Origin of the sequence: Bradyrhizobium sp. Bra64 (assembly GCF_024519875.1) — a bacterium.
GTDB classification, from domain to species: domain Bacteria; phylum Pseudomonadota; class Alphaproteobacteria; order Rhizobiales; family Xanthobacteraceae; genus Bradyrhizobium; species Bradyrhizobium japonicum_G.
The window spans coordinates 287,017-343,916 of record NZ_JALJRD010000002.1 but is presented as its reverse complement, the minus strand read 5'-3'; the positions used below and the strand labels follow the sequence as shown (position 1 = coordinate 343,916).

The following is a 56,900-nucleotide window of genomic DNA, read 5'->3' as shown; positions in this document are numbered from 1 at the left end:
TGTTGCTGATCGGCGTCGCGCTCGTCGCGGCCATCGTACTCGGCATCGGATTGTCGCGCAGTCGCATCGGCAAGGTGATACGCGCCGCCGCGCACAATCCCGGCATGGTTTCCGCGCTCGGCATCAACACCGGCCTGATCTATGGCGGCGTGTTCGCGCTCGGCGGGATGCTGGCGGGGCTGGCGGGGGCGCTCGCCGCGCCGGTGCGGTCGCTGACCCCTGGCATGGGATTTTCGGTGCTGATCGAATCCTTCATCGTCACCGTGATCGGCGGCATGGGCTCGATCGTGGGCGCGCTGGTCGGCGCGCTGCTGCTCGGCCTGATCCGTTCGTTCGGCTCGCTCGGCTTTCCCCTGTTCACGGAAGGCCTGATGTATCTCTTCATGGTGATCGTGCTGGTCTCCAAGCCCACCGGCCTGTTCGGCAAGGAGGCGGCATGACCGAGCTGGAGGCCGGACGCACGCGGACGCTGGTGCCGGTGCGCGGCGACGCCGGACTTCAGCGATACCGCGACGTGCTGATCGCGCTGGTCGCCTTCGCCGTGCTGGCGAGCCTGCCACTGTTCACGGGCAGCAAGGCGCTGCTCGATTTAGTCATCCGCTGCTCCGCCTACGGCCTGTTCGCGACCTCGCTCAATCTGCTGGTCGGCTACACCGGCCTGACCTCGTTCGGGCACGGCATGTTCTTCGGGCTCGGCGCCTATAGTTTCGGCCTGATCATGCAGAAGCTCGGCGTGCCTATTCCGGTCGCCTTCGTCGCGACGCTTGCAATCACCGCAGTGGTTGCGGCGATCATCGGTGCGATCTGCGTGCGGCTGAAGGAGATCTATTTCGCCTTCGTCACGCTCGCCTTCCAGATGCTGATCCACTCGACGATCCTGTCGTGGGCCTCCTTTACCGGCGGCGACCAGGGCCTGCGCGGTGGCATCGCGCGGCCGCGGTTCCTCGGCATCGATCTGTCCAACCACGTCCATCTCTACATCGCGAGCTGTGCGCTGCTGATCCTCGGCCTGCTCGCGATGCGCCAGATCGCGCAATCGCCGTTCGGCTACACCTTGCGCATGATCCGCGACAACGCCGCGCGCGCGAGCTTTCTCGGCATCGACGTTTGGCGCGCCAAGCTCACCGTGTTCGTGCTGGCGGCGCTGTTCGCGTCGATGGGCGGCATGGTGATGGCGCTGTTCGTCTCCGGCGCCTATCCGGAGTTCGCCTATTGGACCATCTCGGGCGAGGGCATCTTCATCAACATGCTCGGGGGCGTCTCGACCTTCCTCGGACCGATGGTCGGCACGGTATTGCTGCTGCTGCTCAACGACACAGTCACGCGCTTCACGGAATACCACGGCATCGTGCTCGGCGTGGTCATCCTGTTCTTTGCGCTCGGCTTGCGGAAGGGTCTGCTGGATTTCGTCGCCGAATGGTTTGCGCACCGGCGCGATGCGGGCGAGGGGCGCTAGCCATGCTCGAAATCCGCAACCTCGCAAAATCCTTTGGTGGCGTGAAGGCGACCAACGACGTCACGCTGGACTTCCCCGACGGCTCGCTGACGGCCGTGATCGGCCCGAACGGTGCGGGCAAGAGCACCTTCTTCAACCTGATAACCGGCGCGCTGAAGCCGGATTCCGGCCAGGTGCTGCTCGACGGCGTCGATCTGGCCGGCCGTTCGCCGCCTGAGATCGTGCGCCATGGCATCGGCCGCGCCTTCCAGGTCGCCAGCATCTTCAAATCGCTGACGGTGCAGGAGACCATGCTCGCCGCCGTCAGCGCCGACCAGCGCTCCTCCGCGGTGCTGCACAGGCGCTTTCCGTTGCCCGAGACGCGCGACCGCGCCGAGCACGTGATGGAGCTGCTTGGGCTCGCGGGAAAACGCAATCGCACCGCCGCGACGCTCTCGCATGGCGATCAAAAGCTCCTCGACATCGCGCTGGCACTGGTGCTCGAACCGAAAGTGCTGCTGCTGGACGAGCCGACCGCGGGCATGGGTCCGGAAGAACGCTGGCGCATGATCGACAAGGTGCGCGAGCTCTGGGAGACGCAAAAGATCACCGTCGTCTTCATCGAGCACGACATGGACATCGTGTTCAAGATCGCGCCGAAGATCGTCGTGCTCTGTTACGGCCGCATTCTCGCGATCGGCACGCCCGACGAGATCCGCAACGACAGCGCGGTGATCGAGGCCTATCTCGGCACTGAACATGCGGGAGCCGCCGCATGAGTGCCGTAGTCATCGAAGTCGCCGATCTCGACGTCTATTATGGCACCAGTCAGATCCTGTTCGGCGTCGCTCTCTCCGTGCGGAAGGGCGAAACCATGGCGCTGCTCGGGCGCAACGGCGCCGGCAAATCGACGACGATGAAAGCGATCATGGGCCTGGCGCCGCCGCGGCGGGGCAGGGTCAGCCTGCGCGGTGCGGTGATCTCCGGCCAGAAGCCGCACCACATCGCGCGCGCCGGTCTCGGCTTCGTCCCGGAGGACCGCCAGATCTTCCCGGAGCACACCGTCGAGGACAATCTCGTCATCGGTCGTAAAAAGGGCCCGGAAGGCCAGGACGAATGGCCGATCAAGCGCATCTATGAAGTCTTCCCGCTGCTGGAGCCGCTGCGCCAACGCATCGCCGGACGCCTGTCGGGCGGCGAGCAGCAGATGCTCGCGATCGCGCGCACGCTGATGGGCAATCCGGCGCTGCTGCTGCTCGACGAGCCGAGCGAGGGCCTCGCGCCCATCATCGTGCAGCGGATCGGCGAGCTGCTGCGGCAGCTTCGCCAGCTCGGTTCGACCGTGCTGATCGCCGAGCAGAACATGCATTTCTGCCTGGGGCTTGCGAGCCATGCCACGGTCATCGACAAGGGCCAGATCGTCTATGCCGCCGGTATCGACGAGCTGAAGGCCAATGACGCCATCCGCCGCCGCTACCTGGCACTTTAGCCGGAGCTCCCGGTGCCCAAATAGGGCCGAAGAAGAAAACCATTGCCGCGGGACCTTCCTGCGGAAGGAGTTTCCCCTCCCCGGGGTAAAAACGCCAATCGCTTCCATTGCTGTTTTGGGCCGAAACAACGACATTCCTGTCAGAAATTGATGGATCGACTGCCATGGAACGCACTGGATTTGAGCCCTTCGGCGAGCAGCTGGTGTCCGCAACGGACACCCAGCCGCGGTCGCGCGCGTCGAAGCTCCTGCTGCGCGCCGGCACGGGCCTGTTCTGGTCGCTGGTGGCGGGCATCGTGCTCGCGCGTGCAGCCTTCTTCGAGCCCGGTGTCTATGACGGCTTCAGCCGCGTCGCTTCGCTCGCCAAGAGCTTGATCTTCTGATCCCGTTTATTCCGGGCTGGGGACAGAACTTCCCTCGACCCTGATATGTCGAAAACTTATTTCCCAATCGAGCGTCGCTGCGTATAAATCTTTCTCTTCTGGGAGAGATTTGTGTCGCAGAATCAAGCATCCAGCCCGGCCGACGCCAAGCCGGCCACTGCCGTAAGCCGCATTGTCGCGCTGATTCCCGGCATCCTTCTCTGCATTGCCGTGGCCGGCATCTCGGCTCTGCTCGAGCGGGCCGAACTGGGCGTGTTCGAGCATCCCTATGTCGAGGCGCTGGTGATGGCGATTCTGCTCGGCATGGCGCTGCGCAGCTTCTGGAAGCCCGCGCCGCGCTGGCAGGCGGGCATCGCCTTCAGTGCCAAGCAGCTGCTCGAAGTCGCGGTCATGCTGCTCGGGGCCTCCATCAGCTTTGCCGCCATCGCGGCCTCCGGCGTCGCGCTCCTCCTGTCGATCGCGGCCGTCGTGGTGATCGCGCTCTCCGTCTCCTTCGGCATCGGCCGCGTACTCGGCCTGTCGACGCGGCTGTCGATCCTGATCGCCTGCGGCAATTCGATCTGCGGCAATTCCGCGATCGCGGCTGTGGCGCCGATCATCGGCGCCAACAACGACGAGATCGCATCGTCGATCTCCTTCACCGCCATTCTCGGCGTGATGATGGTGCTGGGCCTGCCGCTGCTGATTCCGCTGCTGCACCTCACGGCCACGCAATACGGCATCCTCGCGGGCCTCACCGTCTATGCCGTGCCGCAGGTGCTGGCGGCGACGGTGCCGGCGGGGCTGGTCTCGACGCAGATCGGTACGCTCGTGAAACTGATGCGGGTGCTGATGCTGGGGCCGGTCGTCGTCGGCCTGTCGCTCGCCGCCTCGCGCTGGCAGAGCGGCGCCAAGAAGACCAATGTCGGCTTCTTCCGCCTCGTCCCCTGGTTCATCCTCGGCTTCCTCGCGCTCGCGACGTTGCGCTCGCTGGAGATCGTGCCGGGCACCGTGGTCGGGCCGGTGACGAAGATCACGAGCTTCCTCACGGTGGTGTCGATGGCGGCGCTGGGCTTGGGTGTCGACGTCCGCGTGCTGGCCAATGTCGGGGGCAGGGTGACGGCGGCCGTGACGCTGTCGCTGATGCTGCTGCTCGGCATCAGCATCGCGCTGGTGCATTGGTTCAAGTGAGAATAATCGCGCGGCGATGGCAGTGCACCCGCTCCCCTTGTGGGAGAGAGTGGCTCGCCGCGTAGCGGCGAGACGGGAAGGCAGCGTGCAAGCGTCGAGATGAATCAGATCACATCCGCGAGCGAATGCCCGTGCAGCTCGATGTTGAGCCCCTGCAGGCCCATGTCGCTGATCTCACCGCCCATCGCCTTCAGGCTTTCCTCGCGGATCAGCGACATCAGCCCGCGGCGGAGCGCCAGGAATTCCGAGGACATCATCATCGATTGCTGCCGCGGCCGCTCCAGCGGGATCGGGATTTCCGCCTTGATCGAGCCCGGACGCGCGGTCATGCAGTAGACGCGGTCGGACAGGAAGATCGCCTCGTCGATGTCGTGGGTGACGAACAGCACCGAGATCTTCAGGCGCTGCCACATGTTGGTGAGGATCTGCTGCATGATGACGCGGGTCTGCGCGTCGAGCGCGCCGAAGGGCTCGTCCAGCAGCAGCACTTTCGGCCCCGTCGCGAGCGCGCGGACGATGCCGACGCGCTGCTTCATGCCGCCGGAGAGCTTTTCCGGATAATGCTTCTCGAAGGCCTCGAGACCGGCGAGCCCGAGCAGCGTGCGGGCGGCGCGCTCGCGCTGCGAGCGCGCCATGCCGCGCATCTTCAGGCCGAACTCGACGTTCTCCCGCACGGTCTTCCAGGGAAACAGCGAATATTGCTGGAACACCATGCCGCGCTCGGCGCTGGGGCCGTTCACGCGCTCACCGTCGACGGTGACCACGCCGGTGGTCGGCTTGAGGAAGCCCGCGACCGCATTGAGCAGCGTCGACTTTCCGCAGCCGGACGGGCCGACGATCGAGACGAACTCGCCGGGCTTCACGTGAATCTGCGTATCGGTGACGGCCTCGACCGGTCCCTCGATGCTCTCGTAGCTGAGCGAGAAGTTTCTGACCTCGATATGACCCTGCGGTGCTTTGGTCGGGATTTCGTTCATTTCAGCCTCCACGGCATCACCAATCGTCCGGCGCCCCGGATCAACATGCTCGATCCGAGGCCGAGCACGCCGATCGCGATCATGCCGAGCGCGATGTCGGCGTACTGGACCAGCGAATAAGCCTCCCACGTGAAATAGCCGATGCCGTACTGCCCCGAGATCATCTCGGCGGCGATCAGCGACACCCAGGCCACGCCCATGCCGACGGTCAGGCCGGTGAAGATGTGCGGGAGCGACGCCGGAAAATACACCTCGCGGAAGATCGAGCGTTCGCGTGCGCCGAGACATTGCGCCGCGCGCACCAGCACCGGGTCGACGAGCGACATGCCGTGCAGCGTGTTGACCAGGATCGGGAAGAACGAGCCGAGGAACGTGATGTAGACGATGCTCTGCTCGTTGGTCGGCCACAGCATGATCGCCATCGGCACCCAGGCGATCGCAGGGATCGGCCGCAGCACCTCCGCAACGGGGAAGATGATCTCATGCGCCAGCTTGAAGCGTCCCATGATCAGGCCGAGCGGTACGCCGACGATCGCCGCGAGGGAGAAGCCGATGAAGATGCGCCGGCAGCTCAGCACGATGTGCATCAGGAATTTGGGATCGTGGATCGCCTTGGTGAAGCTCGCATAGACCGCGAGCGGCGAGGGCACGTTGGTAAAGCGCACGAAGAACACGACGCGGTAGGTCGTGAGCAGGTGCCAGACCAGCAGGAAGGCGGCGAGCGAGACGATGCCGATCGCGATCGCGCGCAGCCCGTCCCGGTTGAGCCGGTACCAGCGCAGCGCGAGCGTGCTGAAGGAGGGCGGTGCCACGGGTGGAGTGGTGGCGGGCACGGAGGTCGTTTCCGCGATTGCACTTGCCGACATGCTGTCCTCGGTTTGTCTGAGGAGGGCGGGACTGCTCACGTCTTGCCTCCGCCGACCGCCGCCTTCACCGCGTCGTCGAAGCCCAGCACCTTGCCGCTGATCTTGGCGGCGTAGGCTTCGGCGTCCTTCTTGAGCAGGAACGGGGCGACCTCGCCATTTCCGACCGCAAAGAACGCCTGGTTGGCGAACAGCTTGATGCCGCGTGTGCCGTCGAAGACGTAGGCGACATTGATCTTCTTGCCCTTGGCCTTGAAGTCGGCATAGGCGCCGAGCGTGCAGGCGGCCGACGAGAACGGCAGGATTCCGGCGTCGTCGACCCAGACCTCGCCGGCCTTGCGCGGATCGGTGATCGGCTTCTTGCAGAAGGAATCCTCGCCGGAAATCTCATAGTTCTTCGTGCTCGCAAGCTGCGCGTCATAGTCGAGCTTCATCTCGGCAAAGGCCTTGCGGATGTAGCTGTCGTCGACCCATTTTTTCGGATCGAACTCCTTCATGCGGCCGAGGTTTTGCAGCACCTTGACGTCGGCCGTGGCGGCGTCGATCAGCGCCGGCTTGATCGTGGGATCCGTGGTCATGTTGCCGCCGGGACCTAAGAAGATGTAGACGACTTCCTTGTTGATGCCGGTCCATTCCTGGATTTTCTCGGCGGCGAGCTTGGGATCGTCGCGCAGCCACTGATTGGCGGCGATCAGAGCCTTGAAGTAGGCGACGACGACTTCAGGATATTTCTCGGCGAAGTCCGTACGGGCCACGATGCCGTGGAAGGTCGGCAAATTGGTCTCGACACCGTCGAAGATCTTTCGCGCAAAGCCCCGGAACGGCAGCAGCTCGGCGAAGGGGACGAAGTCGGCATGCGCGTCGATCTTCTTCTCCTGGAGGTTGGTCGAGCCGACCTCCGGGCTCTGGCTGACGAGCTGGAAGAAATCCGACCCGTAGCCGCGGTCCTGCATCGCTTTGAGCACCATGCCGTGCGCGGCGGAGCCGAACGGTACGCTGACGAGCTTGCCCTTGAGGTCGGCGAGATCGTAGTAGGGCGAATCCTTGTGAACGACGATGCCGTTGCCGGAGCCGGACAGGCTATAGGCGGCGATGCCGATCAGGCGGCTCTTGCTCTCGGGATTGCTGTCGAAGGTGAAGCCGTTCACGATCAGCGGGTAGTCGCCCATCATGCCGATCTGCAGCTTGTTCGCCATCATCGCGTTGGTGACGGGCGGGCCGGAGGTGAAATTCTGCCATTCGATCTCGAATTTGATGTTGGCGTATTTGCCGTCTTTCGGCAGGTATTTTTCGAGGAGATGCAATTGGCGGATGACGGCGCCGGCCGTGACCGTGTTCGTCGTCGTGTCCTGTATTCCGATGCCGAGCGTGACGGTTTCCGCCGAGGCCGGCGGCGCGAGAAGAAGCGCCAGCGACGTCACCGACATCGCGATCGAGAGCGTGGGAAGATGGCGGACCATTCTCATCCTCATTCGGTTGGATGTGCTGTGGTTGCCATGATTGGGTGAGGGCGAGAGCAGGGCAAATCCGGAATGTCCGCCGCAGTCGATTAGTTGCCGGGAAAAGCTGATTGCATACTCCTTGGGCAGTCCTGCACTATAAAGCCGCTTGCCTGTGCATCGACCCTGATCGCGGCCGCTTTAATCGGCCGCCTGGCCGCGCATCTCCTCGAGCACGTCGGTCCGGCAGACCACGATCTGCGACCGCTTGGTCACGACGATTCCCTTTTCCTGCATGCGCTTCAGGCTGATCGTGACCCATTGCCGGGTCGCGCCGACCATGTGAGCGATGTCGGCATGGGTGAAGGCCGCCGCGATCACCCGGCCGTCGGCGTCCTCGACGCCGTAGAGGTCGACCAGATGCAGCAGCAGATGTGCGAGGCGCTGCGTGATCGAGCGTGTTCCCAGCATCTGGGCCAGCGCCGAATAGCACTTGCCCTTGAAAGTAAGCCCTTCGATCAGGCCGATGGCCAGATTCGGGATATCCACGGCAAGCGCTCGCAGCTCTTTTCCGGGCAGGTGCACGACGCTGCAATTGCTGGATGCAACACCGGACCATTGGTGCACGGTGCCTTCGAATACCTCGGGCCCACCGACGAAATTGCCGACATGCCAGTAGGCCAGCGTGATCTCGCGGCCGAGCGGGGAGGTGTAGAACACCCGGATACGGCCGCTCTCGATCAGCCAGATACCGTCATGCCTGCCGCCTTGGCTGAACAGCGTCTGGCCGCGGTTGAGCACCTTGCGGCGGCCCTGCTTCAGCACCAGCTCCCGCTCGCGCTGAGTGAGCTTGTCCATCAGCGCCGGCGGTCCACCGATCCATTGCTGGTTTTCGGTGAGCAACAGCGAGGAGCTGCCGGCAGGCCGGACCGTTGCGGGAACCGTCCCGCGAACCACATTGGCCGCCTGCAACATCATCTGCCTCCGGAACGTTCAAATCGTTCTAAAGACGAGCAATGTCCGTGCCAATCACTCCACTGTCATCGCCCGCGAAGGCGGACGATCCAGTATTCCAGGGATTGCAATGGGATACGGAGAAGCTGCGGCGTACCGGATTCCCCGCTTGCAGACTATGCTGGAGCTTCGGCGCCCCTGGACTTCAGCCCCGGCGAAGCCTTGGCGTAGCCGGGTCGCAGGGAATGCCTGCGGAGTTGGTGACGTGGTTTGGACCTACCGCCCCGCCAGGCTCAGCAGATATGGCTTGGGATAGATCCCCCGGTCGTGCCCATCCGAAAACGAGATGTTCAGACCGTAACCGAGATCGCCGATCTCGGTGATCGCGATGCCGGGAAACCGATCGGGGAAGCGGCCGTCGAAGCGGGCGCGGGTGCAGTGGGCGCATTTGCAGGAGAGGCGGAGCTGCTCGGCGGGCAGGCTGAGTGCATCGCCCTCGGTTGTGCGGACGAGGAGCGTCGCGAGATCAGCGCTTGCTTCATAGTCGGCCACGGTCGGTGCCACCAAGGTCATGGTCATGACGTATCTCCGACCTCTCTTCTACGTTGTCGCTGGCCGGCGCGAATAGCAACTAATTGCCGGCGCGGAGGCGCGGCGAGGCAGGTCGCCCGACCTTTACTGCTTCCTCTTCGGTCATCGCCCGCGAAATGTGAAACTAATCGACCGGAAATTTCAGTTCCGCATTGCCGGAGTCCCGTCTCTCCGAAACCTTGTGCGCCATCGCGACAAGGAGAGACGACGGATGAGCGCATTTCAGAAGGAAACGGTTTTGTCGGTCAGACATTGGACCGACTCGCTGTTCAGCTTCACCGCGACGCGCGATCCCGGCTTCCGCTTCCAGAACGGGCAGTTCGCCATGATCGGGCTGGAGGTCGAGGGCAAGCCCTTGATGCGGGCCTACAGCATGGCGAGCGCTAATCACGAGGAGGCGCTCGAGTTCTTCTCGATCAAGGTCCAGGACGGGCCGCTGACCTCGCGCCTTCAGAAGATCAGGGAAGGCGATATCATCCTGGTCGGCCGCAAGGCCACGGGCACGCTGATCACCGGCAATCTCATTCCCGGCAAGCGTCTCTTGCTGCTCTCGACCGGCACCGGCCTTGCGCCCTTCGCCAGCCTGATCAAGGACCCCGACGTCTACGAGAATTACGAGACCATCGTGCTTGCCCATGGCTGTCGCCAGGTCTCCGAGCTTGCCTATGGCGAGCACCTGGTGGACGGCTTGCGCAATCACGAATTCTTCGGGCCGCTGATCCGTGACAAGCTCGTCTACTATCCCACGGTCACCCGCGAGCCGTTCAGGAACCGCGGCCGCATCACCGACCTGATCGCTTCGAACCAGATGTTCGACGACATCGGGCAATCCGGCCTCGATATCGAGACCGACCGCATCATGCTGTGCGGTAGCCCGGCGATGCTCGAGGAACTCCCCGCGATGTTTTCCGCGCGCGGCTTTGTCGAGGGCAATCACAGCCGGCCCGGCCACTTCGTGATCGAGAAGGCTTTCGTCGAGCGCTGAGGACAAATCGGCCTCCGGCGACAACTAATTGCTATCGCCGGAAAGCCCCCTGAACAAATCTGATGCAAAGGCGCCGGACCTGCCGGCGAACCAGGAGCAAGCGATGGCACTAGATCAGATCGTCGACGGACTTTCGGAGGTTTCCTGCGACGTGCTCGTCATCGGCGGCGGCACGGCCGGCCCGATGGCGGCGCTGAAGGCGAAGCTGAAGAATCCGAAGGCCAACGTCGTCCTGCTCGAAAAGGCCAACGTCAAGCGCTCCGGCGCGATCTCGATGGGCATGGACGGGCTCAACAATGCCGTCATCCCCGGTTACGCGACGCCTGAGCAGTACACCAAGGAAATCACCATCGCCAATGACGGCATCGTCGACCAGAAGGCGGTCTATAAATACGCGCAAAACTGCTACAGCATCATCGAGGAGCTCGACAGTTTCGGCATCCGCTTCCTGAAGAACGAGAACGGCGACTACGCAGTCAAGAAGGTGCACCATATCGGCACCTATGTCTTGCCGATGCCGAACGGCGAGACCGTGAAGAAGGCGCTGTACCGCCAGCTCCGCCGCGCCCGCATCCTGATCTCGAACCGTTACATGGCGACGCGACTTCTGAAATCCGCCGACGGCCGCATTGCCGGCGCGATCAGCGTCAACACCCGCACCGCCGAGATTCTGGTGATCAAGGCCAAGGCCGTGATCCTCTGCATGGGCGCCGCCGGCCGGCTCGGTCTGCCGACCTCGGGCTACATGTTCGGCACCTACGAGAACGCCGCCAATTCCGGCGACGGCTATGCCATGGCCTATCACGCCGGCGCCGCGCTCGCGAACCTCGAATGCTACCAGATCAACCCTCTGATCAAGGATTACAACGGCCCGGCCTGCGCCTATGTCGCCGGCCCGTTCGGTGCCTTCACCGCCAACAACGAGGGATCGCGCTTCATCGAATGCGACTACTGGTCCGGCCAGATGATGCTCGAGTTCTATAACGAGCTCTTGTCCGGCAAGGGTCCGGTGTTCCTCCAGCTCAAGCATCTGCATCCCGACACCATCTCCGAGATTGAATCGACGCTGCACAAGGTGGAGCGGCCGACGCGCGGCCTGTTCCAGCAGGGGCGCGGCGTCGACTACCGCAACGAGTCGATCGAGATGCACATTTCCGAGATCGGCTTCTGCTCCGGCCACAGCGCCTCGGGTGTGTTCGTCGACGACAATGCCCGCACTACCGTGCCGGGCCTCTACGCCGCCGGCGACATGGCGAGCGTGCCGCACAACTACATGCTCGGCGCCTTCACCAACGGCTCGGTCGCGGGCATCGATGCGATGGAGTTTGCCGACAATCACGATTTTGCGGAGTTCGATGCGCAGGATGTGGCGAAGGAACGCGACCGCGTGCTGGCACCGACCAGGCGCGAGGACGGCATTCCGCCGAACCAGGTCGAGTACAAGACAAGGCGCCTGGTCAACGACTATCTCCAGCCGCCGAAGGTCACCCGCAAATACGAGCTCGGGATGCGCCGTCTCGCAGAGACGCGCGAGGACATGCAGGAGCACATGATCGCGCGCAACGCACACGAATTGCTCCGCGCGCTCGAAGTGCAGTCGATCATGGACTGCGCCGACATGGCGGTGCATGCCTCGCTGTACCGCGAGGAAAGCCGCTGGGGCCTCTATCACTGGCGCACGGATTTTCCCGAGAAGGACAACGAAAACTGGTTCTGCCACACCCTGCTGAGCAAGCAGAACGGCAAGATGACCAGCGAGAAGCGTGCCGTGGAGCCCTATGTCGTGCCGATCGCCGACGACGAGAAGGACCTCTACGACAAGCAGCGCATCCGCGCCTCGGCCTGACCCACCAGAACATAGCAACAGGAGACATCCAATGCCTCTCGCTTCCTATCAGACATCGGTTCCGGTGGTCGTCGACGACGCCAAATGCATCGCCGACAAGGGCTGCACCGTGTGCGTCGACGTCTGCCCGCTCGACGTCCTCCGTATCAGCGACATGACCGGCAAGGCCTACATGGCCTATGACGAGTGCTGGTACTGCATGCCCTGCGAGGCCGATTGTCCGACTGGCGCCGTCACCGTCAACATTCCCTATCTGTTGAGGTGATCATGTCGAGCCCGTTCGAATCCTACGACGACCTCGAAGACGCCGACGAGCGGCTTCAGGCCGCCGATCCCGCCGAGCGCCGCGTCGCCATCATCGCGCTCGGCCATTCCGGCGATCCGGCTGCGGTCGTCCATCTCGCCAACATGGTCGCCGATCCCGACGCCGGCGTGCGCCAGCAGGTCGCGATGGCGCTCGGCGAGTTCGACGGGCCGGAAGCGGCGAGTGCGCTGGTGAAGCTGCTGGTCGATCCCGAAAGGATCGTGGCATCGGCCGCGGCGGACAGCATGGCCGAGTTCAAGGATCCCGCCTGCGCCGAAGTCATCCTGCCGCTGGTGAAGCACGCCCACGCCTTCGTTCGCATGGGCGCGTTGCGCGCGCTGAAGGAGCTGCGCTGCAAGGACACGCTCAAGCCGGCGCTGGAAGCGCTCCAGGATACGGATGCCGCCGTCCGCGTCCAGGCGATCGGTGTGATCGGCTTCCTCAAGCTGGAAGAATCGATCCCCGCGCTGACCGCGCTGATCAACGATCCCGACGCCCATGTGCGCCGCGCTGCGGTGAGTGCGCTGGCGTTTTCCCAACTGAAGCCGGCGGCGGAGACGATTACCCGCGCGCTGAAGGACACCGACTGGATGGTTCGCGAGATGGCGGCGGAGACGCTCGGTCTCAACGTCAACGGCGCAATTGCCGCCGATCAATTGGTTGCATGCCTTGCCGACGAGTTCTGGCAGGTGCGGCTGAAGGCGATCCGCAGCCTCGGCAGGATGAAGATCGAGCGCGCGGTGCGCTCGATCGGCAATTGCGTCAATCACGACCAGGCCAATTTACGCAAGGAGGCGGCTGCCGCGCTCGGCGAGATCGCCCATCCCGACGGCGAGGTGTTCCTGGCCGTCATCGCCGACGATTCCGATCCCGATGTCCGGAAGAACGCGCGCTGGGCGCTGCAGCAGATCGCGGCCCGAAAGGCGCGGGCAGGGGCATAGAAGCGCGGCGCGCTGGCGCTCTGGACTTCCGGAGCCAGACGTTTATTGGTCTTCGCCAATGGGATCGGCTGCCGTGAACGCGGCCGGTCCGAAAAACAGCGAGGACGCCGGCCATGACGACATTGACGGTTAAAGACCTTCTCCCCGAGGATGGAACGAAGGGGACGCTGGTCGGCCGCGTCTGGCTGCCGCAGGCGAATGGCCCGGCCGTGGTCGCCGTGCGCGGCGATGGCGTGTTCGACGTCACCGCGAAATTCCCCACCGTCAGCGCGCTCTGCGAGGAGGACAATCCGGCCAAGGCGCTTGCTGCGACCAAGGGCGAGCGCATCGGCGAGCTCGACGCCATCGTGGCCAATACGGCACCCGATAGGCGCGACCCGAAAAAGCCGTGGCTGCTTGCGCCCGTCGATCTCCAGACATTGAAGGCGGCCGGCGTCACCTTCGCCATCTCGATGTTGGAGCGCGTGATCGAGGAGCGGGCGAAAGGCAATCCGGCCTCGGCCGAGGCGATCCGGAAAGAAGTGACGCGGCTGATCGGTGACGATCTGTCGAAGCTCAAGCCTGGCTCGGACCAGGCCATGCATCTGAAGCAGGTGCTGATCGATCAGAATGCCTGGAGCCAGTATCTCGAGGTCGGCATCGGTCCGGACGCCGAGGTCTTCACCAAGGCCCCGACACTGTCCTCGGTCGGCACCGGCATGGATGCCGGGCTGCATCCGAAGTCGACCTGGAACAACCCCGAGCCGGAATTGGTCCTGTTCGTGTCGAGCCGCGGCAAGATCGTCGGCGGCGCGCTCGGCAACGACGTGAACCTCCGCGACTTCGAGGGACGCTCTGCGCTCTTGCTGTCGAAGGCCAAGGACAACAACGCCTCGTGCGCGATCGGCCCGTTGCTGCGCCTGTTCGACGACAGCTTTACCCTCGACGACGTGCGCAAGCTCGACATCAGCCTGAACGTGAAGGGCGCGGACGGCTTCGTTCTCGACGGCCATTCCTCGATCAGCATGATCAGCCGCGATCCCACGGACCTCGTCGAGCAGACGATCGGCAAGGTCCATCAATATCCAGATGGTTTCGTGTTGTTCCTCGGTACCATGTTCGCGCCGGTCAAGGATCGCGACGCGCCGGGGCAGGGGTTCACCCACAAGCGCGACGACATCGTCACGATCTCAGCGCCGCAGCTCGGCAAGCTCGTCAACCGCATGCGGACCAGCGACGAGTGCGAGCCCTGGACCTTCGGCATCGGTGCGCTGATGAAGAATTTGGCGCAGCGGAAGCTGATCTAGCTTTTCACCTCTCCCCGCGCTTGTCCGCCGAAGCTTCAGCGAAGGCGGATGCGGGGTGAGGGGGCTTCTTCGCGAGTCGATTTGGTCGACATCCGCAGAGCTCTACGTCCTCATTGCGAGCGCAGCGAGGCAATCCAGGATCGCTCCGCGAAGAGGCTTTGGTTTGCTTCGCTGCGCTCGCGATGATGGGGAAGAGAGGTTGCGGGTCCGTCTTTGACCGTCCTCGCAGAGAGTGCCCTCATCCCAACTACCGCATCATTTTCTTCATCTTTTCGTTGCATTTCTGGAACTAAAACGCTTTGGGTGTGTCGTAGATAGCGCCCATCCGCCCGCCCTGCATTTCCGTTCAATAGTCAGATAATATGACTAGTCGGAACCGATGTTCCGTGAAATAGTGCCTTCACCGTCCGGAAAGGGCGGTCGTCGGGTGTCATGCTACCAATGGGGCGCCCGGGATAACATTTGGGAGACACGCCTGATGATCCTCAAAGCCCTCTTCGCGGCCAGCGCCACGGCCGCCTTGCTCCTCGCGCTGCCGGCCAGCGCCGCCGAACTCACCATCGGCTTTTCGCAGATCGGATCGGAATCCGGCTGGCGCGCAGCCGAGACGTCGGTCTCCAAGCAGGAGGCCGCCAAGCGCAAGGTCAATCTCAAGATCGCCGACGCGCAGCAGAAGCAGGAGAACCAGATCAAGGCGATCCGCTCCTTCATCGCGCAGAACGTCGATGCGATCTTTCTCGCGCCGGTCGTCTCGACCGGCTGGGACTCGGTGCTGAAGGAAGCCAAGGAGGCCAAGATTCCGGTCGTGCTGCTCGACCGCGACATCGATCCCTCCGGCAAGGATCTTTATCTCACCGCCGTGACCTCCGACAGCGTGCACGAAGGCGAGGTCGCCGGGGACTGGCTGGCCAAGACCGTCGGGGCTAAAGCCTGCAACATCGTCGAATTGCAGGGCACGGTCGGCGCCAGCGTCGCCGCAAACCGCAAGAAGGGTTTTGACACCGCCATCGCCAAGCATGCGAACCTGAAAGTGGTGCGCAGCCAGACCGGCGACTTCACCCGCGCCAAGGGCAAGGAAGTGATGGAGAGCTTCATCAAGGCCGAAGGCGGCGGCAAGTCGATCTGCGCGGTCTACGCGCATAACGACGACATGATGGTCGGCGCCATCCAGGCGATGAAGGAAGCCGGCCTCAAGCCCGGCAAGGAAATCCTCACCGTCTCCATCGACGCGGTCCCGGATATCTTCAAGGCGATGGCCGCCGGCGAAGCCAATGCCACGGTCGAGCTGACGCCGAACATGGCGGGCCCGGCACTCGATGCCATCGCGGCCTTCAAGGGCAAGGGCACGGTTCCGCCGAAGTGGATCCAGACCGACTCCAAGCTCTATACTGCCGCCGACGATCCGCAGAAGATCTACGACAGCAAGAAGGGCCTCGGTTACTGAGGCGGGCGCCGCGCCGGACCGTTCCCTGCGGTCCGGCAGCCCCTTCGAAACCGCTGCGCGTACGACTAGGCTGGGTGTCCGCGTCATCCGCGGGCACCGGTGGGAGTGAATTTGCCATGGAGAACAGCCCGGATCCTGCTCCGTCCCTGCTGGAGGTGCGCGGGCTCAGCAAGAGTTTCGGGGCGGTGCGCGCGTTGCAGGAGGTCGACTTCACGCTTCGCGCAGGTGAGATACATGCGCTGCTCGGCGAGAACGGCGCCGGCAAGTCCACGCTGATCAAGGTCGTCACCGGCGTGTTCCCGCGCGATGCCGGCATCGTCAGGCTCGGTGGCGAAGAGGTCGCGCCGCGTTCGGCCAAGGCCGCGCTTCAGGCGGGCATCGCCACCGTCTACCAGGAGGTCAACCTGCTGCCGAACCTTTCGGTGGCGCAGAACCTGTTCCTCGACCGCCAGCCGATGCGCTTCGGCATCGTGCGCGAAGGCGAGATGCGACGTCGCGCCAAGGCGTTGCTTGCGGATTTCGGTCTCGACATCGACGTATCAGCACCGCTCGGCAGCTATTCCGTCGCCGTACAGCACGTCACCGCGATTGCGCGCGCCGTCGATCTCTCCGCGCGCGTGCTGATCCTGGACGAGCCGACCGCCAGCCTCGACCGTCACGAAGTCGAAATCCTGTTCGGCATCATGCGCCAGCTGGCAAAGCGCGGCATCGGCATCGTCTTCGTCAGCCATTTCCTCGACCAGGTCTACGAGATCTCCGATCGCATCACCGTGCTGCGCAACGGCCGCCTGGTCGGTGAGCGCGAGGCCGCCTCGTTGCCGCGGATCGAGCTGATCCGGATGATGCTCGGCCGCGAGCTTGCCGAAACCACCAGCGCGCGAGCCGCGGCAGGCGAGCAGATGCCGCGCGAGATCTGCGCCAGTTTCGAGAACTACGGCAAGGCCGGTTATATCGCGCCGTTCAATCTCGAGCTGCGCCATGGCGAGGTCGTCGGCCTTGCCGGCCTGCTGGGCTCGGGCCGCACCGAAACCGCACGGCTGGTGTTCGGCGCCGAGCGCGCCGACCGCGGGCAGGCGAGGGTGGAAGGCGCGCCTGTCCGGCTGCAGTCGCCGCGCGACGGCGTGCGCCACGGTTTTGGTTACTGCCCGGAGGAGCGCAAGACCGACGGCATCGTCGCCGAGCTCACCGTGCGCGAGAACATCGTGCTGGCGCTTCAGGCCAAGCGCGGCCTGCATCGGCCGCTGTCGCGCCGCGAGCAGGATGAGATTGCGCGCCGCTACGTCAAAATGCTCGACATCCGCCCCTCGGATCCGGAACGTCCGGTGGGCCTGTTGTCCGGCGGCAATCAGCAAAAGGTGCTGCTGGCGCGTTGGCTCGCGACCTCGCCGCGGCTCCTCGTGCTGGATGAACCCACGCGCGGCATCGACGTCGGCGCGCATGCCGAGATCATCCGCCTGATCCGCGGGCTCTGTGACGACGGTCTGGCGCTGCTCGTGATTTCGTCCGAGCTCGACGAGATCGTGACCTATTCGGACCGCGTCGTGGTGCTGCGCGATCGCGCCCATGTCGAGGAGCTCGCGGGCGAGGCGATCGACGTCGGCAGCATTCTCACGGCCATTGCCGCCGATGGCGCCAGCATCTCGCATGAGAGCCGGGCATGACCGCGCTGTTGCCGCGCCGCGGCCTTGCCCAGATCCTGGCGCTGATCGTCATTCTGGCGGTCGATCGCGTTGTCTCGCCGCAATTCTTCGACGTGCGCCTCCAGGACGGCCGCCTGTTCGGCAGCCTCATCGACGTGCTCAACCGCGGCACGCCGGTGGCGCTGCTCTCGCTCGGCATGGTGCTGGTGATTGCGACGCGCGGCATCGATCTGTCGGTCGGCGCAGTGATGGCGATCTCCGGCGCGATTGCGGCGAGTCTCGCCGACACTCACGGCCTGCCCGTGGTGCTGGCGGCGGCGCTCGGCGCGGGGCTGATCTGCGGATTGTGGAACGGATTTCTCGTCGCGGTGCTCGGCATGCAGCCGATCGTGGCGACGCTGATCCTGATGGTGGCGGGCCGCGGCATCGCCCAGCTCATCACCGAAGGCCGCATCGTGACCTTCTCCTCACCGGATCTGGTCTGGCTCGGCAATGGTGCCGTGCTCGGCCTGCCGGTGCCGATTGCGATTGCCATCGGCATGCTGATCCTCACCGCCGCGGTGGTGCGCGGCTCGGCGCTGGGGCTGCTGATCGAGGCGACCGGCGGCAATGCGCGGGCGAGCGAGCTTGCCGGCGTCGGCACCCGCGCGATGATCTTGGCGGTCTATGTCTGGTGCGGCGTCTGCGCCGCTCTTGCCGGCGTCATCGCGGCCGCCGACATCATGGGTGCGGATGCCAACAATGCCGGCCTCTGGCTCGAGCTCGATGCGATCCTGGCCGTGGTGATCGGCGGCACTTCGCTGTTCGGCGGCCGCTTCAGCCTCATTCTGGCCGTGCTGGGCGCGCTGATCATCCAGACCATGAACACCGGCATTCTGCTGTCAGGCTATCCGCCGGAGTTCAATTTGCTGGTCAAGGCGGTGGTGGTGCTCGCGGTGCTGCTGCTGCAATCGCCGAAATTCTCGGGGATCGCAGCAATGATCGCGCGGCTGCGGGGGACGAAAGCATGAAAGGCCTGCCGCCCGTCCTCATCACGGCCATCGTGCTCGTCGCGGGATTCGCGCTCTGCGCGGTGCAATTCCCCAACATCGCCTCGACGCGCGTGGTCGGCAATCTCCTCACCGACAACGCCTTCCTCGGCATCGTCGCCACCGGCATGACCTTCGTCATCATCTCCGGCGGCATCGATCTGTCGGTCGGCTCGGTGATCGGCTTCACCACGGTATTCGTGGCGCTGGCGATCGAGCGCTGGGGCGTGCCGCCGCTGCTCGCCTTCGTCGCCATTCTCGCGCTCTCGGCGGCCTTTGGCGCGGCGATGGGCGCGATCATCCATGTCTTCGATCTGCCGCCTTTCATCGTGACGCTCGCCGGCATGTTCCTGGCCCGTGGTGCAAGCTTCCTGCTCTCGACCGAATCGGTGCCGATCACCGCGCCGGTCTATTCCACCGTGTCGGACTTCGCTTTGCGGATGCCCGGTGGCGGGCGATTGACGGCGATCGCGATCATCATGCTCGTGATCGTCATCGGCGGAGCATTGCTGCTGCAGCTCACCCGGTTCGGCGCCAACGTCTACGCGCTCGGCGGCAACCGGGCCGCGGCGAGCCTGATGGGCGTGGCCGTCGGCAGGATGACGGTGAGGATCTACATGCTGTCGAGCGTGCTCGCGGGCATTGCCGGCATCGTGTTCTCGTTTTACACCAGCGCCGGCTATTCGCTCTCCGCCGTCGGCGTCGAGCTCGACACCATCGCGGCCGTCGTGATCGGCGGCACGCTGCTGACGGGCGGGCAGGGCTCGATGATCGGCACATTCCTTGGCGTGCTGATCCAGGGGTTGATCCAGACCTACATCAATTTCGACGGCACGCTGTCGAGCTGGTGGACCAAGATCGCGACGGGCGTATTGTTGTTCGCCTTCATCGCCTTGCAGCAGGGGCTGGTCGCGCTGGCGCGCCGGCCGGCGGCGAAGAGCGTGGGAGCTGCCTCATGACCTCGCGCATCGTCGTGATCCCGACGCGGCGGGCCCATTCCAACCACGCGGAGGTGGCGCAGTCGATCGGCATCGACATCATCGCCGGCCGCTACGGGGAGGGGACGCGCCTGCCCGGTGACGCCGAGATGATTGCGATGTTCGGCGTCTCGCGGCCGGTGCTGCGGGAGAGCGTGAAGACCCTGGTCGCCAAGGGCCTGCTCACCACCAAGGCGCGGGTCGGCACCGTGGTGCGCGAGCGCACCGCCTGGAACATGTTCGACGCCGACGTGCTGGCCTGGCACCTGGACGCCGGCATCGACAAGCGCTTCCTCAACGACCTCGCCGAGATCCGCCTCGCGGTCGAGCCGCGCGCGGCCGGGCTGGCGGCGGCGCAGCGGTCGGAGGCGGATCTCGCCGAGCTCCGTCGCAGCATGGAACGGATGCGGCTCGAAGCCTCCGACTCCGTCGGCTTCGCCGATGCCGACCTCGCGCTCCACGTCGCCGTGGCGCGCGCGTCCGGAAATCTTTTCATGCGCTCGATCGGGCATGTCATCGAGGCTGCGTTGCGCGCCTCGTTCCTGCTCAGTGCGCCGGTCGAACCCGAGGACCGCGACACCGTGCTGCTCTGGCACCAGAAGATCGTCGATGCCATCGCGGCCGGTGACGCCGCGACTGCATCGGAGGCGATGATCTACGTCATTCACAACGGCATGCGCCGCCATGAGGGTGCGGTGACCGTAGCCGCGCCGGGCGAGTTGCCATCCGCGGAAGCTGGAGAAAAATCGTGACTGAACTTCGCATCGCCATCGTCGGATTCGGCAAGATCGCGCGCGACCAGCATGTCGGCGCGATCGCAGCGGTGCCTGGCGCGACGCTCGCGGCGGTCGCCAGCCGCAACGCATCGCTGCCGGGGCTGCCGCATTTCGCCACCATCGAGGAATTGCTGGAGCAGGGCCCGCCGATCGACGCCGTGTCGCTCTGCACGCCGCCTCAAGTGCGCCGCGCCCAGGCCGCTGCAGCGCTCAAAGCCGGCAAGCACGTCATGCTGGAGAAGCCGCCGGGCATCGGCGTTGCCGAGCTCGATCCGCTGATCGCGATGGCGGGGGAGGCAAAGCGAACGCTGTTTGCGACCTGGCATTCGCGTCATGCGCCGGCAGTCGAGCCGGCGCGCGAGTGGCTCGCGACGCGGCGGATCGCCTCCGTGCATATCAATTGGAAGGAGGACGTCCGCGTCTGGCATCCCGGGCAGGCCTGGATCTGGGATCCGGGCGGGCTCGGCGTGTTCGATCCCGGCATCAATGCGCTGTCGATCCTGACCAGGATACTGCCGAAGCCGGTGTTCGTCACCGCGGCCGATCTTTCATTCCCCGCCAATTGCCAGGCGCCGATCGCCGCGAGCCTGACGCTGACCGACCTTGGCGGCCTGCCTGTGACCGCCGAGTTCGACTTCCGGCAGACCGGGCCGCAGAGCTGGGATATCCTCGTCGAAACCGACCAAGGCCGGTTGACGCTGTCCGGCGGCGGCCGGCGCATGGCGATTGACGGCAAAACCGTTGCCGAGGCGCCGGATGAGGAATATCGGGAGCTTTACCGGCGCTTCGTCACGCTTGCCGAAACCGGCGCGAGCGACGTCGATCTCGCGCCGCTTCGTCTGGTCGCCGACGCCTTCCTGCTCGGCAGGCGCACTGTCGTCGAACCGTTTGTGGATTGATCATGGCTGGCTCGAAAATAGCAAAAGACGTCTTCGGAACGCTGCCGGACGGCCGCAGCGTGGAGCGCATCGTGCTGCGCGGCGAGGGCGGATTCGAAGCGCGCATCATCACCCACGGCGCGGTGATCCAGGCACTGATCGCGCCGGATGCCAGGGGCGGCCATGACGACGTCGTGCTCGGCCATGACACGTTCGCAGGTTATCTTGCCGAACGGAAGTTCTTCGGTGCCACCGTCGGCCGCTACGCCAACCGCATCGCCAACGGGCAGTTCTCGCTCGACGGCGAAACGGTGCAGCTTCCCGTGAACAACGGTCCGAATGCGCTGCACGGCGGCCTCGACGGCTTCGACCGCAAGCTCTGGGATATTGCGGAGATCGACGACGGCGCCAGCCCTGCAGTCACGCTGACTTACACGAGCCCGCATGCCGAGGAGAACTATCCCGGTCGGCTCGATGTGCGCCTGACCTATCGCGTCACCGGCTCGGCCGAGATATCGCTGACCATGGAGGCGCGGACCGATCGGCCGACCATCGTCAACCTGACCAATCACAGTTTCTTCAATCTGGAAGGCGCAAATTCGGGGACGCCAACTCTCGATCACAAGCTGATGGTCGCTGCCGAGCATTTCCTCGCGATCGATAACACCGCCATTCCGTTGCCGGAGCCGCCGCGCAGCGTTGCCGGCACGCCGTTCGACTTCCGCGAGCCGCGGCCCGTCGGCCAACGCATCCGCGAGAACGACCAGCAATTGCGCAACGGCAGGGGTTATGACCACACCTACTGCCTCGCAAGCGACGGCAAGCTTGCTCTGGCGGCGCGGCTGGAGGCGCCGCGCTCGGGGCGCGTCATGGAACTGTTCACCGATCAGCCCGGCCTCCAGGTCTATTCCGGCAACTATCTCGACGGCACGATTTCGGGCAAGGGCGGCAAGCTCTATCGCCAGTCGGACGCCATCTGCCTTGAGCCGCATATGTGGCCCAATTCGCCGAACCGGCCGGATTTTCCGAGCCCGCGCCTCGATCCCGGCCAGGTCTACCGCCATCACACGGTCTATCGCTTCGCAGTGAGGTCGCCATGATGGAAGAGGTGCCGACGTCCGTTCTGTCGGACGATCCCTGCCATCTCGGCGAAGGGCCGACCTATGACGTGACCACCGATACGGCCTGGTGGTTCGACATCCGCGAGGGGCGGCTGTTCGAGGCACAACTCGGCCGTGGCGGCATTCGCGTCCACGTGCTCGGCCGGATGGCGAGCGCGCTCGGGCGCATCGACGCCGGCCGCCAGTTGATCGTCGCGGAGGACGGCCTCTATATCCGCACGCTCGCCGACGGCGCGATGACGCTGCTCTGTCCGCTCGAAGCCGACAATCCCGCGACGCGCTCCAACGATGCCCGCGTGCATCAGTCCGGCACGTTCTGGATCGGCACCATGGGCCGCAAGGCGGAAGCAGGGGCAGGCGCGATCTACGCGTTCCACCGCGGCAAGATCTCGCTGCTGTTCCCGCGTATCAGCATTCCCAACTCGATCTGCTTCTCTCCGGACGGCGGCATTGGCTACTTCGCCGACACCGCGCGCGCGGTGCTCTACGCGGTGCCGCTCAATCCCGCGACCGGTCTGCCGCGCGGCGAGCCCGAGGTGTTGCTGCGCCACACCGGCATCGGCGGTCTCGACGGCTCGGTGTGCGACGCCGACGGGCGGATCTGGAATGCGTGCTGGGGCGCTAGCCGGGTCGACGTCTATAGCCCGCAGGGCGAGCGCCTGCGCTCATTGAGCGTGCCGGCAAAGCAGGCGAGCTGCCCGGCCTTCGTCGGCCCCGATCTATCGCGCCTCCTCGTCACCTCGGCCTGGCAGGACATGGACGCGGCGGCGCGCGCCGCCGATCCGCAGGCCGGCCGCACCTTTCTGCTCGAGGCATCCGCGCGAGGGCGCGCGGAGCCCGACGTCAAGCTTGCATAGGAGGACCGAAGCCGCATACGACCAACGTTCTCGACGAAACGAAGAAACAGTTTGACACCCAAGGGAGTGAAATATGCTGAAACTGAAGACGACATTCCTCGCGCTGGCGCTGGCCGGCGCTGCGACGATGGCCACGGGCGTCGCCGCTTCCGCGCAGGACAAGGCGACGGTCGGCATCGCCATGCCGACCAAATCCTCCGCGCGCTGGATCGACGATGGCAACAACATGGTCAAGGTGCTGAAGGAGCGTGGCTACAACACCGACCTGCAATATGCCGAGGACGACATCCCGAACCAGCTCTCGCAGGTCGAGAACATGGTGACCAAGGGTGCCAAGGCGCTGGTGATCGCCGCGATCGACGGCACCACGCTGTCCGACGTGCTCAAGCAGGCCAAGGCCAAGGGCATCACCGTGATCGCCTATGACCGCTTGATCCGCGGCACGCCGAACGTCGACTATTACGCGACCTTCGACAATTTCCAGGTCGGTGTGCTCCAGGCGCAATCGATCGAGAAGGGGCTCGGCCTCAAGGAAGGCAAGGGCCCGTTCAACATCGAGCTGTTCGGCGGCTCGCCCGACGACAACAACGCGTACTTCTTCTACAACGGCGCGATGAGCGTGCTGAAGCCCTATATCGACAGCGGCAAGCTCGTGGTCGCCTCCGGTCAGATGGGCATGGACAAGGTCGCGACCTTGCGCTGGGACGGCGCCACCGCCCAGGCCCGCATGGACAATCTGCTCAGCGCCTACTACGGCAACAAGAAGGTCAACGCGGTGCTGTCGCCCTATGACGGCCTCTCGATCGGCATCATCTCCTCGCTGAAGGGCGTGGGCTACGGCAGCGCCGACCAGCCGATGCCGATTATCTCCGGCCAGGACGCCGAGGTGCCCTCGATCAAGGCGATGCTGCGCGGCGACCAGTACTCGACCATCTTCAAGGACACCCGCGATCTCGCCAAGGTGACCGCCGACATGGTCGACGCCGCGCTCGCCGGCAAGCAGGTCACGGTCAACGACACCAAGACCTACGAGAACGGCGCCAAGACCGTGCCGTCCTATCTCCTGAAGCCGGTCGTGGTCTACAAGGACAATTGGGAGAAGACTCTGGTCGATAGCGGCTACTACAAGAAGGCGCAGTTCCAGTAAGGGGCCTATTCCCTCTCCCTGCTTGCGGGGAGAGGGTTCGGGTGAGGGCGAACTCTTCGCGGAGACTCTCCCTCACCCGATCGCTTCGCGCATAGCCGAAGCTCTGGCTCGGCGTTTCCAGGAACGGCCGCACAAAGCGGCCTATGCTCTCCCCGCCAGCGGGGCGGGCTGAAGTAACGGATGGGACATGAAACGATGACCGCAATGCTGGAGATGCGCAACGTCAGCAAGAGCTTTGCCGGCGTCCAGGCGCTGCGCGACGTCAATTTCTCAGTCGACGCCGGGCAGATCCATGCCCTCGTCGGCGAGAACGGCGCCGGCAAGTCGACGCTGATGAAGGTGCTCAGCGGCGTCTATCCGCACGGCAGCTACGAGGGCACCATCATCTTCGAGGGTGAGGAGCGGCGTTTTCGTGACATCAACGATTCCGAGGCGCTCGGCATCATCATCATCCATCAGGAGCTGGCGCTGATCCCGCTGATGTCGATCGCGGAAAACATCTTCCTGTCGCATCCGCCGTCAAAGTTAGGCGTGATCGACCGCGACGAGGTGTACCGGCGGACACGGGACCTGCTCGCGCAGGTCGGCCTGAAGGAATCCCCGGATACGCTGATCACCGACCTCGGCGTCGGCAAGCAGCAGCTGGTCGAGATCGCGAAGGCCTTGTCCAAGCGGGTGCGGATGCTGATCCTGGACGAGCCGACCGCCAGCCTCAACGAGGCCGACAGCGCCGCGCTGCTCGAACGCCTCATGGCCTTCCGCGACCAGGGCATCGGCTCAATCCTGATTTCGCACAAGCTCAACGAGGTCGCCAAGGTCGCCGACCACATCACCGTGCTGCGCGACGGCCGCACCGTCGATAGCATCGATTGCCGTGCCGAGCCGATCCAGGAAGACCGCATCATCCGCAGCATGGTCAACCGCGATCTCGCCCATCGCTTCCCCGAGCGCAGCGTGAAGATCGGCGAGCCTGTCCTCACCGTCGAGAACTGGTCGGTCTATCACCCCATTCATCCCGAGCGGCAGGTCATCAAGAACGTCAACTTCGGCGTCAAGCGCGGCGAAGTGGTCGGCATCGCCGGGCTGATGGGCGCCGGCCGCACCGAGTTTGCGATGAGCCTGTTCGGCCGGTCCTGGGGCACCAATATCAGCGGCAGCATCCGGCTCGAAGGCCGTGAGATCGCGCTGCCGAGCGTCGCCGCGGCGATCGACGCCGGCCTTGCCTATGTCACCGAGGACCGCAAGCAGCTCGGCCTGATCCTCGCCGACGACGTCCGCAAGAACATCACGCTCGCAAGCCTCCACCAGGTCGCGCCTAACCGCGTGATCGATGACATCGCCGAGCTGAAGGTCGCCAGCGATTACAAGAGCCGCATGCGCATCCGCTGCTCCGACGTCTACCAGGAGACCGGCCAGCTCTCCGGCGGCAACCAGCAGAAGGTGGTGCTGTCGAAATGGCTGATGACCGATCCCAAGGTCTTGATCCTGGACGAGCCGACCCGGGGCATCGACGTCGGTGCCAAATACGAAATTTACTGTATCATCAACGAGCTCGCGGAGGCCGGCCGCGGCGTCGTGGTGATCTCCTCGGAGATGCCCGAGCTGCTCGGCATCTGCGACCGCATCTGTGTCATGAACGACGGCGCCTTCGTCGGGGAATTCAAGGGCGCAGAGGCGACGCAGGAGAAGATCATGCGTGCCATCATGCGCAACGACAGAAATTATGGGAGCAGCGCCCTGGCGGGCGCCGAGATGGGAGGATCGCAGCCATGACCGACAAGACGGTTTCGCTGCCCGAGGAGCGCCGGCACGGCAGCTTCATCAAGAACAATTTGCGCAATTACGGCATGCTGCTGTCGCTGATCGCGATCATGCTGTTCTTCCAGGTCATGACCGGCGGCACGCTGCTGCAGCCGCTCAACCTGACCAATCTGGTGCTTCAGAACAGCTACATCGTCATCATGGCGCTGGGCATGCTGCTCGTGATCGTCACCGGCCATATCGATCTCTCGGTCGGCTCGGTCGCGGGCTTCGTCGGCGCGGTGGCGGCCGTGCTGATGGTGACATACAAGGTCGACTACACGCTGGCCTTCATCGCCTGTCTGCTGCTGGGGGCGGCGATCGGCGCGGCGCAAGGCTATTGGGTCGCCTATTTCAAGATCCCATCCTTCATCGTGACGCTGGCCGGCATGCTGGTGTTCAAGGGCCTCGCGCTCGCGGTGTTGCAGGGCCAGTCGCTCGGGCCGTTTCCGGCGACCTTCCAGAAACTGTCCTCCGGCTTCATTCCGGAAGTGCTGCCCGAGGCCGGCACGCTGCATCCGACCTCCATGCTGATCGGTGCCGTGCTCGCGCTCGGCCTCGTCTATGCCAGCGCCAAGGGCCGCTCGCGCGAGCAGTTGCACGGCATCGAGGTCGAGCCTTACGCGTTCTTCCTCGGCAAGAGCATTCTCCTGGCCTGCGCCGTGCTCTATTTCACCTATCTGATCGCCTCGCATCGGGGCCTGCCGAACGTGCTGGTCATCATGACCGCGCTGATCGCACTCTACGGCTTCGTCACCCGCCGCACCGTGATTGGCCGGCAGGTCTACGCGGTTGGCGGCAATGCGAAAGCGGCAAGCCTGTCGGGCATCAAGACCGAGCGGCTGACCTTCCTGACCTTCGTCAACATGGGCGTGCTGGCCGCGCTCGCCGGCCTCGTCTTCGCCGCGCGCCTCAACACCGCGACCCCGAAGGCCGGACTCGGCTTCGAGCTCGACGTCATCGCCGCCTGCTTCATCGGCGGCGCCTCGGCCTATGGCGGAGTGGGGCGTGTCGGCGGCGCCGTGGTCGGTGCCATGATCATGGGCGTGATGAACAACGGCATGTCCATCCTCGGCATCGGCATCGACTATCAGCAGGTCATCAAGGGCCTGGTGCTGCTCGGGGCGGTGTGCATCGACGTGTATAACCAGCGAAGGTGAGGGGACGATAGTGCCTGCGGCGCTGCCGGCGATCTGCCGGCAGGTTGCTCATTGAACCGAAGGTAAAATCGCCGCGCTCGGTTCCAGCCGAACTATTGCTCAGAGATTGGGTATATGATCGAATGGCGGGATGGACCAAATCCGGCCAGAGCCCGACCTCGTCGTCTTCGATTGCGACGGCGTGCTCGTCGACAGCGAACTGTTGAGCTGCCAGTGCCTGTCCGACGAGCTGTCCGCATTCGGGATATCGCTGACGCTTGCGCAGGCGCTCGAGCTGTTTCTCGGGCGGAGCACGAGCGCGGTCACGCAGCATTATCGCGAACTCGGCCACGTGCTGCCGGTCGATTTCCCCCTCCGGCTGAAATCGCGCGTGCTGGCCGCCTTCGAGCAGGCGCTCCATCCGGTTCCGGACGTCGAAATCGTCCTGTCCGGCCTGCGCGTGCCCTATTGCGTGGCCTCGTCGAGTGATCTCGACCGCGTCGCGCTGTCGCTGAAGGTGACCGGCCTTGCGCCATCTTTCGGCCAACGGATCTACACGGCGCAAATGGTCAGGCACGGCAAGCCGGCCCCGGACCTGTTTCTCCATGCGGCGGCGAAGATGGATGTGCAACCTGCGCGCACGCTGGTGATCGAGGACAGCGTCAGCGGAGTGCAGGCGGCGAAGGCGGCCGGCATGATCGTCTGGGGATTTGTCGGCGGCAGCCATTATCGCGGACGCGACGGACAGGCTATATTGTCCGGCGCCGGGGCCGATCGGGTCTTCGCGCGCATGAGCGATTTCTGGAAGGACGCCTGACGCCCGCCATGGCCGCCGAGAACGAAAAATCCAGGCTCGACGATGCCGCGCGCGCCGGCTGGCTCTATTTCATTGCCGGCCACACCCAGGACGAGATCGCAAAGATGCTCCAGGTCTCGCGCGCTTCGGCGCAGCGGCTGGTGTCGCTGTGCCTTGCCGAACGTCTGATCACCTTTCGGCTCGAACACCCTATCGCCGCCTGCATGGAATTGGCCGCGCGGCTGAAGGAGCGTTTTGACCTTGCCCATTGCGAGGTGGTGCCGGCCGATCCTGCTGCGCCGCAGGCCACCGCGGGAATTGCCGAACGTTGCGCCAATCTGCTGGACGCGACGCTGCGGTCGGAGACGCCCGTCATCGTCGCACTCGGCACGGGGCGCGCGGTGCGCGCCGCGGTCGAGCGCGTCACGCCGATCGACCGGCCCAATCACCAGATCGTCTCGCTGGTCGGCAATATCTCCGCTGACGGTTCTGCGAGCTTCTACGACACCGTCGGCCGGCTCGCCGACCGCACCGGTGCGCGCCACTATCCGATGCCGCTGCCGTTCCTGATGTCCTCGGAGGACGAGCGCAACAAGATGGTCAGGATCGAGCCGATCGCGAAGGTGAAGGCGGTTGCGGCCAAGGCCGATCTGCGCCTCGTCGGCATCGGGCAAATGGACCAGAAGGCGCAGGTCCATGTCGACGGCTTCGTCACCCGCGACGAATTGTTCGAGATGATGCGCCAGGGGGCCATCGGCGAGATCACCGGCTGGGCCTATGATTCCAAGGGCCGCGTGCTCAAGGGCGGCACCAACAAGCGCCTCACCAGCATTTCGCCGGAAGTGCCGGCGAGGACCACGACGATCGGGGCCGCCGTCGGCGCGGCCAAGGTGCCGGCGATCGCGGCGGCGCTGAATGGACGCCTGATCAACGGCCTGATCACCGACGAGGCGACGGCAAGGGCGATTCTGGAGCGGTAGGGCCGTTCGCCGTAGCCGCATCGGGACTGCGCTCCCTCTCCCGCAAGCGGGAGAGGTGGAGCAAGCCGCGGGCGCTTGCCCGGACAACTGCCACCACACTCGCAGTACGCGACATCCTTCCCGCATCGCAGCACTCAGAAGTTGCCAAAACGCCCGCGCGACTGCTTGACAATCTTCCGTCCGTGAGTTGAACATACGCCCAACGCTTGGGCATATGCTCAAAACGCGAGTTTGAGGGAGGTCACCGTGAAACACGTCCTCGGCGCCGTCGGCGCGTCTTGCCTGTTGCTGGCCGTCCCCGCGATGGCCGAAACCACCCTGACCATCGCCACCGTGAACAACGGCGACATGATCCGCATGCAGGGGCTGACGGCTGAATTCACCAAGAAGAATCCCGATATCACCGTCAAATGGGTGACTCTCGAGGAGAACGTGCTGCGCCAGCGCGTCACCACCGACATTGCCACCAAGGGCGGCCAGTTCGACGTTCTGACCATCGGCACCTATGAGGTGCCGATCTGGGCCAAGAAGGGCTGGCTGGTGCCGCTCGCCAATCTCGGCGCGGATTACGACGTCGCCGACCTGCTGCCGAAGATCAAGGACGCGGTCTCCGTCGACGGCAAGCTCTACGCCGCGCCATTCTACGGCGAGAGCTCGATGGTGATGTATCGCACCGATTTGTTCGAGAAGGCCGGCCTGAAGATGCCGGAAAAGCCGACCTGGGATTTCGTCGTCGACGCGGCCAAGAAGCTCACGGACAAGAGCGCCGGCACCTACGGCATCTGCCTGCGCGGCAAGGCCGGCTGGGGCGAGAACATGGCGTTCCTCTCGGCCATGGCCAATTCCTACGGCGCGCGCTGGTTCGACGAGAAATGGCAGCCGCAGTTCAATACGCCGGAATGGAAGACGACGCTCACGACTTACGTCAATCTCATGAAGGACGCCGGCCCTCCCGGTGCAAGCTCGAACGGCTTCAACGAGAACCTCGCGCTGTTCAACGCCGGCAAATGCGCGATGTGGATCGATGCGACGGTTGCGGCGTCCTTCGTCACCAATCCGAAGGATTCCAAGGTCGCCGACAAGGTCGGCTTTGCGCTGGCGCCCAACACCGGGCTTGGAAAGAACGCCAACTGGCTGTGGGCCTGGAATCTGGCGATTCCCGCTGGCTCCAAGAAGGCGGATGCGGCCGAGAAGTTCATCGCCTGGGCAACGAGCAAGGACTACACCAAGCTCGTGGCCTCGAAGGACGGATGGGCCAACGTGCCGCCGGGCACGCGGACCTCGCTCTACCAAAATCCTGAGTATCTGAAGGTTGCGCCGTTCGCGAAGCTGACGCTGGCCTCGATCGACGCGGCCGACCCCAACAAGCCCACCGTCAAGCCCGTGCCCTATGTGGGCGTGCAGTACGCCGCGATCCCCGAGTTCCAGGGCATCGGCACGCAGGTCGGCCAGCAATTCTCCGCCGCGCTCGCGGGATCGATGACGGTCGATGCCGCGCTCGCCGCCGCGCAATCCGCGACCGAGCGCGAGATGAAGCGGGCCGGTTACATCAAGTGAGCCCGAGTTCTCCCTGAGCTCAAACTTGCGGCCATCCACCGCTTCGATGGATGGCCGCCTTCTTCCCGCAGGCGGAGAAGTTAGGAATGGCAACCCGGCAAACGCAGATTCTTGCGCGCTCGCTCCTGATGCCGGCGGTCGGGCTGCTCTTCATCTGGATGATCGTCCCGCTCGCGCTGACGATCTATTTCTCGACGTTGCACTACAGCCTGCTCGACCCCGGCTCCGAAGAGTTCGTCGGCCTGGAGAATTTCCGTTACTTCCTGACCGATCCCGCCTTCCTCGCCTCGCTCCAGAACACGCTGGTGCTGGTCGGCTCGGTGCTGGCGCTGACGATCCTGCTCGGCATTCCCCTGGCGCTGCTGATGGACCAGCCCGTGATCGGACGCAATTTCGTGCGGCTGATGGTGATCGCGCCGTTCTTCGTGATGCCGACGGTGAGCGCGCTGGTCTGGAAGAACCTGTTGATGCACCCCGTGTCCGGCCTGTTCGCCTGGCTCGCCAAGCTGGTCGGGTTGACGCCGATCGACTGGTTCACCGACGCGCCGCTGCTCGCGGTGATCCTGATCGTGGCCTGGCAATGGCTGCCGTTCGCGACGCTGATCCTGCTGACCGCGCTGCAATCGCTCGACGAGGAACAGAAGGAAGCCGCCGAGATGGACGGCGCCAGTGCGGTGTCGACCTTCATCTACATCACGCTGCCGCATCTGGCGCGTCCCATCACGGTGGTGATCCTGATCGAGACCATCTTCCTGCTGACGGTGTTCGCCGAGATCTTCGTGACGACCGGGGGAGGGCCGGGCCTTCAGACCACCAACATCGCTTTCCTGATCTATTCGCAGGCGCTGATCCAGTTCGACGTCGGCAGCGCGTCCGCGGGCGGCCTCGTCGCGGTGGTGATCGCCAACATCGTCGCCTTCTTCCTCGTCCGCATCGTCGGCCGCAATCTGGAGGCCTGAAGCATGGCGCGAATGGCGACGACGCGGCGGGTGGTGATATCGACGATCGGGGCGTGGTTCTTCGGCTTCCTGATCTTCTTCCCGATCCTCTGGATGGTGCTGACGAGCTTCAAGACCGAGCTCGAGGCCTTCGCCATTCCGCCGTCCTTCCTGTTCTTCCACTGGACCACGGAAAACTACGTCACCGTGCAGGAGCGCAGCGACTATTTTCACCACGCGCTGAACTCGGTCATCATCGCCGGTGGCTCGACGCTGATTGCGCTCCTGATCGCGATCCCGGCGGCCTGGTCGATGGCGTTCTCGCCGACCAAGCGCACCAAGGACATCCTGCTCTGGATGCTCTCGACCAAGATGATGCCGCCGGTCGGCGTGCTGGTGCCGATCTACCTGATCTACAAGAGTTTCGGCCTGCTCGACTCCCGCATCGGCCTCGTCTTCATCCTCTGCCTCGGCAATCTGCCGATCGTGATCTGGATGTTGTTCACCTATTTCAAGGAGATTCCGCGCGACATCCTCGAAGCCGCGCGCATGGACGGCGCCACCATCGGCCGCGAGCTCGTCTACGTGCTGACGCCGATGGCGATCCCGGGCCTCGCCTCGACCATGCTGCTTAATCTGATTCTCGCCTGGAACGAGGCGTTCTGGACGCTCAATCTGTCGACCTCGAATGCCGCGCCGCTCACGACGTTCATCGCCTCCTATTCGAGCCCGGAAGGGCTGTTCTGGGCAAAGCTGTCGGCGGCCTCGACGCTGGCGATTGCGCCCATTCTCGTCCTCGGTTGGTTCAGCCAGAAGCAGCTCGTGCGCGGGCTCACCTTTGGCGCGGTGAAGTAGAAGGGGCTGCGATGGGTCAGATCACACTTCAGGACGTGCAGAAATCCTTCGGCCCCGTGCACATCATCAAGGGCGCCGATCTGGAGATCGCCGACGGCTCCTTCGTGGTGTTCGTGGGCCCCTCGGGCTGCGGCAAGACCACGCTGCTGCGGCTGATCGCCGGGCTCGAGGACGTCTCGGGCGGCAAGATCCTGATCGACGGCAAGAACGTCGTCGACACGCCGCCCGCCAAGCGCGGGCTGTCGATGGTGTTCCAGTCCTACGCGCTCTATCCGCACATGAGCGTGCGCGGCAATATCGGCTTCGGCCTGAAGATGGCGGGGCTTTCCAAGGACGAAACCAACCGCAAGGTCGAGGCGGCCGCTGCGACGCTGAATCTCACGCCCTATCTCGACCGCAAGCCGCGCGAGCTGTCCGGCGGCCAGCGCCAGCGCGTCGCGATCGGCCGGGCCATCGTCCGCGAGCCCAAGGCGTTCCTGTTCGACGAGCCGCTCTCCAACCTCGACGCGGCGCTGCGCGTGCAGATGCGGATCGAGGTGACGCGGCTCCAGAAGCAGCTCGGCACCACCGCGATCTACGTCACCCACGATCAGGTCGAGGCCATGACGATGGCCGACAAGATCGTGGTGCTCAACGGCGGCAAGATCGAGCAATACGGCTCGCCGCTGGAACTCTACGATAAGCCCGCCAATCTGTTCGTCGCCGGCTTCATCGGCTCGCCCAAGATGAACTTCGTCACCGGCGAGCACGCCTTGCAGAAGGGCGCGGCGACGATCGGCGTACGGCCGGAGCATCTCAAGATCGAGCGCGACGGGGCGGGGGGATGGCAGGGCACGATCGCGGTCGCCGAGCATCTCGGCAGCGACACGTTCCTTTATGTCGATGCCGGTCCGTTCGGAATGCTGACGGCGCGCTATATCGGCGAATTGAGCCTGCATGCCGGCGACCGCGTGTCGCTGGTGCCGGACCCAGCGCGCATTCACCGCTTCGATGCGGGCGGAAACGCCATTCGGGGCTGACAAGAAACGGCAAGAAAACGGAAAGACCAAAATGTATCTGGAAAAATTCAGGCTGGACGGCAAGACCGCGTTCATCACCGGCGGCGGGCAGGGCATCGGCCTTGGCTGCGCGGAAGCGCTGGCCGAAGCCGGCGCGAGGGTCGTGATCGGCGACCGCGACAGCAAGGTCGCCGACAGCGCAAAGGCCGAGCTGAAAGCGAAAGGCTACGACATCGAGACGGCGACCATGGACGTGACCGACACCAGGCGCGTCGCCGAAGTTGCCAACGACCTCGTCGCCCGCCACGGCAAGGTCGACATCCTCGTCAACAATGCCGGCATCGCCCGCAGCGAGACGCCGGCGGAGACCGTCACCGACGAGCACTGGCTCAACGTCATCGACGTCAATCTGAACGGCACTTTCTGGTGCTGCCGCGAATTCGGCAAGCATATGCTCAAGGCCAGGAGCGGCGCCATCGTCAATGTCGGCTCGATGTCCGGCTTCATCGTCAACAAGCCGCAGGAGCAGTGTTTCTACAACGCCTCCAAGGCCGCCGTGCACCATCTGACCAAGTCACTTGCGGCCGAATGGGGCGCACGCGGCATCCGCGTCAATGCGGTGGCGCCGACCTATATCGAGACGCCGCTCAACGCCTTCGTGAAGAGCAATCCGAAAATGTACGACGCCTGGATCGGAGGAACCCCGATGGCGCGATTGGGGCAGGTCGAGGAGATCGCCTCCGTCGTCCTGTTCCTCTCGTCCGAGGCCGCGAGCCTGATGACCGGCAGTATCGTGCTGGTGGATGGCGGCTATACTTGCTGGTAGGCTTGCGTCAAAACTGACGAAGCGACCGGGAGCGACAATGCCGCGAGCGTATATCGGCGTCGACGTGGGGACCACGAGCACGCGGGCTGGGGTGTTTGACGAGGCCGGCACCCTGCTGGCGACTGCGCGGCATCCGATCCGGATCTGGCACGAGGCGGGCGACGTCGTCGAACAATCGTCCCAGGACATCTGGGATGCCTGCACGACCTCGGTGCGCGCCGCGATGGCGGAGGCTGCAATCGCGCCCGACAGCGTCGGCGGCATCGGCTTCGATGCCACCTGTTCTCTCGTGGTGCTTGACCGGCAGGGCGAGCCGCTCACCGTCAGCGCCTCCGGCGAAGCGCAACGCAACGTCATCGTCTGGATGGATCACCGCGCCACGGCCGAGGCCCGGCTGATCAACGAGACCGGGGACCCGGTGCTGCGCTATGTCGGCGGCTCGATTTCACCCGAGATGGAGATGCCGAAACTGCTGTGGCTGAAGCGGCGCATGCGCGCGAGCTTCGACGCGGCCGGCCACTTCTTCGACCTGGCGGATTTCCTGACCTGGCGCGCAACCGGCTCGCTCCAGCGCTCCACCTGCACTGTCACCTGCAAGTGGAACTATCTGGCGCATGACGGCGGCGGTTGGAGCGCGCCGTTCTTCAAGCGCATCGGTCTCGCCGACTTCGTCGCGGAAAATTACGGGCGTATCGGCACCGAGATCGTCGCCCCCGGCACGCGGCTCGGCGCGGGACTCACGCGCGCGGCGGCGGCCGAGCTTGGCCTGTCGCCCGGCACGCCGGTCGGCGCATCGCTGATCGATGCGCATGCCGGCGGTATCGGCGCGATCGGAGGCCGCGACGGATCGGACGGCGCAACGGAGGTCTGCGACCGTCTCGCCTACATCATGGGAACGTCGGCCTGCATCATGGCGACGACCAGGGAGCCGTGTTTCGTGCCCGGCGTGTGGGGTCCTTATTATTCCGGCATGGTGCCGGACTTCTGGCTCAACGAGGGCGGGCAGTCGGCCGCCGGCGCGGCGATCGACCATCTTCTCAAATCGCATCCCGGGCACGTCGAGGCGAGCGCGGCGGCGCGCAGCGAAGGCCTCGACCTCATCGATTTCCTCGAGCGCCGCATCATCGCGCGCGCAGGTGATGCCAGTCGCGCCGCGCTGCTCGCCCGCGACGTCCATGTGCTCCCTGAGTTCATCGGCAATCGGTCGCCCTACGCCGATCCCGACACGCGCGCGGTGATCGCGGGCCTCGATCTCGACACCGATATCGCCTCGATGGAACGCCTGTTCGTGGCCGGCCTCTGCGGACTTGCCTATGGTCTGGCCGAGGTGATCGAGGCCTTCGCCGCGCACGGCGTCTATTCCAGCATCATGATCATGGGCGGCGGCGCGAGCCGCAGCCCGCTGGTGCGGCAGATCATGGCCGATACGACCGGTCTCACCGTCGCGCTGCCGCAGACGAAAGAGCCGGTGCTGCTGGGCGCCGCGATGCTCGGGGCGGTGGCCGGCGGCGCCTATGCCTCGATCGGCGAGACCATGGCAAAGATGTCGGCGCTGGGCCGGAAAAGCGAGCCGACCGTGCCCGAGATGGCCGTGTTTCACACGCGCAAGCGCGAGGTCTACAAGCTGCTGCGCGAGGTCGATCGCGGCAGCCGCGCCGCGATGCGCGACATCGCGAGAGGTTGAGACGGATGTTGATTTCCTGCGGCGATGCGCTGATCGATTTCGTCCCGACGCGAAATGCCGACGGGCGCGAAGCGGTGATGCCGGCCGTCGGCGGCTCCTGCCTCAACGTCGCGATCGGCATGGCGCGGCTGGGCGCGCCCACCGGTTTCGTCGGCGGCATCTCGACCGACATGTTCGGGCGCATGATCGCCGATCATGCAACCGCGTCGAACGTCGAACTCGCTCTCGCCACCCGCAGCGATCACCAGACCACGCTGGCCTTCGTCCGCATTGTCGCGGGCGAGTCGCATTATGCCTTCTACGATGCCGAGACCGCGACGCGGAACTGGACCTATCGGCGCGGGTCGGTTCCGTTTGCGAACGTCGAAGCCCTTCATGTCGGCTCGACCACGCTGGTCAATGATCAGGGCGCGGCCGAAACGAAAGCGCTGATCGCGGACGCGCGGATGTCGTCGACCATCTCGTTCGATCCGAATTGCCGCCCCAACCTCGTCAAGGACAAGCCGGCCTATCTCGCGCGCATGGCGGAGTTCGCGAGCACCGCCGATCTCATCAAGATGTCGGACGTCGATTTTTCCTATCTCTTCGGCGACGAGCGGTATCACGAGCGCGCGAGCGCGCTGCTCGGGCAGGGCACGAGCCTCGTCGTGATCACCCGTGGCAGCAACGGTGCGATCGCATGGCACGCGGGGGCAGGGCAGATCGAGGTCGCCGCGCCCAGGATCGATGTCGCCGACACCATCGGCGCCGGCGACAGTTTCCAGGCGGCGCTGCTGTTCGCCCTGCACAAGCAGACACGCCTCGCCCGGCAGCGGTTGAAGGACATCGGCGCGGACGAGCTCCGCCGCGCGCTGTCCTTTGCCGCCAATTGCGCCGGGCTCACCTGCACGCGCCCAGGTGCCGATCCGCCCTGGAGCCATGAGATGGGCTGGAGCTGACGGCGCGCATCACAGCCGCGCCACGACCCTCTCGGCGCATTTGAGGAAGGTGCGGATCAGCGGGCTGTGAGTGTCCCGGCGCCAGCAGACGGCGATGTCGATGGAGTCGGTCGCATCCCGCAGCGCCCGGAACACGATGCCGCGCGGGGCCCCGAGCTGCGCACAGGCGGGCACGATCGCGAGACCTTCACCGGCGAGAACGAGGCTCATCGCCGAGTGCACCGTCTCGACCCGGCTTGCGACCGGCATCACGACCTGGTGCCGCCGCAGCAAGGCCGCGACCGCGGACGAGGCGGGGTCTTGCTCCGGCGGCGGCAGTGCAATCAGGGGGCGGCCCTGCAATTTCGCCATCGGCACTGCGCCGAGGCGCGCGAGCGGTGAGCGGATCGGCATGGCGAGCATGAACGGTTGCGCGCCAATCCGCGCCACCTGGATCTCGGGATGATGGATCGCCGGCATGCACAGCGCGACCGTGACGCTGCGATCGAGCAGCCGTGCCTCGCGCGTCGAGGCGCTGAGCTCGGCGAACTCGAGGTCGACACCGGGAATGGACCGCCGCAGCTCCGGGATCAGGCGCGGCAGCATCGCATTCGCCAGCACGAACATGTATCCGACCGAGATTTGCCCGCGGCGCCCGGCTGCGACCGCGCGGGCGGCTTCGACGCCGTCGGCCGCCAGCGCCAGCGCCTCGCCGGCGCGCACCAGCAGGGCCTGGCCCGCCGCGGTCAGGTCCATGCCGCGCGTGCCGCGGCGGAACAACGGCGCGCCGATTTCGGCCTCCAGCTTGCGGATCTGCACCGACAGCGGAGGCTGCGCCATGCGCAGCCGCTCGGCGGCCTTGCCGACGCTGCGCGCCTCGGCGACGGCGACGAAATAGCGGAGCCGGCGAAGATCCATTGGCATACCGAAAACGTATGGGTTGACCATCAAAATCGTATTGGACGGCGAGTTAACAAAACTGTCATTCTCGCTGTCAATGGTATCGGCCAACGGCGGCCGGCTTCGGAGCGTGATGAGACGATGAACGGCGATCCCTGCCTGCTGTCCGCAACCGAACTGCGCGGCCTCATTGCCGAAAAGCGGATTTCCCCCGTCGAGCTCACCCGTGCCGTGCTTGCCCGCGCCGAGGCGCTGCAGCCCGAATTGAACTGCTTCATCACGCTGTGCGGCGACGAGGCCATGGCGGCCGCGCGCGTGGCGGAGCGCAAGATGATGGCCGGCGAGCCGCTCGGCCTGCTGCACGGCATCCCCGTCACCGTCAAGGATATCGTCAACACCAGGGGCGTGAAGACCACCTTCGGCGCCGTGCCCTACAAGGATAACGTGCCGGCCGAGGACGCGGTGGCAGTCGCGCGGCTGCGCAGCGAGGGCGCGATCCTGATCGGCAAGACCACGACGCCGGAATTCGGCAGCAAATGCCTGACCGACTCGCCGCTGTTCGGCCGCACCCGCAATGCGTGGAGCGCGGAGCGTTCCTCCGGCGGCTCCAGCGGCGGCGCGGCGGTGGCAGTGGCCAGCGGCATCGCGCCGCTCGCGATCGCGACCGACGGCGGCGGCTCGACGCGAATTCCCGCCGCCTGCAACGGCGTCGTGGGCTTGAAGCAGAGCAATGGCGTGATCGCGCACAGCCAGGCGCTGGATGCGTTCGGCAACCAGACCTATGTCACGCCGATGACGCGCGATGTCGCCGACACCGCGCTGATGATGCAGGCGATGGCCGGGGAGGACGCTTGCGATCCCTGGTCGATCGGCATGCCCGTGCCCGATTTCATCGGCACCGCTATTCCGCGCGGCGATCTGCGCGGGCAGAAAATCCTGTTCTGCCTGTCGCCGCCGGGACGCCCCGTGTCTGCGGACGTCGCCACGGCATTCAAAGAGAGCCTCGATCGGCTCGCGAGCCTTGGCGCCGAGCTCGAGGAATTCTCCGGCGACGGCTTCGACATCGAGCCGATCTGGCGCGCCATCAATCACACGGTCTGGCGGACGCGCTTTGCCAGGCTCGCGGACGAGCACGGGGAGGCGCTGAGCGAGGCCTTCCTCAAACAGCTCGCGCTCGCCACCGACGTCAGCGGCGTCGCCTATCAGGAGGCGATGTTCGCGCGCACCGCGCTGTTCCGCCGGGTGCAATCCCTGCTTGCGCGCGGACACCTTTTGGCGATGCCGACGCTCACCCGCACCGCGCTGCCGATCGAGCAGGACCTGTTCGGCACCATCGAGATCGACGGCAAGCACTTCGACAGTGTCCGGCCGCATTGGTTCCCCTGGACCATGCCGTTCAACATGACCGGACACCCCGCGATCAGTCTGCCCTGCGGCTTCGGCCGCGACGGCCTGCCGATCGCCCTGCAACTGGTCGGGCGTTTCCGCGCCGATGCTGAATTGCTGCGCGTGAGCGCGCTGTTCGAGGCTTCGCAGGACCTTCTGTCACGTTGGCCCGGCTGAGGTGAGGCAGATGCCGCAAAGCACTTGCCTCCGGCGCCCGGACATGTTGATCGTGCCGCGGGTGAGCCCTGAAGCCGAGCGCGCATGAGCGTATTTGTCCTCCGACGTCTGTTGACCTTGCTGGCGACGCTGGTCGGCGCATCCGTGATCATTTTCCTGGTGCTGGATGCGCTTCCCGGCAACGCCGCGCAGATGCTGATGGGCGCCGATGCCTCGGCCGACGCGGTGCGCGCGCTCACCGTCAAGCTCGGGCTCGACCAGCCGCTGGCAGTTCGCTATCTGCAATGGATCAAGGGCCTGCTGGTCGGCGATCTCGGCAACTCCTATGTCTACGGCACGCCGGTCGCCGCCCTGATCGCGGAGCGGCTGGTGCTGACCATTCCGCTCGCGATCATGTCGATGCTGATCACGGTGACGCTGGCGCTCTCGGCCGGCATCTACACCGCCGCCAACCACAACAAGCTCGGCGACGTCGGCGTGATGTCGCTGACGCAGGTGGGGATCGCGCTGCCGAATTTCTGGTTCGCGATCCTGCTGGTGCTCTTGTTCTCGGTGCGGCTGCAATGGCTCTCGGCGGGCGGCTTTGCCGGCTGGGAGGACGGCATCTGGCTCGGGATCAAGTCGCTGCTCCTGCCGGCGGTCTCGCTCGCGGTGGTGCAGGCCGCGATCCTCGCGCGGGTCACGCGCTCGGCGGTGCTGGAGGTGCTGCGCGAGGACTTCGTCCGCACCGCGCGCGCGAAGGGGCTCGGCAAGCGCGAGGTGCTGTGGAGCCATGTGCTGCGCAACGCCATGATTCCCGTGATGACGGTGATGGGGCTGCAATTCGCCAATCTGCTCGCCGGCACCATCGTGATCGAGAACGTGTTCTATCTTCCGGGCCTCGGCCGCCTGATCTTCCAGTCGATCGCCAACCGCGACCTGATCGTGGTGCGCAACTGCGTGATGCTGCTGGCGACCATGGTCGTCATCGTCAATTTTGTGGTCGACGTGCTCTATGCTTTCATCGATCCCCGCATCAAGGTCCACGATCTGTGAGCGCGCCGCTGACCACTCTGGTTGACGCGCCGATCGCAACGCGTCCTTTGCCGGCCCGGACGTTCTGGCGCCGTGCGCTGCGCCACCGCAGCTTCGTGCTCGGCGGCGCGCTGAGTCTCCTGGTGCTCGCCGCGGCGCTGCTGTCGCTGGTGTGGACGCCCTGGTCACCGTACGAGATCGACATCGCCTCGAAACTCCGGCCGCCCTCGGCGGCGCACTGGCTCGGCACCGACGCTTTCGGCCGCGATATCGTCTCGCTGCTGCTCGCCGGCGCCCGTTCCACCATCATGGTCGGCATCATCGCCGTCAGCATCGGTCTCACCTTCGGCGTCTGCCTCGGCCTGGTGGCGTCGGCCAGGCGCGGCTGGACCGAAGAGATCATCATGCGCTTCTCCGATTTCACCTTTGCCTTTCCGGCGGTGCTCTCCGCGATCATGCTCGCCGCGGTCGCAGGACCCGGCATGGTGACGTCGATCGTCGCGATCGGCATCTTCCAGATACCGACGCTGACGCGGCTGACGCGCGGCTCTGCCAACGCGATCTGGGCGCGCGAATTCGTGCTGGCCGCGCGCGCCGCGGGGAAGGGCAAGTTTCGCATCACCATCGAGCATGTGCTGCCCAATATCCTGTCGATCCTGATCGTGCAGGTGACCATCCAGTTCGCGCTGGCAATTCTCGCCGAAGCCGCGTTGTCCTATCTCGGTCTCGGTACGCAGCCGCCGCAGCCGTCCTGGGGGCGGATGCTGAACGATGCGCAGACGCTGCTGTTCCAGTCGCCGATGCTCGCCGTCTATCCGGGCGCGGCGATCGCGGTCGCCGTGCTCGGCCTCAATCTGCTCGGCGACGGACTGCGCGATCTGCTCGATCCACGACTGGCGCGGGAACGATGACGATGGGCGAGCGCTCGACCATGCCGCTGATCGAGGTCGATAACCTCGGTGTGCGCCTCAACACCAGCCGCGGGCCGGCGCAAGCCGTGCGCGGCGTCAGTTTCGCGCTGAAGCGCGGCGAGACGCTCGGGCTCGTCGGCGAATCCGGCTGTGGCAAGTCGGTCACTGCGCTGTCGCTGATGGGACTGCTGCCGGACAGCGCCGTCGTCACTGGCAGCATCAGGCTTGACGGCAGCGAGCTCGCCGGGCTTCCGGATGCGGATTATTGCCGCTTGCGCGGCAACCGCATCAGCATGATCTTCCAGGAGCCGATGACCGCGCTCAATCCGATGCACACGATCGGCCACCAGGTCGCCGAACCGCTGCGGCGTCACAAGAAATACTCGGCGGCCCAGGCGCGCAAGGAGACGATCGCCTTGCTCGACCGCGTCGGGCTGCCCGACCCGGCGAGGCGCGTCGATGCCTATCCGCACCAGTTCTCGGGCGGCCAGCGCCAGCGCGTCACCATCGCGATGGCGCTCGCCTGCGAGCCCGATCTTCTGATCGCGGACGAGCCGACCACCGCGCTCGACGTCACCATCCAGGGCCAGATCCTCGACCTCATCGCCGATCTCGTCGAGGAGCGCGGCATGTCGATGATCCTGATCTCGCACGATCTCGGCGTCATCGCCGAGAACGTGCAGCGCATGATGGTGATGTATGGCGGCGTCGTCGTCGAGAGCGGGCCGACCGATGAGGTGTTCCGGCGGATGGGGCATCCCTACACGCAGGGCCTGTTCCGCGCCCGGCCGAAGCTCGGCGCGCGCAAGGGCACGCGGCTGACGACCATCTCGGGCACGGTGCCGGAACTCGCGGATCTGCCGTCCGGCTGCACCTTCGCCGATCGGTGTCCGCTCGTGATCGAGCCGTGTCGCACCGCGCTGCCGCCGATGGTGGACGTCGGCCCCGGCCACTCCGTGCGCTGCATCCGGACGGACGTCTCCATGGCCGAAAATGTCGGAGCGCTGTCCGCATGAGCACCGCGCCTCTTCTCGACGTGAAGGATCTGGAGCAACGCTACAAGCTGCCGCGCGAGAGCCTGTTCCAGCCGCCCGGACAGGTGCGCGCGCTCAACGGCGTCAGCGTGCGGCTGGCCGCCGGAAAGAGCCTCGGCATCGTCGGCGAGTCCGGCTCGGGCAAGTCCACCTTCGCGCGGGTGGTGATGGCGCTGGAGCGGCCGACATCCGGCCAGGTCGCGCTGCTCGGCCAGGACCTCAACCGCATCTCCGCCGATGAGCTGCGCCGCGCCCGGCGCGATTTCCAGATGGTGTTCCAGGATCCCTACGGCTCGCTCGATCCGCGCCAGACCATCGCCCGCATCGTCGCCGAGCCGCTCACCGTGCTGGACGGCGCCGACCGCACTACGTTCCGGGAACGCGTCGCCGCGGTGCTGCGGCAGGTCGGCTTGCGCGATGCCGACATGGACAAATACCCGCACGAATTCTCCGGCGGCCAGCGCCAGCGCATCGCCATTGCGCGCGCGCTGATCACCCAGCCCAAGCTGATCGTCGCCGACGAGCCGGTCTCCGCGCTCGACGTCTCCGTGCAGGCCCAGGTCCTGAACCTGATGCAGGATCTCCAGGAGCAGTTCGGCCTGAGTTACGTCCTGATCAGCCACGACCTCGCCGTCGTCGACTATCTCTGCGACGAGGTCGCGGTGATGTATCTCGGCCGCATCGTCGAGCAGGGCCGTCCCGAGGACCTGTTCGAGCGCGGCGCCCATCCCTATACGCGGGCGCTGCTCGACGCCGTGCCGCGGGCGCGTCCCGCGGGCGGCCGGCGCCGGCGCGGGGCCCAGGCGATCGCCTCGCAATCGGCGACCGCTGCCGGATGCCCTTACGTCGCGCGCTGCGGGCTCGCCGACCAGCATTGCCGCGAGGTTCTGCCTGAGCTACGCAAGGTCGGGGAAGCCCATCTCGCCGCCTGCCACAAGGCGGAGGCAGTGATGGCGTTGCCGCCAGCGGCCGCGGAGGGTTAGTCTCGGGCGCGGGATTGGCGTAGACTGGGACTAGAGAAGGCAGGGGAGTTACGCATGTTCAGGAAACTATCCATCGTCGCACTCATTGCCGCGTTTGTCGCGGCGCCGCTGCCGGTGCTGGCGCAAAGCAAGAAGGACAGCGTCGTCATGGGCATGACGCTGGAGCCGCCGGGGCTCGATCCCACCAACGCGGCCGCCGCGGCGATCGCCGAAGTCACGCTCTACAACATCTACGAGACCCTGACCAAGATCAACGAGGACGGCTCCACTTCGCCCCTGCTGGCGGAAAGCTGGACCGCTTCGCCTGACCTGAAGACCTACACCTTCAAGCTGCGCAAGGGCGTCAAATTCCACAATGGCGAGCCGTTCGACTCCGCCGCGGTGAAGTTCTCGTTCGAGCGCAATGCGGCGCCGACCAGCACCAACAAGGACAAGAGCCTGTTCCAGAGCTTCGAGTCCGTTGCCGCGCCCGATGCCGATACGGTCGTGATCACCCTGAAGAATTCCGAGCCGAACCTGCCGTTCCTGATGGGACAGGCGAGTGCCTCGATCGTCGAGCCGAAGAGCGCAGCCACCAATATCACGCAGCCGGTCGGAACCGGGCCCTATCAGCTCGGCGCCTGGGCCAAGGGTTCCTCGATCACGCTGACCAAATGGGCGGACTACCGCAACGCATCCGCGATCAAGCTCTCGAAGGTGACGATCCGCTTCATCTCCGATCCGGCCGCCCAGGCTGCGGCGCTGCTGTCGGGAGACGTGGATGCATTTCCGCGCATCGCGACTCGCGTCGTTGCTCAGTTCAAAAGCGACCCGCGCTTCACGGTGCTGATCGGCGGCTCCAAGGCCAAGACCATCGTCGCGATCAATCATCGGAAGAAGCCGCTCGATGACGTCCGCGTTCGCCGCGCCATCCTCGCTGCGATTGACCGCAAGGCATTGATCGACGGCGCGGTCGAGGGGCTCGGCACGCCGATCGGCAGTTTCTACACGCCGGGATCGCTGGGCTATGTCGACACCACCGGCATCAATCCCTACGATCCTGAAAAGGCCAAGAAGCTGCTCACTGAAGCCGGCGTCGCCACGCCGCTCGAATTGTCGCTCAAGCTGCCGCCACCGCCCTATGCGCGGCAGGGCGGCGAGATCGTCGCGGCCCAGCTCGCCAAGGTCGGCATCATCGCCAAGATCGAGAACGTCGAATGGGCGCAGTGGCTGTCGCAGGTGTTCGCCGGCAACGGTCCGCACAATTTCGACCTCACCATCGTCAGCCATGTCGAGCCGTTCGACCTCGTCAAGATCACCGAGCCGGACTATTATCTCGGCTACAACAACGCGGCGTTCAACGCGCTCTACAAGCAGATCGTGTCGACGCCGGACCAAACGGCCCGCGCCAAGCTGCTCGGCGAAGCCCAGCGTATGCTGGCCACCGACGCCGTCTCCGCCTACCTGTTCCAGCCGCAATGGCCCACCGTCATCAACAAGAAGCTGAAGGGCGTCTGGAAGGAAGTCCCGCAGTTCGAGAACGATTTCTCGGCGTGGGCCTGGGAGTAGGGGGCGCGGAAGCACCCTCATCGTTCGAGCGCGCACGGCCCGTTATTGTGCCCTCTCCCCTTGTGGGAGAGGGCAGTTCCGCTCGTCGATGCGGACTCACTTGGGTGAGGGTATGTCTCCGCGTATGACCTCTCTCTCATTCTTGAGCAGCTTTGTCCGCGGATAGAGACCCCTCATCCGGCGCTTCGCGCCACCTTCTCCCACAAGGGGAGAAGGGAGAGAAGACCGCAAGATTTCGGAATATTAGCAATATACCTCTGTTTTGCCCGACGTGTCAAACAGCAGGAATGCCCGTTGCTGCGCCTCTCCCTTGCGGGAGAGGGCAGCGACGCCGGTAGACATGAACTCACTCGGGTGAGGGGTCTGTCTCCGCCTCGTGGCCTGCCCGCACAAGCCGTTGATCTTGCTATCCCCGGCTACTGTGCATGGGGTTGTTTTCGCGGTTTTTGTCTAGATCTGCTGGTAGATCAGGATCGGCAGCGTCATGATCTGGAATCCGCCGAGCAGGATCGGCGTGACATAGGCGCTGATCGCGAGCGCGAAGACGAGCAGCGAGCCGGCGAGGATGCCGGGCAGACTGAGCGGCAGCGTCACCTCGATGAAGGCGCGCAAGGGGCTGGCGCCGAGATTTTCCGCGGCCTGCTCCAGCCGCTCGTCGATGCGGCCGATCACGCCGGTCAGGGTCAGCACCATGAAGGGGACGTAGATGTGGACGAGCCCGACCACGATGCCGGTCTCGGTGTACATCAGCTTCAGCGGCTGGCTGATCACGCCGAGCGAGATGAGCGTCTGATTGATCACGCCCTTGTCGGGCAGCAGCGTCATCCAGGCGAAGGTGCGCACCACGATGCCGGTCAGCATCGGCGCCAGCACCGCCATCAGCAGCAGCGCGTGCCCGGTGCGGCTCCTGATGCGGGCCATCCAGTGTGCCAGCGGATAGCCGATCAGGAGCGCGACCAGCGTGGTCACGAGCCCGATCCGGATCGTGGTCCAGATCACCTCGAGATAAAACGGATCATCAAACATGCGGGCGTAGTGACGCGTGGTGAAGGCGACCTTCGGCGCCACCACCGGATTGCCGGTGAGCACGCTCATCAGCGCCATCAATCCGATCGGCAGGAAGAAGAACAGCGCAAACAGCAGTGCGCTTGGCAGAACAAAGAGCGCAAGGCCGTTGGGGCACGGGGTGGTGGCGCTGCTCATCGCGTCCCCGTCTGAACGCGTGCCGCGGCCTGGTCGATGGGATCTCCGGTCATCCGCCGCAGCTTTGGATAGGTCGCGGGCACACGTGCGCGGATGTCCTCGTCGGTGAGGCGGGCGAGCATGGCGCGGCCGTTCGAAGTGGCGAGCGCCGGTCGCGCAAGGAGCGCAGCAGCCGCGAGGTCGAGCTCTTCGGCTTGCCCAATTCCAGGCCCGACGCGGAAACGGGCAAGCGGAAATTTCCGGCAGGGTGGTGCCCAATTGCGCAGATGCGGCGGAAGCTCGCTTGGCCAGGATTTCGAAGCGGCGCACCGCGGATGGCGGTGCGCCGCTTCTGGGGATCAAGCCGCTTCCGCGGCGACGTTGCCGATCCAGTCGCGGGCGAGCGTGACATCGGCCTGCGACAATTGATGGCCTGCCGGCAGGACCTTGTGAGTCACGTCGGCGCCTGCCTGCGACAGCAGCGCCGCGAGGCGTGCCGAGTTGCTCGCCGGGACGATCGGATCGCCTTGTCCGGACAGGAGCAGGACGGGCTTGCCGCCGAGTTCAGCCTTGGGCGAATCCGACAGCGGCACCATCGCGCGGAGCAGGATCGCGCCCGCCAGCACGTTCGGCTCTAGCAGCAACAGCGCGGCCGCGATGTTGGCGCCGTTGGAGAAGCCGACCGCGACGGGCGCGGCGATGCCGTAGCGCTGCCGTGCCTCGCTGACGAAGTCGCCGAGCTCGTGCGCGCGGCGGCGCACGTCTTCCTCGTCGAACACGCCCTCGGCAAGACGGCGGAAGAAGCGCGGCATGCCGTGCTCGAGCACGCGTCCGCGCGGCGAGAGCAGGGCGGAGCCGGGCGAGATCATCTTGCCGAGCCCGAGCAGATCGTTCTCGTCACCGCCGGTGCCGTGCAGCAGCAGCAGCGGTGGGGAGCCCGCGATAGTCGCGGGCTCGAAGCGATGGACGAATGAGGTGTTGGTCACGACACGCCCTCCTCCAGGTTCGGCAGCACGCCCTCGATCTGCTTGCGTTGCGCTTCGAGGAAGCTCGGCAGCTTCAGGTCACGTCCCAGCGTCGCCACGGGCTCGTCGACGGCGAAGCCGGGGACATCAGTCGCGATCTCGAACAGCACGCCGCCGGGCTCGCGGAAGTAGATCGAGCGGAAGTAGTTGCGGTCCCTCTGCTCGGTCGGGTGCAGGCCGTGATTGCTCACGAGCTTTTGCGCCATCTTGCCCTGTTCGGCATCGTCGGCCGCGCGGAAGGCGATGTGATGCACCGAACCGCCGCCCTGATGCCCGCGCAAGAAGCCCTTGGCCTCGTAGATGTCGACGACGCTGCCCTCGGCATCGCCTGGGGCCTTGAAGCGGATCACGGAACCTTCGCGGCCCGTTTCCTTGAAGCCGAACACGTCGGTGAGGACCGCCGCCGTCTTCGCCGCGCTGTCGAGCAGCAGCGTTACGCCGTGGAAGCCGCGGATCGCATGCTCGGCCGGCACATCGCCATTGCTCCAGCCCGGTTCGTTCTCGGCACCGGGGATGCCGACCAGCGCGAGCGCCATGCCGTCGGGATCGGTGAACGGCAGCACGGACTCGCCAAAGCGCTTCTCGAGCGCCTCATAAGCGATGCCCTTTTCGGTGAAGCGTTGCGTCCAGTAGCCGAGCGAGCGCTGCGGCACGCGGAAGGCGGTCTGATGGGTCTCGCCGACGCCGCGGCGCCCGGCCGGCACGCCGGCCCAGGGGAAGAAGGTCAGGATGGTGCCTGGCCGGCCGGTCTCGTCGCCATAATAGAAGTGGTAGGTGCCGGGATCGTCGAAATTGACCGTCTTCTTGACGAAGCGCAGGCCGAGATCCCTGGTGTAGAAGCCAAAATTCCTGATGGGGTCGCCTGCAATCGCGGTGACATGGTGCAGTCCAGACATTGTCGTCCTCCAAAACTCTGGCAGCGTCTTGCTCTGACCGGAAATATCGTTCCGCTTTGGTTTGGAGACAATCCATGCAAATATGACGTCTATGTCTACGATTTGGAAACAATCGCGGAGGCCGGCCCTTGGATAAGGTCGCCAGCCTCCGGGCCTTCGTCAAAGTGGTCGAAAGCGGCAGCTTTGCCGAGGCCGGCCGGCAATTGCGGCTGTCGCGCTCGGCGATCAGCAAATACATCGCCGACCTCGAGGAGAGCCTCGGCGTCCAGCTCCTGAACCGGACCACGCGGCACGCCAGCCCGACGGAGAATGGTCAGCGCTATTTCGAGCGCGCCGTCGTCATCCTCTCGGAGATCGAGGCCGCCGACCAGGCGGTGACGCAGGCCCAGTTGGCGCCGCGCGGCCTGTTGCGCGTCAACGCGCCGATGTCGTTCGGCACCATGCGGCTCGGGCCGGTGCTCGCCGACTTCATGGCGCGTTATCCGGAGCTTCAGCTCCAGATCGTGCTCAGCGACGATCTGCTCGATCCGGTGCAGGACGGCTTTGACGTGACGCTGCGGATCGCGGAATTGGAATCTTCGAGTTTGATCGCGCGAAAAATCATGCCGGTGGCGCGCATGATCTGCGCCTCGCCGGATTATCTGGCGCGCCACGGCACGCCAAGGCATCCGCAGGATCTACGCGAGCACGCCTCGCTGACCTACGGCTTCCTGCTCACCGGCAATCAATGGAAGCTCACCGGCGCCGACGGCGATCACTGGATCCAGCCGGCCTGGTCGCTCTGCGTCAACAACGCCGAGGTGCTGCGCGACGTCGCGATCAAGGGCAGGGGGCTCGCGCTGCTTCCCGAGTTTATCGCCGCGGACGCTTTGCGGAAGGGCGAGCTGCGGACCGTGCTGGACGTCTATTCCGCGCCGCCGCTTGCGCTCTATGCGGTGTATCCGCCGACGCGGCATCTGTCGGTCAAGGTACGGCTGTTCATCGACTTCCTGGTCGAACGTTTTGGCCGGGAGGAGGAGGCAGGCGCGCGTAAAACCGCTGCGGCTAACTGAACGAGCGCTGTTCGGTGCCGTGAAGCAAATCGTTCAACGAATTCATCGAAGCCCGCCGAAGCGCGGCAAGTTCACGCGCGGCACTCTGGCATTCGGGAGGTGACATCGAGGGCGCCGCCAGCTCGATGTCGCGGCAACGCTCGAACAGGCGGACGAGCCCGAGCGCGCTCGCCGCGCTGCCGAGCTGGTGCGCCAATCGCGCGAGCTGCTTGTGATCGCCGGACGCGGCGGCCGCAGTGATGTCGGCGATCAGCTTTTCGCCGGTCTGATCCAGCAGATCATGAAGCTTCGCAATCTGTGAGGCGCCGAGCAGCTCTTTCTGGTCGTCGAGAAAATGCTGGTCGATCAACGCGCCGGTCGCAAGCGGAGCGTCGGTCGCGGCATGCTCGGGCTCGTCCTCGATCGCCTCGCGAAGCGCGTTGATCAGGATCGGCTTGCTAACGACCTTGGTGATCCCGGCGCCTGCGAGCCGCTCGCGGGTGCCGCGCGACACATCGGCAGTCACGACGATGATCCGCGGCATCGGCTGCAGCGGGAGGTGCCGAATGCGCGCGGCCGCCTCCACGCCATCCATGTCGGGCATGTGCAGATCCATCAGGATGACGTCGAACGTCTGGTCGCCGGCGAGCGCGACCGCGGCTGCGCCGTTCGTTGCGATCGCGCAACGGTGGCCGAGCCGGTTCAATATGGCTTCGCCGACCTCGCAATTAACAGGGTCGTCATCGACCAGCAGGACGCGGCACTGCCGCGATGGCGGCGAAGGCGCGCCTTGCGCGGTGCCGCTGGCGGCGTGGCCGAGCGGCACTTCAAACGTGAACGCGCTGCCGGCGCCCGGCGTGCTCTCCACCGTCAGCTCGCCGCGCATCAGCCGGGTGAGGCGGCGCGCGATCGCAAGTCCGAGGCCGGTGCCGCCGAACCGCCGCGCAATGCTGTCGTCGGCCTGGACGAAATCCTCGAAAATCCGCTCGTGCATGTCGGGTGCGATGCCGATGCCGGTGTCGCGAACGGTGATACGCAGCAGGATCTGGTCATCATGCCGCCCGGCGGCCGCGTTCAAGCCTACCCCGCCGCGCGGGGTGAACTTGATCGCATTTCCGATCAGATTGAGCAGGATGCGGTTGAGCCGCACCGGATCGCCGTGCACGGAAGTGTTGACCGTCGTATCGCAGGACAGGTCGAAGGTCAGTCCCTTGCCGAAGGCCTGCGGGCGCATCAGATCGGCGGCCGTCTCGATGAGCTGGTCAAGCCGGAAGTCACGCGTCTCCAGCGCTTCGACGCTGGCTTCCAGCCGTGCGTATTCCAGGATGGCGTCGACCAATGCGATCAGCGTTTCGCCCGATGCGGCCGCAGTCGCGAGGTGACGCCGCTGGGCATCGCCGAGGCCGCCGTCGTCGAGCAATTGCAGCACGCCCATGACGCCGTTCAGCGGCGTACGCAACTCGTGGCTGACGACCGCGAGGAAGCGCGATTTGGTTTCGTTGGCAGCCACCGCCGCGCTGCGCGCGCGCTCGGCGGCGTCGTGCTCGGCAAGAGCCTGGTCGCGGGTCTTCTCCAGCTCGGAGGTGCGCTCGATCACCTTGCGCTCCAGCGTCGCGTAGGATTCGCGCAAATGCGCGGCCATCCGGTTGAACTGGTCGCCGAGCGCTTCCAGCTCGTCGCCGGTCTTGATCGCGAGCCGCAGGCCGAGATCGCCGCTGCCGATCCGCCGCGCGCCCTGCGTCAGGATCTGGATCGGCACGGTCATGCGCCGACTAAGCCAGAGCGACACCAGCACCGCAATTGCGAGAAGGGCGACCAGGAGAAACGTCGAGCGTCCGATCGATGCATAGATCGGCGCGTAGGCTTCGGTGAGCGGCAGCTCGACGAACACCAGCCAGCCCAGCGAGGGGACCGTTGCGTAGGTCGACAGCACGCGCTGGCCCGACAGATCCTCCTTGACCAGGCCGTTCGAGGGCGGCCCCACGCCATCGAGCGCGGCGCGGACGTCGGCATGGCCGGAAAGATCGCTCCTGCGCAGTGCCGGCCATAAATCGGGATGCGCGATCAAGACCCCCATGCGGTCGACCACGTAGGCCTTGCCGGTATTGCCCACCCTGATCCCGGCGACGAGGTCCCAGATGAAGCGCAGATTGACCTCGGCGACGATCACGCTCGGATCGCGGCCGACGCCGCGCGCGGCGATCGTCATGAACGGTTCGGTGTCGCTGAAGAAGTAGACCGGCCCGTAATAGGTGCGGCTCTCGTTGGCGCCGCGGAAGGCCGGGGTGGCAGAGAGGTCAGCTTTGCCGCCGACTCTGTCCGCGACACGGCGCGACACGCGCACCTGCTCGCGGCCCTGCGAGTCGAGCTCCGCAATTTCGGCGATTGCGGGCGAAAGGCGCAGGAGGCGGATGGCGTTCAGACGCTCGTCTTCGTTCGAGGACAGCTCCGGCGGCAGCCGCGAGAGCCATTTGATCTGGTTTTCGATCTGGCCGATGAACTGGCCGATCTGAATGGCCGCGGAAGCGGCCTGCTCGCGCTGGGTCGCCGCGAGAAGTTGCTTCTGCTCGCGGTAGGAGAACCAGACGTCGAATCCGGTGCTGATCGCAAGTGCTGCAAAGGCGAGGGCGACGATCGAGTAGAGATATTTGCGGAACAATCGGCCGGGAGGCGTCGGCAAATGCTCCTGGTCGACCGTCTCGTTCACTCGCGGATCTCGTCGGCGCGCGCGAGCAGCGTGAATGGAATCGTCAAATCCAGAGCGCGGGCGACCGTGCGGTTGATCAGGAGGTCGTATTTCCGCGGCGATTGCACCGGAAGATCACCGGCCTTGGTTCCGCGCAATATCAGGTCGACGTAGTCGGCCGAGCGCACTTCGAGTGTCGGCCCGTAGCTCATCAGCCCGCCCACATCCATGAAATAATGGAACGGATAAATCGTGGGCACGCGATGGCTCGCCGCAGCCGTCACGACGGCCTTCCGGTTGACTACGAGAAAGCTGTCGACCAGCGCAACCATCGCGGCCTTGGGCGGTTCGGAAAAGCGCCCGATGGTTTCGTCGATCTCCGTCGGCGCGTTGACGGGGGCGGGGACCACGGACACTCCGGCCGTCGCGGCCTCCTGCTCGATGGATTCGAGGAAGAAGCGGCCGCCGCGAGGTGTGGTCGCCGGGTTGAACAGGACGCCGACGCGCGCAAGATCCGGCACGGCCTCCCGGATGAGCTGGAGCCATTTGCCGCCCATCTCGGCGGTGCTGTTGGTGAAGCCTGTGACGTTGCCGCCGGGATGCGCGAGGCTCTCGACGAAGCCGTTGCCGACCGGATCGTTGGTGGTCGCGAAGACGATCGGGATGGTCTTGGTGGCCGCCAGGACTGCCGCGGTATCGATCGTCGAGCCGGTCACGATCACGTCCGGCTTGAGCTCCATCAATTCCCGGACCGCGGTCGCGAGCTTGTCCGCTCCGCCGAAAGTCGAGCGGAGCTCGAATCTGAAGTTGACGCCTTCGACCCAGCCTCGCTGCCTCAAGCCGACGATGAGGCCACCCAGGCGGGAGGACGGGCCGTCGATCATGCTTCGTCTGGTCAGTTCGTCGTCGAGCGGCAATGCCGTCAGCGATGCGACCACGCGCATGCGATCTGACGTTGCGCCGAGCGCAATCCAGCCTGCCGCGGTTGTGCCTGCAAGCCGTATGAAGCCGCGGCGATCGAGCGCGAGCGCGGAAGGCCGTTCGGTCATGGAATTCTTTGCACGATGGTCGGTCCCAAGCCGGTTGCTTAACGCGAAAGGGCGGTGTCCACAATTGATGAAAAAATGCGCTTATGAATGTTCGTTCGCAGCATTCGGCAGTCCGATACCGTATTGCTGTCCCGGCCAAGGAGTCGCTGTTTCGAGCTTTGTCTGCTCCGTGCCGATCTGTAACGCATTGTGGCGTTGCAACATTTTCCGCTTGGGTTGCGAGGTCGGTCCGGAGAAGTCGATTTCGTAGCTGCCGATTTTTGAAGCGCTGTTTCAAGTTGTTTCGAAGGTTTTCAATGCGCAAGATCTATCTCGTTCCGGCCCTCGTTGGTCTGCTCACCTCCGTTGCAGCCGGGCCCCTTGCGGCCCAGGGCGCCGTGCCGAAGCAGAAAGCCGCGCCGGCGCCGAAAGCTGCCGCAGCCGGTACTGCACCCACTGCCGCCGGCGCGACGTCGGCAGCCGCCGCCGAGACAGCGGCCGCAGACGACAAGATCAAGGCGATCGACGGTTTCCGTTCCGCCAAGTTCGGCATGAACGAGGCCGACGTGCGCGCGGCGATGTCCAAGGATTTCGGCGCCAAGCCCGACGCGGTCAAGGCACAGGACAATGCCTCGGAATTGACGCACAGCCTGCTTTATTCAGCGCCCGACCTGCTGCCGAACGGTGGCACCGCCGAACTCTCCTACGTGTTCGGCTACAAGTCGAAATCGCTGATCCAGGTCGGCGTCGTCTGGTCGAAGGGCACCGACGCGGCGATGACGCCGGAGAAGCTGTTCTCCAACGCCAACATCCTGCGCGCCCATTTCCTCAGCGAGGGATTCAAGCCCGACTCCATCGCGGTCAACATGCCCGTCAACGGCGGCATCGTGATGTTCCGCGGCAGCGACCCCAGGGACCGCTCGGTGATCCTCCTGCTCCAGGGCACGTTCGAGAACAAGGAGAACAACCAGCGTGTGCTGACGCCGACCAGCCTGCTGCTGTTCTACGTGGCCGACGCCAAGAGCCCCGACATCTTCAAGCTGCCGCCCGGCCAGTTCTGATGCCGGACAGCCGCACGACATTCTCCCACCCGGTTGTGGATCGGCGCCAATGCCGATGACGAGGATCTGAAATGCGCAGGCCATCTGCGAGGCGAGACAATGCCGAGCTGACGCTGCGGGGGCTTGCGCGCTTCCGTTCGATGTCACTGCTCTGCGCGCTGCAGATGGTCTTCCTGCCGGTGTTCAGCGTGCGCCTCCAGGCACAGACGGCGAACGTGATCACACCCGATGGCCGCACCGGGACCAGCCTTCAGACCTCCGGCAGCGTCACCAACGTCACGACCTCGACGGTCTCGGGCAACAACGCCTTCAACTCGTTCTCGCAGTTCAGCGTCGGGCAGGGCAACACCGTCAATCTGCAACTGCCGACCGGGACGCGGAACCTCGTCAACATCGTTCGCGACGCGCCGGTCTACGTCAACGGCACGCTCAATTCGTACATGAATGGTGCGATCGGCGGTAACGTCTATTTCGCCGATCCCAAGGGTTTCGTGGTCGGCCGCAGCGGCACCGTGAACGTCGGCAGCCTCAACGTCTCGACGCCGACGCGGGAGTTCACCGACAGCCTGATCGGTGCGCAGGGGCAGATCAACGGCTCTGCCGTCGGCCATCTGATGGCGGGCTCGTTCCCGGTCTCGCCGGACGGCAACATCCGCATCTACGGCCGGGTCAACGCCATCGACGGCGTGCGCCTGACCGGGCAGAACGTCTTCGTCGGCGGTGCCAGCCAGCGCGACATCGCCAATCTCGATCACGCCGCGAAGTTCGCAGCCTCGGTCAATTCCAAGGGCCTGCGCAGCGCCAGCGCCATCACCGTGAGCAACGGCTCGATCCATATCGGCGCGGTCAACAACGCCAGGATCAACGGGCGCCTGACCGCTCGCAGCAAGACCTCGACGCCGAGCAACATTACGGTGCAGGCCGGCAACAACATCGACCTCGGCAAGAACGCCAGGCTGAGCACGGCGAGCAGGACGGGAGATGCCGGCGGCGTTCTCGTCAAGGCCGTCAACGACGTAACCGTCAGGAGTGGCGCGAAGTTCAATGCCAGCTCGAAGATGGGCAATGCGGGCCTGGTCGAGCTGAGCGGAAACGGCGTCATCGACGTCGGCAGCGGGGTTACCATCAACCTCAGCGCACCGGCCGGCCTGGCTGGCACGCTGCTGATCGACCCGACCGATGTGGTCATCGGTGACGCAAGCCAGGGCGACACCGGCGTGACGCTGTCGAACAGCTCGGTCGCCAACGCCATTGCGGCGCTGAGCGCCGGCGCCACCTATCTGGTCCAGGCCGACAATTCGATCACGATGCTGGCGCATGCGCTGGTCGATGCCCGACGGCTCGATGCCAATGGTCATTCGACAGGCAATGCCAACAACGTCACCATCGACGCGCCGAATATCACCATTTCGAGCGGCGCCAGGATTCTAGCCCAGGTGGTCGATTTCGGTGGCTCCCACTACACCAACGGCAACGTCAGGCTGACGGCGACGGCGAGCGACACCAGGCTGTCGGGCCAGGCCACCGCGACCACAGGGATCACGGTCGACGGCCAGATCACCGGCGGCGACATTTCGATCGGCGCGACGTCGATCGCGACGTCCAGCTTCACGAGCTCGGTCCCCGGCCTCTTCACGCTGGTGGGCACCACGCTTGCGGCCTCGCTTCTCGGCATCAACGGCGGCTATGTGGCCGCGAGCGCCACGGCGACGGTCAACATCAACGGCAACGCCAACATCAACGGCGCCGGCAATATCATGATCGCCTCGCATGGCTCGGAGACGGCGCAGGATCCGGCGATCGCGAGCACCTTGCTCGGCGGCTCGCCGATCGGCGCCGCCGCGGTCGTCGGCAAGCTCGACGGTAACGTCACGACCAACGTGGCCTCCGGCGCCACGATCAGCGCGGGCGGCAACCTCGCCATCCACGCCACCAACGACGCCACGCTGAACGTGACTGCGGTCGCGGCGACCTCCAGCGCGCAATTCATCGAGACCGTTGCCTATTCTACCGGCTCGGTCTCGACCACGGCGAACGTCGCGACCGGTGCAAACCTTTCCGTCGGCACCGTGATTGCATCCGGCAATTCGCTGACGCTGCGTGCGATCAACAACAACTCTTTCTCGACCGGTGCCACGTCGGTTGCGCTGAGCACGCCGAATGCGAGCGGCGGGATCGGCGGCGCGCTTGCCATCAGCGACGTCACCACCTCCGCGACCGCGAAGCTCGGCTCGTCGCTTGGCGCCAGCGCCTCCTCCCGGATGAACGGCTCCGTGACGGTCGAGGCGACGTCGAACACCACGAGCAACTCGACCATGGCCTCGACCATCGTCGGTACGCCGGCCCTGATCGGCGCTATCCAGGAGTTCATGGTTTCCTCGCCAACCCTTAGTCCGCTGATCGCCCAGCAGATGGTCCCGCTCTTTCCGGTGAACTTCGATTTGAAGGTTGCCGCCGCGCTGTCGCTGGCCAACAGCACCGAAAACGCGACCGCATCGATCGGGCAAAATCCAAGCGGTGGCACACCCAGCCTCTATATCAACGGCAACGTCGCCGTCGTCAGCACTCTCATCGACCGGGGCGTGCGGAGCAACGCGACGGCTGCTGCGATCACGTCGAACGCATCAACCGGCGAGGGGGTTGCGATCAGCGCCGCGGTCGCCTGGGGCAATTTCAACCACAATTCAAACGCCTATATCGGCGGCGGCACCGTGATCAACGCAGCCAACATCGCGGTCGACGCCAGCACCTGGATGCCGATCACCAATACCTGGCTGAAGTGGGACGGATTGACCGAGGTTCTCAGCCACCTCAACGGCAATCTCGGCGTCGGCGGCAACATCCTGACCAGTTATGCCAACGCCACGGCCGACGCCGGCGATACCGCCGCCGTCGCCGGCTCGGTGAACCATTTCGTCGTGGACAACAACACCACGGCGTGGGTGGCCAGCAGTGCCAGCCTGACCGCGACATGCACGACGGCGGCTTGCGGCAGCAGCTGGTCCGCGACGGTGAAC

52 protein-coding genes (2 of these 52 only partly in view) are annotated in these 56,900 nt (G+C 65.2%); 40 read left to right on the top strand and 12 right to left on the bottom strand.

The window, feature by feature from the left end; all coding sequences use genetic code 11:
• The 6 genes from NR187_RS09160 to NR187_RS09135 form a co-directional block, all read left to right on the top strand.
• Positions 1-440, top strand: the 3' portion of a protein-coding gene (locus tag NR187_RS09160; RefSeq protein ID WP_211383009.1) for a branched-chain amino acid ABC transporter permease. It extends 463 nt beyond the left edge of the window; only the last 440 of its 903 coding nucleotides appear in the window; the start codon falls outside the window, past its left edge; it ends in the stop codon at positions 438-440.
• The gene (locus tag NR187_RS09155) at positions 437-1,456 is read left to right on the top strand and encodes a branched-chain amino acid ABC transporter permease (protein ID WP_211383010.1); all 1,020 of its coding nucleotides are present in this window, start codon (positions 437-439) and stop codon (positions 1,454-1,456) included. The genes NR187_RS09160 and NR187_RS09155 overlap by 4 nt, the downstream gene beginning before the upstream one ends.
• Positions 1,457-1,458: 2 nt before the next feature.
• Entirely contained in the window at positions 1,459-2,214 is a 756-nt protein-coding gene (locus NR187_RS09150) for an ABC transporter ATP-binding protein (RefSeq protein WP_211383011.1), read from the top strand.
• A complete protein-coding gene (locus tag NR187_RS09145; RefSeq protein WP_211383012.1) occupies positions 2,211-2,924 on the top strand; it encodes an ABC transporter ATP-binding protein in 714 nt (237 codons plus the stop codon). Before NR187_RS09150 ends, NR187_RS09145 begins: the two co-directional genes overlap by 4 nt.
• A gap of 164 nt (positions 2,925-3,088) precedes the next feature.
• Entirely contained in the window at positions 3,089-3,307 is a 219-nt protein-coding gene (locus NR187_RS09140; RefSeq protein ID WP_211383013.1) for a hypothetical protein, read from the top strand.
• 111 nt (positions 3,308-3,418) lie between these two features.
• A complete protein-coding gene (locus tag NR187_RS09135; protein WP_211383014.1) occupies positions 3,419-4,477 on the top strand; it encodes a putative sulfate exporter family transporter in 1,059 nt (352 codons plus the stop codon).
• A gap of 104 nt (positions 4,478-4,581) precedes the next feature.
• On the opposite strand, the gene NR187_RS09130 is transcribed toward NR187_RS09135, so the two are convergent.
• From NR187_RS09130 to NR187_RS09110, 5 genes are all read right to left on the bottom strand, one after another.
• Positions 4,582-5,454 carry an ABC transporter ATP-binding protein gene (locus NR187_RS09130; protein WP_211383015.1) on the bottom strand — a complete coding sequence of 291 codons (873 nt, stop codon included), beginning with the start codon at positions 5,452-5,454 and terminating at the stop codon, positions 4,582-4,584.
• Positions 5,451-6,320 (bottom strand): ABC transporter permease, encoded by an 870-nt coding sequence (locus NR187_RS09125; RefSeq protein ID WP_211383016.1) that lies wholly within the window; start codon positions 6,318-6,320, stop codon positions 5,451-5,453. The genes NR187_RS09130 and NR187_RS09125 overlap by 4 nt, the downstream gene beginning before the upstream one ends.
• Before the next feature lie 35 nt (positions 6,321-6,355).
• Positions 6,356-7,777: an ABC transporter substrate-binding protein gene (locus NR187_RS09120; RefSeq protein WP_211383017.1), complete on the bottom strand. Its 1,422-nt coding sequence runs from the start codon at positions 7,775-7,777 to the stop codon at positions 6,356-6,358.
• A 180-nt stretch (positions 7,778-7,957) separates the two neighbouring features.
• A complete protein-coding gene (locus NR187_RS09115) occupies positions 7,958-8,734 on the bottom strand; it encodes a Crp/Fnr family transcriptional regulator (RefSeq protein WP_211383018.1) in 777 nt (258 codons plus the stop codon).
• Positions 8,735-8,986: 252 nt separating this feature from the next.
• Positions 8,987-9,283: a DUF971 domain-containing protein gene (locus tag NR187_RS09110; RefSeq protein ID WP_211383540.1), complete on the bottom strand. Its 297-nt coding sequence runs from the start codon at positions 9,281-9,283 to the stop codon at positions 8,987-8,989.
• Between the two features lie 229 nt (positions 9,284-9,512).
• On the opposite strand from NR187_RS09110, the gene NR187_RS09105 reads away from it, so the two are divergent.
• The 25 genes from NR187_RS09105 (at position 9,513) to NR187_RS08985 (ending at position 37,042) form a co-directional block, all read left to right on the top strand.
• The gene (locus tag NR187_RS09105) at positions 9,513-10,286 is read left to right on the top strand and encodes a ferredoxin--NADP reductase (RefSeq protein ID WP_211383019.1); all 774 of its coding nucleotides are present in this window, start codon (positions 9,513-9,515) and stop codon (positions 10,284-10,286) included.
• A 103-nt stretch (positions 10,287-10,389) separates the two neighbouring features.
• A complete protein-coding gene (locus NR187_RS09100; RefSeq protein WP_211383020.1) occupies positions 10,390-12,132 on the top strand; it encodes a fumarate reductase/succinate dehydrogenase flavoprotein subunit in 1,743 nt (580 codons plus the stop codon).
• Between the two features lie 31 nt (positions 12,133-12,163).
• Positions 12,164-12,397 (top strand): ferredoxin family protein, encoded by a 234-nt coding sequence (locus NR187_RS09095; RefSeq protein ID WP_008141081.1) that lies wholly within the window; start codon positions 12,164-12,166, stop codon positions 12,395-12,397.
• Between the two features lie 2 nt (positions 12,398-12,399).
• Positions 12,400-13,377 carry a HEAT repeat domain-containing protein gene (locus tag NR187_RS09090; protein ID WP_211383021.1) on the top strand — a complete coding sequence of 326 codons (978 nt, stop codon included), beginning with the start codon at positions 12,400-12,402 and terminating at the stop codon, positions 13,375-13,377.
• Positions 13,378-13,490: 113 nt separating this feature from the next.
• On the top strand, positions 13,491-14,663 hold the full coding sequence (locus NR187_RS09085) for a fumarylacetoacetate hydrolase family protein (protein ID WP_211383022.1): 1,173 nt from the start codon (positions 13,491-13,493) through the stop codon (positions 14,661-14,663).
• 478 nt (positions 14,664-15,141) lie between these two features.
• Positions 15,142-16,107, top strand: a complete 966-nt coding sequence (gene ytfQ, locus NR187_RS09080) for a galactofuranose ABC transporter, galactofuranose-binding protein YtfQ (RefSeq protein ID WP_211383023.1) — start codon at positions 15,142-15,144, stop codon at positions 16,105-16,107.
• Positions 16,108-16,223: 116 nt separating this feature from the next.
• Positions 16,224-17,768 (top strand): sugar ABC transporter ATP-binding protein, encoded by a 1,545-nt coding sequence (locus NR187_RS09075; protein WP_256806307.1) that lies wholly within the window; start codon positions 16,224-16,226, stop codon positions 17,766-17,768.
• Positions 17,765-18,757, top strand: a complete 993-nt coding sequence (locus NR187_RS09070) for an ABC transporter permease (RefSeq protein ID WP_256806306.1) — start codon at positions 17,765-17,767, stop codon at positions 18,755-18,757. Before NR187_RS09075 ends, NR187_RS09070 begins: the two co-directional genes overlap by 4 nt.
• The gene (gene yjfF, locus NR187_RS09065) at positions 18,754-19,734 is read left to right on the top strand and encodes a galactofuranose ABC transporter, permease protein YjfF (protein WP_256806305.1); all 981 of its coding nucleotides are present in this window, start codon (positions 18,754-18,756) and stop codon (positions 19,732-19,734) included. Before NR187_RS09070 ends, yjfF begins: the two co-directional genes overlap by 4 nt.
• Complete coding sequence (locus tag NR187_RS09060) at positions 19,731-20,504, top strand: FadR/GntR family transcriptional regulator (RefSeq protein ID WP_211383027.1); 774 nt, start codon at positions 19,731-19,733, stop codon at positions 20,502-20,504. Before yjfF ends, NR187_RS09060 begins: the two co-directional genes overlap by 4 nt.
• Positions 20,501-21,427, top strand: a complete 927-nt coding sequence (locus NR187_RS09055) for a Gfo/Idh/MocA family protein (RefSeq protein WP_211383028.1) — start codon at positions 20,501-20,503, stop codon at positions 21,425-21,427. The genes NR187_RS09060 and NR187_RS09055 overlap by 4 nt, the downstream gene beginning before the upstream one ends.
• 2 nt (positions 21,428-21,429) lie before the next feature.
• Positions 21,430-22,506 carry an aldose epimerase family protein gene (locus tag NR187_RS09050; RefSeq protein WP_256806304.1) on the top strand — a complete coding sequence of 359 codons (1,077 nt, stop codon included), beginning with the start codon at positions 21,430-21,432 and terminating at the stop codon, positions 22,504-22,506.
• On the top strand, positions 22,506-23,384 hold the full coding sequence (locus NR187_RS09045) for an SMP-30/gluconolactonase/LRE family protein (RefSeq protein ID WP_256806572.1): 879 nt from the start codon (positions 22,506-22,508) through the stop codon (positions 23,382-23,384). The genes NR187_RS09050 and NR187_RS09045 overlap by 1 nt, the downstream gene beginning before the upstream one ends.
• A 73-nt stretch (positions 23,385-23,457) precedes the next feature.
• Complete coding sequence (gene chvE, locus NR187_RS09040; RefSeq protein ID WP_211383030.1) at positions 23,458-24,531, top strand: multiple monosaccharide ABC transporter substrate-binding protein; 1,074 nt, start codon at positions 23,458-23,460, stop codon at positions 24,529-24,531.
• Positions 24,532-24,726: 195 nt separating this feature from the next.
• Positions 24,727-26,304 (top strand): multiple monosaccharide ABC transporter ATP-binding protein, encoded by a 1,578-nt coding sequence (mmsA, locus tag NR187_RS09035; protein WP_256806303.1) that lies wholly within the window; start codon positions 24,727-24,729, stop codon positions 26,302-26,304.
• A complete protein-coding gene (mmsB, locus tag NR187_RS09030; protein ID WP_211383032.1) occupies positions 26,301-27,491 on the top strand; it encodes a multiple monosaccharide ABC transporter permease in 1,191 nt (396 codons plus the stop codon). The genes mmsA and mmsB overlap by 4 nt, the downstream gene beginning before the upstream one ends.
• Before the next feature lie 130 nt (positions 27,492-27,621).
• Positions 27,622-28,287: an HAD family hydrolase gene (locus NR187_RS09025; protein ID WP_256806302.1), complete on the top strand. Its 666-nt coding sequence runs from the start codon at positions 27,622-27,624 to the stop codon at positions 28,285-28,287.
• A gap of 8 nt (positions 28,288-28,295) precedes the next feature.
• On the top strand, positions 28,296-29,246 hold the full coding sequence (locus NR187_RS09020) for a sugar-binding transcriptional regulator (RefSeq protein ID WP_256806301.1): 951 nt from the start codon (positions 28,296-28,298) through the stop codon (positions 29,244-29,246).
• A gap of 246 nt (positions 29,247-29,492) precedes the next feature.
• A complete protein-coding gene (locus NR187_RS09015) occupies positions 29,493-30,803 on the top strand; it encodes a sugar ABC transporter substrate-binding protein (RefSeq protein WP_211383035.1) in 1,311 nt (436 codons plus the stop codon).
• An 86-nt stretch (positions 30,804-30,889) separates the two neighbouring features.
• Positions 30,890-31,762: a carbohydrate ABC transporter permease gene (locus NR187_RS09010; protein WP_211383036.1), complete on the top strand. Its 873-nt coding sequence runs from the start codon at positions 30,890-30,892 to the stop codon at positions 31,760-31,762.
• A gap of 3 nt (positions 31,763-31,765) precedes the next feature.
• On the top strand, positions 31,766-32,596 hold the full coding sequence (locus tag NR187_RS09005) for a carbohydrate ABC transporter permease (protein ID WP_211383037.1): 831 nt from the start codon (positions 31,766-31,768) through the stop codon (positions 32,594-32,596).
• Positions 32,597-32,607: 11 nt separating this feature from the next.
• Positions 32,608-33,615: an ABC transporter ATP-binding protein gene (locus NR187_RS09000; RefSeq protein WP_256806300.1), complete on the top strand. Its 1,008-nt coding sequence runs from the start codon at positions 32,608-32,610 to the stop codon at positions 33,613-33,615.
• A gap of 31 nt (positions 33,616-33,646) precedes the next feature.
• Positions 33,647-34,420 carry an SDR family NAD(P)-dependent oxidoreductase gene (locus tag NR187_RS08995; protein ID WP_211383039.1) on the top strand — a complete coding sequence of 258 codons (774 nt, stop codon included), beginning with the start codon at positions 33,647-33,649 and terminating at the stop codon, positions 34,418-34,420.
• A gap of 37 nt (positions 34,421-34,457) precedes the next feature.
• Positions 34,458-36,104 carry an FGGY-family carbohydrate kinase gene (locus tag NR187_RS08990; RefSeq protein WP_256806299.1) on the top strand — a complete coding sequence of 549 codons (1,647 nt, stop codon included), beginning with the start codon at positions 34,458-34,460 and terminating at the stop codon, positions 36,102-36,104.
• 5 nt (positions 36,105-36,109) lie between these two features.
• Positions 36,110-37,042 (top strand): carbohydrate kinase, encoded by a 933-nt coding sequence (locus NR187_RS08985; RefSeq protein ID WP_256806298.1) that lies wholly within the window; start codon positions 36,110-36,112, stop codon positions 37,040-37,042.
• Positions 37,043-37,051: 9 nt separating this feature from the next.
• Here NR187_RS08985 and NR187_RS08980 read toward each other — a convergent pair whose 3' ends face one another.
• Complete coding sequence (locus tag NR187_RS08980) at positions 37,052-37,939, bottom strand: LysR family transcriptional regulator (protein WP_256806297.1); 888 nt, start codon at positions 37,937-37,939, stop codon at positions 37,052-37,054.
• Between the two features lie 123 nt (positions 37,940-38,062).
• Between NR187_RS08980 and NR187_RS08975 the strand changes: the two genes are divergently transcribed.
• From NR187_RS08975 to NR187_RS08950, 6 genes are all read left to right on the top strand, one after another.
• Positions 38,063-39,484, top strand: a complete 1,422-nt coding sequence (locus NR187_RS08975) for an amidase (RefSeq protein WP_211383043.1) — start codon at positions 38,063-38,065, stop codon at positions 39,482-39,484.
• A gap of 84 nt (positions 39,485-39,568) precedes the next feature.
• The gene (locus NR187_RS08970) at positions 39,569-40,519 is read left to right on the top strand and encodes an ABC transporter permease (RefSeq protein ID WP_256806296.1); all 951 of its coding nucleotides are present in this window, start codon (positions 39,569-39,571) and stop codon (positions 40,517-40,519) included.
• Positions 40,516-41,409, top strand: coding sequence for an ABC transporter permease (locus NR187_RS08965; RefSeq protein ID WP_256806295.1), 894 nt, complete (start codon positions 40,516-40,518; stop codon positions 41,407-41,409). Before NR187_RS08970 ends, NR187_RS08965 begins: the two co-directional genes overlap by 4 nt.
• Before the next feature lie 2 nt (positions 41,410-41,411).
• Positions 41,412-42,425, top strand: coding sequence for an ABC transporter ATP-binding protein (locus NR187_RS08960; protein WP_256806294.1), 1,014 nt, complete (start codon positions 41,412-41,414; stop codon positions 42,423-42,425).
• Entirely contained in the window at positions 42,422-43,426 is a 1,005-nt protein-coding gene (locus NR187_RS08955; protein ID WP_256806293.1) for an ABC transporter ATP-binding protein, read from the top strand. The genes NR187_RS08960 and NR187_RS08955 overlap by 4 nt, the downstream gene beginning before the upstream one ends.
• 54 nt (positions 43,427-43,480) lie before the next feature.
• A complete protein-coding gene (locus tag NR187_RS08950; protein ID WP_211383048.1) occupies positions 43,481-44,974 on the top strand; it encodes an ABC transporter substrate-binding protein in 1,494 nt (497 codons plus the stop codon).
• 450 nt (positions 44,975-45,424) lie between these two features.
• Here NR187_RS08950 and NR187_RS08945 read toward each other — a convergent pair whose 3' ends face one another.
• The 4 genes from NR187_RS08945 to NR187_RS08930 all read right to left on the bottom strand — a co-directional run bounded on the left by NR187_RS08945 (position 45,425) and on the right by NR187_RS08930 (position 48,077).
• Complete coding sequence (locus NR187_RS08945; protein WP_256806292.1) at positions 45,425-46,177, bottom strand: ABC transporter permease; 753 nt, start codon at positions 46,175-46,177, stop codon at positions 45,425-45,427.
• Complete coding sequence (locus NR187_RS08940) at positions 46,174-46,299, bottom strand: hypothetical protein (RefSeq protein WP_256806291.1); 126 nt, start codon at positions 46,297-46,299, stop codon at positions 46,174-46,176. The genes NR187_RS08945 and NR187_RS08940 overlap by 4 nt, the downstream gene beginning before the upstream one ends.
• Before the next feature lie 216 nt (positions 46,300-46,515).
• Positions 46,516-47,142 (bottom strand): alpha/beta hydrolase, encoded by a 627-nt coding sequence (locus NR187_RS08935; protein WP_256806290.1) that lies wholly within the window; start codon positions 47,140-47,142, stop codon positions 46,516-46,518.
• Positions 47,139-48,077, bottom strand: coding sequence for a ring-cleaving dioxygenase (locus tag NR187_RS08930; RefSeq protein WP_256806289.1), 939 nt, complete (start codon positions 48,075-48,077; stop codon positions 47,139-47,141). Before NR187_RS08930 ends, NR187_RS08935 begins: the two co-directional genes overlap by 4 nt.
• Positions 48,078-48,205: 128 nt before the next feature.
• Here NR187_RS08930 and NR187_RS08925 point away from each other — a divergent pair, with 128 nt between their 5' ends.
• Positions 48,206-49,129, top strand: coding sequence for a LysR family transcriptional regulator (locus NR187_RS08925; protein WP_211383051.1), 924 nt, complete (start codon positions 48,206-48,208; stop codon positions 49,127-49,129).
• Here NR187_RS08925 and NR187_RS08920 read toward each other — a convergent pair.
• Both NR187_RS08920 and NR187_RS08915 read right to left on the bottom strand, forming a co-directional pair.
• Positions 49,122-51,815 (bottom strand): hybrid sensor histidine kinase/response regulator, encoded by a 2,694-nt coding sequence (locus NR187_RS08920; RefSeq protein ID WP_256806288.1) that lies wholly within the window; start codon positions 51,813-51,815, stop codon positions 49,122-49,124. The two genes, NR187_RS08925 and NR187_RS08920, sit on opposite strands and share 8 nt — an antisense overlap.
• On the bottom strand, positions 51,812-52,843 hold the full coding sequence (locus NR187_RS08915) for an ABC transporter substrate-binding protein (protein WP_256806287.1): 1,032 nt from the start codon (positions 52,841-52,843) through the stop codon (positions 51,812-51,814). Before NR187_RS08915 ends, NR187_RS08920 begins: the two co-directional genes overlap by 4 nt.
• A 296-nt stretch (positions 52,844-53,139) precedes the next feature.
• Between NR187_RS08915 and NR187_RS08910 the strand changes: the two genes are divergently transcribed.
• Both NR187_RS08910 and NR187_RS08905 read left to right on the top strand, forming a co-directional pair.
• Positions 53,140-53,883, top strand: coding sequence for a hypothetical protein (locus tag NR187_RS08910; protein WP_211383054.1), 744 nt, complete (start codon positions 53,140-53,142; stop codon positions 53,881-53,883).
• Between the two features lie 71 nt (positions 53,884-53,954).
• A protein-coding gene (locus NR187_RS08905; RefSeq protein ID WP_256806286.1) for a leukotoxin LktA family filamentous adhesin crosses the window boundary here: on the top strand, positions 53,955-56,900 show its 5' end (the start). 13,413 nt of this gene lie beyond the right edge of the window; 2,946 of the gene's 16,359 nt are visible here — the first part of the coding sequence; the start codon lies at positions 53,955-53,957; its stop codon lies off the right edge, out of view.

What these genes read in the sequence shown, in the direction of transcription:
- NR187_RS09095 (WP_008141081.1), top strand. Translation starts at nt 12,164, where the DNA reads ATGCCTCTCGCTTCCTATCAGACATCGGTTCCGGTGGTCGTCGACGAC.
- NR187_RS09025 (WP_256806302.1), top strand. Translation starts at nt 27,622, where the DNA reads ATGGACCAAATCCGGCCAGAGCCCGACCTCGTCGTCTTCGATTGCGAC.
- NR187_RS08975 (WP_211383043.1), top strand. Translation starts at nt 38,063, where the DNA reads ATGAACGGCGATCCCTGCCTGCTGTCCGCAACCGAACTGCGCGGCCTC.
- NR187_RS09105 (WP_211383019.1), top strand. Translation starts at nt 9,513, where the DNA reads ATGAGCGCATTTCAGAAGGAAACGGTTTTGTCGGTCAGACATTGGACC.
- NR187_RS08955 (WP_256806293.1), top strand. Translation starts at nt 42,422, where the DNA reads ATGAGCACCGCGCCTCTTCTCGACGTGAAGGATCTGGAGCAACGCTAC.
- NR187_RS09045 (WP_256806572.1), top strand. Translation starts at nt 22,506, where the DNA reads ATGGAAGAGGTGCCGACGTCCGTTCTGTCGGACGATCCCTGCCATCTC.
- NR187_RS09125 (WP_211383016.1), bottom strand. Translation starts at nt 6,320, where the DNA reads ATGTCGGCAAGTGCAATCGCGGAAACGACCTCCGTGCCCGCCACCACT.
- NR187_RS09155 (WP_211383010.1), top strand. Translation starts at nt 437, where the DNA reads ATGACCGAGCTGGAGGCCGGACGCACGCGGACGCTGGTGCCGGTGCGC.
- NR187_RS08930 (WP_256806289.1), bottom strand. Translation starts at nt 48,077, where the DNA reads ATGTCTGGACTGCACCATGTCACCGCGATTGCAGGCGACCCCATCAGG.
- NR187_RS09020 (WP_256806301.1), top strand. Translation starts at nt 28,296, where the DNA reads ATGGCCGCCGAGAACGAAAAATCCAGGCTCGACGATGCCGCGCGCGCC.
- yjfF (WP_256806305.1), top strand. Translation starts at nt 18,754, where the DNA reads ATGAAAGGCCTGCCGCCCGTCCTCATCACGGCCATCGTGCTCGTCGCG.
- NR187_RS08990 (WP_256806299.1), top strand. Translation starts at nt 34,458, where the DNA reads ATGCCGCGAGCGTATATCGGCGTCGACGTGGGGACCACGAGCACGCGG.
- NR187_RS08980 (WP_256806297.1), bottom strand. Translation starts at nt 37,939, where the DNA reads ATGGATCTTCGCCGGCTCCGCTATTTCGTCGCCGTCGCCGAGGCGCGC.
- NR187_RS09005 (WP_211383037.1), top strand. Translation starts at nt 31,766, where the DNA reads ATGGCGCGAATGGCGACGACGCGGCGGGTGGTGATATCGACGATCGGG.
- NR187_RS08950 (WP_211383048.1), top strand. Translation starts at nt 43,481, where the DNA reads ATGTTCAGGAAACTATCCATCGTCGCACTCATTGCCGCGTTTGTCGCG.
- NR187_RS08960 (WP_256806294.1), top strand. Translation starts at nt 41,412, where the DNA reads ATGGGCGAGCGCTCGACCATGCCGCTGATCGAGGTCGATAACCTCGGT.
- NR187_RS09115 (WP_211383018.1), bottom strand. Translation starts at nt 8,734, where the DNA reads ATGATGTTGCAGGCGGCCAATGTGGTTCGCGGGACGGTTCCCGCAACG.
- NR187_RS08940 (WP_256806291.1), bottom strand. Translation starts at nt 46,299, where the DNA reads ATGCTCGCCCGCCTCACCGACGAGGACATCCGCGCACGTGTGCCCGCG.
- NR187_RS09060 (WP_211383027.1), top strand. Translation starts at nt 19,731, where the DNA reads ATGACCTCGCGCATCGTCGTGATCCCGACGCGGCGGGCCCATTCCAAC.
- NR187_RS09075 (WP_256806307.1), top strand. Translation starts at nt 16,224, where the DNA reads ATGGAGAACAGCCCGGATCCTGCTCCGTCCCTGCTGGAGGTGCGCGGG.
- chvE (WP_211383030.1), top strand. Translation starts at nt 23,458, where the DNA reads ATGCTGAAACTGAAGACGACATTCCTCGCGCTGGCGCTGGCCGGCGCT.
- mmsA (WP_256806303.1), top strand. Translation starts at nt 24,727, where the DNA reads ATGACCGCAATGCTGGAGATGCGCAACGTCAGCAAGAGCTTTGCCGGC.
- mmsB (WP_211383032.1), top strand. Translation starts at nt 26,301, where the DNA reads ATGACCGACAAGACGGTTTCGCTGCCCGAGGAGCGCCGGCACGGCAGC.
- NR187_RS09150 (WP_211383011.1), top strand. Translation starts at nt 1,459, where the DNA reads ATGCTCGAAATCCGCAACCTCGCAAAATCCTTTGGTGGCGTGAAGGCG.
- NR187_RS08945 (WP_256806292.1), bottom strand. Translation starts at nt 46,177, where the DNA reads ATGAGCAGCGCCACCACCCCGTGCCCCAACGGCCTTGCGCTCTTTGTT.
- NR187_RS08915 (WP_256806287.1), bottom strand. Translation starts at nt 52,843, where the DNA reads ATGACCGAACGGCCTTCCGCGCTCGCGCTCGATCGCCGCGGCTTCATA.
- NR187_RS09010 (WP_211383036.1), top strand. Translation starts at nt 30,890, where the DNA reads ATGGCAACCCGGCAAACGCAGATTCTTGCGCGCTCGCTCCTGATGCCG.
- NR187_RS08985 (WP_256806298.1), top strand. Translation starts at nt 36,110, where the DNA reads ATGTTGATTTCCTGCGGCGATGCGCTGATCGATTTCGTCCCGACGCGA.
- NR187_RS09070 (WP_256806306.1), top strand. Translation starts at nt 17,765, where the DNA reads ATGACCGCGCTGTTGCCGCGCCGCGGCCTTGCCCAGATCCTGGCGCTG.
- ytfQ (WP_211383023.1), top strand. Translation starts at nt 15,142, where the DNA reads ATGATCCTCAAAGCCCTCTTCGCGGCCAGCGCCACGGCCGCCTTGCTC.
- NR187_RS09085 (WP_211383022.1), top strand. Translation starts at nt 13,491, where the DNA reads ATGACGACATTGACGGTTAAAGACCTTCTCCCCGAGGATGGAACGAAG.
- NR187_RS09130 (WP_211383015.1), bottom strand. Translation starts at nt 5,454, where the DNA reads ATGAACGAAATCCCGACCAAAGCACCGCAGGGTCATATCGAGGTCAGA.
- NR187_RS08910 (WP_211383054.1), top strand. Translation starts at nt 53,140, where the DNA reads ATGCGCAAGATCTATCTCGTTCCGGCCCTCGTTGGTCTGCTCACCTCC.
- NR187_RS09120 (WP_211383017.1), bottom strand. Translation starts at nt 7,777, where the DNA reads ATGGTCCGCCATCTTCCCACGCTCTCGATCGCGATGTCGGTGACGTCG.
- NR187_RS09100 (WP_211383020.1), top strand. Translation starts at nt 10,390, where the DNA reads ATGGCACTAGATCAGATCGTCGACGGACTTTCGGAGGTTTCCTGCGAC.
- NR187_RS09110 (WP_211383540.1), bottom strand. Translation starts at nt 9,283, where the DNA reads ATGACCTTGGTGGCACCGACCGTGGCCGACTATGAAGCAAGCGCTGAT.
- NR187_RS09090 (WP_211383021.1), top strand. Translation starts at nt 12,400, where the DNA reads ATGTCGAGCCCGTTCGAATCCTACGACGACCTCGAAGACGCCGACGAG.
- NR187_RS08995 (WP_211383039.1), top strand. Translation starts at nt 33,647, where the DNA reads ATGTATCTGGAAAAATTCAGGCTGGACGGCAAGACCGCGTTCATCACC.
- NR187_RS09050 (WP_256806304.1), top strand. Translation starts at nt 21,430, where the DNA reads ATGGCTGGCTCGAAAATAGCAAAAGACGTCTTCGGAACGCTGCCGGAC.
- NR187_RS09140 (WP_211383013.1), top strand. Translation starts at nt 3,089, where the DNA reads ATGGAACGCACTGGATTTGAGCCCTTCGGCGAGCAGCTGGTGTCCGCA.
- NR187_RS08970 (WP_256806296.1), top strand. Translation starts at nt 39,569, where the DNA reads ATGAGCGTATTTGTCCTCCGACGTCTGTTGACCTTGCTGGCGACGCTG.
- NR187_RS09000 (WP_256806300.1), top strand. Translation starts at nt 32,608, where the DNA reads ATGGGTCAGATCACACTTCAGGACGTGCAGAAATCCTTCGGCCCCGTG.
- NR187_RS09145 (WP_211383012.1), top strand. Translation starts at nt 2,211, where the DNA reads ATGAGTGCCGTAGTCATCGAAGTCGCCGATCTCGACGTCTATTATGGC.